50 protein-coding genes, 1 tRNA gene and 1 rRNA gene are annotated in these 57671 nt (G+C 37.2%); 25 read left to right on the forward strand and 27 right to left on the reverse strand.

The features are described 5' to 3' along the window. The first annotated feature begins 6 nt into the window (after positions 1-6). The 3 genes from rrf to adk all read left to right on the forward strand — a co-directional run bounded on the left by rrf (position 7) and on the right by adk (position 3854). Positions 7-121, forward strand: a 5S ribosomal RNA gene (rrf, locus tag CWS31_RS14650). 747 nt (positions 122-868) lie between these two features. Further along, on the forward strand, positions 869-2830 hold the full coding sequence (gene htpG / locus CWS31_RS14655; protein ID WP_101344253.1) for a molecular chaperone HtpG: 1962 nt from the start codon (positions 869-871) through the stop codon (positions 2828-2830). 379 nt (positions 2831-3209) lie between these two features. Further along, positions 3210-3854, forward strand: coding sequence for an adenylate kinase (adk, locus tag CWS31_RS14660; protein WP_101344252.1), 645 nt, complete (start codon positions 3210-3212; stop codon positions 3852-3854). 110 nt (positions 3855-3964) lie between these two features. Here the strand turns inward: adk and CWS31_RS14665 are convergent, their stop codons facing one another. The 14 genes from CWS31_RS14665 to CWS31_RS14730 all read right to left on the reverse strand — a co-directional run bounded on the left by CWS31_RS14665 (position 3965) and on the right by CWS31_RS14730 (position 17000). Further along, positions 3965-4483, reverse strand: coding sequence for a GNAT family N-acetyltransferase (locus CWS31_RS14665; RefSeq protein ID WP_101344251.1), 519 nt, complete (start codon positions 4481-4483; stop codon positions 3965-3967). A 41-nt stretch (positions 4484-4524) separates the two neighbouring features. Then, the gene (locus tag CWS31_RS14670) at positions 4525-5427 is read right to left on the reverse strand and encodes a hypothetical protein (protein WP_246143548.1); all 903 of its coding nucleotides are present in this window, start codon (positions 5425-5427) and stop codon (positions 4525-4527) included. 128 nt (positions 5428-5555) lie between these two features. Beyond that, complete coding sequence (gene hisIE / locus CWS31_RS14675; RefSeq protein WP_101344250.1) at positions 5556-6176, reverse strand: bifunctional phosphoribosyl-AMP cyclohydrolase/phosphoribosyl-ATP diphosphatase HisIE; 621 nt, start codon at positions 6174-6176, stop codon at positions 5556-5558. Positions 6177-6245: 69 nt separating this feature from the next. Beyond that, positions 6246-7019, reverse strand: a complete 774-nt coding sequence (hisF, locus tag CWS31_RS14680) for an imidazole glycerol phosphate synthase subunit HisF (RefSeq protein WP_101344249.1) — start codon at positions 7017-7019, stop codon at positions 6246-6248. Beyond that, positions 7019-7786: a 1-(5-phosphoribosyl)-5-[(5-phosphoribosylamino)methylideneamino]imidazole-4-carboxamide isomerase gene (hisA, locus tag CWS31_RS14685; protein WP_101344248.1), complete on the reverse strand. Its 768-nt coding sequence runs from the start codon at positions 7784-7786 to the stop codon at positions 7019-7021. The genes hisF and hisA overlap by 1 nt, the downstream gene beginning before the upstream one ends. A 2-nt stretch (positions 7787-7788) precedes the next feature. After that, complete coding sequence (hisH, locus tag CWS31_RS14690; protein ID WP_101344247.1) at positions 7789-8454, reverse strand: imidazole glycerol phosphate synthase subunit HisH; 666 nt, start codon at positions 8452-8454, stop codon at positions 7789-7791. Continuing rightward, positions 8454-9539 carry a bifunctional histidinol-phosphatase/imidazoleglycerol-phosphate dehydratase HisB gene (hisB, locus tag CWS31_RS14695; RefSeq protein ID WP_101344246.1) on the reverse strand — a complete coding sequence of 362 codons (1086 nt, stop codon included), beginning with the start codon at positions 9537-9539 and terminating at the stop codon, positions 8454-8456. Before hisB ends, hisH begins: the two co-directional genes overlap by 1 nt. A gap of 62 nt (positions 9540-9601) precedes the next feature. After that, entirely contained in the window at positions 9602-10750 is a 1149-nt protein-coding gene (gene hisC, locus CWS31_RS14700; protein WP_101344245.1) for a histidinol-phosphate transaminase, read from the reverse strand. A 2-nt stretch (positions 10751-10752) separates the two neighbouring features. Then, a complete protein-coding gene (gene hisD / locus CWS31_RS14705; RefSeq protein ID WP_101344244.1) occupies positions 10753-12057 on the reverse strand; it encodes a histidinol dehydrogenase in 1305 nt (434 codons plus the stop codon). 179 nt (positions 12058-12236) lie between these two features. Beyond that, the gene (gene hisG / locus CWS31_RS14710) at positions 12237-13139 is read right to left on the reverse strand and encodes an ATP phosphoribosyltransferase (protein ID WP_101344243.1); all 903 of its coding nucleotides are present in this window, start codon (positions 13137-13139) and stop codon (positions 12237-12239) included. Between the two features lie 653 nt (positions 13140-13792). Beyond that, positions 13793-14647 (reverse strand): DUF6999 family protein, encoded by an 855-nt coding sequence (locus CWS31_RS14715; RefSeq protein WP_101344242.1) that lies wholly within the window; start codon positions 14645-14647, stop codon positions 13793-13795. Beyond that, positions 14637-15323, reverse strand: coding sequence for an iron-containing redox enzyme family protein (locus CWS31_RS14720; RefSeq protein ID WP_101344241.1), 687 nt, complete (start codon positions 15321-15323; stop codon positions 14637-14639). Before CWS31_RS14720 ends, CWS31_RS14715 begins: the two co-directional genes overlap by 11 nt. 6 nt (positions 15324-15329) lie before the next feature. Then, positions 15330-16439 (reverse strand): beta-ketoacyl-ACP synthase III, encoded by a 1110-nt coding sequence (locus tag CWS31_RS14725; RefSeq protein ID WP_101344240.1) that lies wholly within the window; start codon positions 16437-16439, stop codon positions 15330-15332. After that, the gene (locus CWS31_RS14730) at positions 16440-17000 is read right to left on the reverse strand and encodes a diguanylate cyclase (RefSeq protein WP_101344239.1); all 561 of its coding nucleotides are present in this window, start codon (positions 16998-17000) and stop codon (positions 16440-16442) included. It abuts the gene before it with no gap. 227 nt (positions 17001-17227) lie between these two features. On the opposite strand from CWS31_RS14730, the gene CWS31_RS14735 reads away from it, so the two are divergent. Together CWS31_RS14735 and yoaA are read left to right on the forward strand one after the other, a co-directional pair. Continuing rightward, a complete protein-coding gene (locus CWS31_RS14735) occupies positions 17228-17632 on the forward strand; it encodes a hypothetical protein (RefSeq protein ID WP_101344238.1) in 405 nt (134 codons plus the stop codon). A gap of 50 nt (positions 17633-17682) precedes the next feature. Further along, positions 17683-19740, forward strand: a complete 2058-nt coding sequence (gene yoaA, locus CWS31_RS14740) for a DNA repair helicase YoaA (protein WP_246143549.1) — start codon at positions 17683-17685, stop codon at positions 19738-19740. A 68-nt stretch (positions 19741-19808) separates the two neighbouring features. Here the strand turns inward: yoaA and CWS31_RS14745 are convergent, their stop codons facing one another. The 7 genes from CWS31_RS14745 to tkt all read right to left on the reverse strand — a co-directional run bounded on the left by CWS31_RS14745 (position 19809) and on the right by tkt (position 28368). Next, a complete protein-coding gene (locus CWS31_RS14745) occupies positions 19809-20306 on the reverse strand; it encodes a glycine cleavage system transcriptional repressor (RefSeq protein ID WP_101344237.1) in 498 nt (165 codons plus the stop codon). A gap of 43 nt (positions 20307-20349) precedes the next feature. Further along, positions 20350-20712: a PilZ domain-containing protein gene (locus CWS31_RS14750; protein WP_101344236.1), complete on the reverse strand. Its 363-nt coding sequence runs from the start codon at positions 20710-20712 to the stop codon at positions 20350-20352. Positions 20713-20949: 237 nt separating this feature from the next. Then, positions 20950-22629 carry an energy-dependent translational throttle protein EttA gene (ettA, locus tag CWS31_RS14755; protein WP_101344235.1) on the reverse strand — a complete coding sequence of 560 codons (1680 nt, stop codon included), beginning with the start codon at positions 22627-22629 and terminating at the stop codon, positions 20950-20952. Positions 22630-22801: 172 nt separating this feature from the next. Beyond that, a complete protein-coding gene (locus tag CWS31_RS14760; RefSeq protein WP_101344234.1) occupies positions 22802-23689 on the reverse strand; it encodes a DUF481 domain-containing protein in 888 nt (295 codons plus the stop codon). 156 nt (positions 23690-23845) lie between these two features. Beyond that, positions 23846-25021, reverse strand: a complete 1176-nt coding sequence (locus tag CWS31_RS14765) for a phosphoglycerate kinase (protein ID WP_101344233.1) — start codon at positions 25019-25021, stop codon at positions 23846-23848. 216 nt (positions 25022-25237) lie between these two features. Beyond that, on the reverse strand, positions 25238-26254 hold the full coding sequence (gene epd, locus CWS31_RS14770; protein WP_101344232.1) for an erythrose-4-phosphate dehydrogenase: 1017 nt from the start codon (positions 26252-26254) through the stop codon (positions 25238-25240). A gap of 125 nt (positions 26255-26379) precedes the next feature. Beyond that, on the reverse strand, positions 26380-28368 hold the full coding sequence (gene tkt / locus CWS31_RS14775; protein WP_101344231.1) for a transketolase: 1989 nt from the start codon (positions 28366-28368) through the stop codon (positions 26380-26382). Between the two features lie 282 nt (positions 28369-28650). On the opposite strand from tkt, the gene CWS31_RS14780 reads away from it, so the two are divergent. Together CWS31_RS14780 and CWS31_RS17595 are read left to right on the forward strand one after the other, a co-directional pair. After that, a complete protein-coding gene (locus tag CWS31_RS14780) occupies positions 28651-31038 on the forward strand; it encodes a CHASE domain-containing protein (protein WP_101344230.1) in 2388 nt (795 codons plus the stop codon). A gap of 473 nt (positions 31039-31511) precedes the next feature. Next, on the forward strand, positions 31512-31649 hold the full coding sequence (locus CWS31_RS17595; RefSeq protein WP_170252895.1) for a hypothetical protein: 138 nt from the start codon (positions 31512-31514) through the stop codon (positions 31647-31649). A gap of 134 nt (positions 31650-31783) precedes the next feature. Here CWS31_RS17595 and CWS31_RS14785 read toward each other — a convergent pair whose 3' ends face one another. Both CWS31_RS14785 and CWS31_RS14790 read right to left on the reverse strand, forming a co-directional pair. Then, positions 31784-32674 (reverse strand): response regulator transcription factor, encoded by an 891-nt coding sequence (locus tag CWS31_RS14785; RefSeq protein WP_101344229.1) that lies wholly within the window; start codon positions 32672-32674, stop codon positions 31784-31786. Continuing rightward, the gene (locus tag CWS31_RS14790; protein ID WP_101344228.1) at positions 32664-36032 is read right to left on the reverse strand and encodes an ATP-binding protein; all 3369 of its coding nucleotides are present in this window, start codon (positions 36030-36032) and stop codon (positions 32664-32666) included. Before CWS31_RS14790 ends, CWS31_RS14785 begins: the two co-directional genes overlap by 11 nt. Positions 36033-36464: 432 nt before the next feature. On the opposite strand from CWS31_RS14790, the gene CWS31_RS14795 reads away from it, so the two are divergent. From CWS31_RS14795 to CWS31_RS14860, 14 genes are all read left to right on the forward strand, one after another. Further along, positions 36465-37586, forward strand: coding sequence for a porin family protein (locus tag CWS31_RS14795; RefSeq protein ID WP_101344227.1), 1122 nt, complete (start codon positions 36465-36467; stop codon positions 37584-37586). 135 nt (positions 37587-37721) lie between these two features. Next, a complete protein-coding gene (urtA, locus tag CWS31_RS14800; protein WP_101344226.1) occupies positions 37722-39005 on the forward strand; it encodes an urea ABC transporter substrate-binding protein in 1284 nt (427 codons plus the stop codon). Between the two features lie 266 nt (positions 39006-39271). Next, positions 39272-40972, forward strand: a complete 1701-nt coding sequence (gene urtB / locus CWS31_RS14805) for an urea ABC transporter permease subunit UrtB (protein ID WP_101344225.1) — start codon at positions 39272-39274, stop codon at positions 40970-40972. Positions 40973-41010: 38 nt separating this feature from the next. Further along, positions 41011-42168: an urea ABC transporter permease subunit UrtC gene (urtC, locus tag CWS31_RS14810; protein WP_101344254.1), complete on the forward strand. Its 1158-nt coding sequence runs from the start codon at positions 41011-41013 to the stop codon at positions 42166-42168. Beyond that, positions 42168-43007, forward strand: a complete 840-nt coding sequence (gene urtD, locus CWS31_RS14815; protein WP_101344224.1) for an urea ABC transporter ATP-binding protein UrtD — start codon at positions 42168-42170, stop codon at positions 43005-43007. Before urtC ends, urtD begins: the two co-directional genes overlap by 1 nt. After that, a complete protein-coding gene (urtE, locus tag CWS31_RS14820) occupies positions 43007-43702 on the forward strand; it encodes an urea ABC transporter ATP-binding subunit UrtE (protein WP_101344223.1) in 696 nt (231 codons plus the stop codon). The genes urtD and urtE overlap by 1 nt, the downstream gene beginning before the upstream one ends. 178 nt (positions 43703-43880) lie before the next feature. Continuing rightward, positions 43881-44828 (forward strand): urease accessory protein UreD, encoded by a 948-nt coding sequence (locus tag CWS31_RS14825; RefSeq protein WP_101344222.1) that lies wholly within the window; start codon positions 43881-43883, stop codon positions 44826-44828. Positions 44829-44860: 32 nt separating this feature from the next. Beyond that, complete coding sequence (locus CWS31_RS14830) at positions 44861-45163, forward strand: urease subunit gamma (RefSeq protein WP_101344221.1); 303 nt, start codon at positions 44861-44863, stop codon at positions 45161-45163. A gap of 130 nt (positions 45164-45293) precedes the next feature. Beyond that, on the forward strand, positions 45294-45632 hold the full coding sequence (locus CWS31_RS14835) for an urease subunit beta (RefSeq protein ID WP_101344220.1): 339 nt from the start codon (positions 45294-45296) through the stop codon (positions 45630-45632). 1 nt (position 45633) lies between these two features. Then, complete coding sequence (gene ureC / locus CWS31_RS14840; protein WP_101344219.1) at positions 45634-47337, forward strand: urease subunit alpha; 1704 nt, start codon at positions 45634-45636, stop codon at positions 47335-47337. A gap of 169 nt (positions 47338-47506) precedes the next feature. Beyond that, positions 47507-47989 (forward strand): urease accessory protein UreE, encoded by a 483-nt coding sequence (locus tag CWS31_RS14845; RefSeq protein WP_101344218.1) that lies wholly within the window; start codon positions 47507-47509, stop codon positions 47987-47989. Then, positions 47979-48701 carry an urease accessory protein UreF gene (locus CWS31_RS14850; RefSeq protein ID WP_246143550.1) on the forward strand — a complete coding sequence of 241 codons (723 nt, stop codon included), beginning with the start codon at positions 47979-47981 and terminating at the stop codon, positions 48699-48701. The genes CWS31_RS14845 and CWS31_RS14850 overlap by 11 nt, the downstream gene beginning before the upstream one ends. Before the next feature lie 50 nt (positions 48702-48751). Next, positions 48752-49363 carry an urease accessory protein UreG gene (ureG, locus tag CWS31_RS14855; RefSeq protein ID WP_101344216.1) on the forward strand — a complete coding sequence of 204 codons (612 nt, stop codon included), beginning with the start codon at positions 48752-48754 and terminating at the stop codon, positions 49361-49363. Positions 49364-49450: 87 nt separating this feature from the next. Then, complete coding sequence (locus CWS31_RS14860; RefSeq protein WP_101344215.1) at positions 49451-49639, forward strand: hypothetical protein; 189 nt, start codon at positions 49451-49453, stop codon at positions 49637-49639. A 79-nt stretch (positions 49640-49718) separates the two neighbouring features. Here the strand turns inward: CWS31_RS14860 and CWS31_RS14865 are convergent. Beyond that, a tRNA-Arg gene (locus CWS31_RS14865) sits at positions 49719-49795 on the reverse strand. Positions 49796-50067: 272 nt separating this feature from the next. Here CWS31_RS14865 and bamJ point away from each other — a divergent pair. Continuing rightward, a complete protein-coding gene (gene bamJ / locus CWS31_RS14870; protein ID WP_101344214.1) occupies positions 50068-50541 on the forward strand; it encodes a BamJ family beta-barrel-assembly machinery protein in 474 nt (157 codons plus the stop codon). Between the two features lie 140 nt (positions 50542-50681). On the opposite strand, the gene cydB is transcribed toward bamJ, so the two are convergent. The 3 genes from cydB to CWS31_RS14885 all read right to left on the reverse strand — a co-directional run bounded on the left by cydB (position 50682) and on the right by CWS31_RS14885 (position 53664). Next, positions 50682-51680: a cytochrome d ubiquinol oxidase subunit II gene (gene cydB / locus CWS31_RS14875; RefSeq protein ID WP_211355843.1), complete on the reverse strand. Its 999-nt coding sequence runs from the start codon at positions 51678-51680 to the stop codon at positions 50682-50684. Continuing rightward, complete coding sequence (locus CWS31_RS14880) at positions 51673-53043, reverse strand: cytochrome ubiquinol oxidase subunit I (protein ID WP_101344212.1); 1371 nt, start codon at positions 53041-53043, stop codon at positions 51673-51675. The genes cydB and CWS31_RS14880 overlap by 8 nt, the downstream gene beginning before the upstream one ends. 75 nt (positions 53044-53118) lie before the next feature. Further along, on the reverse strand, positions 53119-53664 hold the full coding sequence (locus tag CWS31_RS14885; RefSeq protein ID WP_101344211.1) for a GbsR/MarR family transcriptional regulator: 546 nt from the start codon (positions 53662-53664) through the stop codon (positions 53119-53121). A gap of 717 nt (positions 53665-54381) precedes the next feature. Here CWS31_RS14885 and CWS31_RS14890 point away from each other — a divergent pair. From CWS31_RS14890 to CWS31_RS14900, 3 genes are read left to right on the forward strand one after another with little or no spacing between them, the layout of a single operon-like run. Next, positions 54382-56001: a methyl-accepting chemotaxis protein gene (locus CWS31_RS14890; RefSeq protein WP_101344210.1), complete on the forward strand. Its 1620-nt coding sequence runs from the start codon at positions 54382-54384 to the stop codon at positions 55999-56001. 38 nt (positions 56002-56039) lie between these two features. Next, positions 56040-57191 (forward strand): porin, encoded by a 1152-nt coding sequence (locus tag CWS31_RS14895; RefSeq protein ID WP_101344209.1) that lies wholly within the window; start codon positions 56040-56042, stop codon positions 57189-57191. 10 nt (positions 57192-57201) lie between these two features. Further along, on the forward strand, positions 57202-57618 hold the full coding sequence (locus CWS31_RS14900) for a type 2 periplasmic-binding domain-containing protein (protein ID WP_101344208.1): 417 nt from the start codon (positions 57202-57204) through the stop codon (positions 57616-57618). The last annotated feature ends 53 nt before the right edge of the window (positions 57619-57671 follow it).

A 57671-nucleotide genomic window follows, 5' to 3' on the forward strand; every position in this document is an offset into this window, starting at 1 on the left:
TTTTTGTTTAGCGACAATAGCGCTGTGGTCCCACCTGAATCCATTCCGAACTCAGAAGTGAAACGCAGTTGCGCCGATGGTAGTGTGGGAGTTCCCATGTGAGAGTAGGACATTGCTAGACTTCTAATTTGAGCGAAAGCTCTGAAAAGCCCGCAACATTGTTGCGGGCTTTTTGCTTTTTAGCATTTAAAGAATACCGCGTAGGAAGCTGCCCTGCAGGTGACCTAAAACGTATTTTTTTCTGTTATTTACCTCCATATATTGATGAATATATGAGACATAAACATTCAGGTGCACTAATCTTTTCGCCTGCAGGGCAGCCTCCTACGTCGTGCTGTAGGACATTCTCCACTTCAAATTTGAGCGTAAGCTCTGAAAAGCCAGTAACAATGTTACGGGCTTTTTGGTTTTTAGCATTTGAAAAATCTATATTTACTTTCGTATTAGAAAAACTTTGTAGGAAGCTGCCCTGCAGGTGAGCCAAAACATAGTTTTGGTTGTTATCTACCTCAATTTATTGATGAATAACCAACACATAAAGTATTTAGGTGCTCTAATCTTTCGCCTGCAGGGCAGCCTCCTACAGTCGTGCATAGATTTTAAGTATTCTGACTATTGAATTTGTAGGCGAGATTTTTAATCGAGCAGTAGGTATCGAATGGTAGATAAGTGTTATCAAATTCCCGTCTACAAGTAATGAAATATCTTTTTATGTGTTTTAATATTTACGATCTGATCATAATTTAAAACATTTTTAGATCGATTTAATACTAAGTTATTTGCTAAGTATCCTTGAATTATTTTCAACTTGCCCCACATCTTTCTTATCGAATATTTAACTCTTATTTAATGACAGGAGATGTTTCAGATGTCTGAAGCCAATCAAGTAGAAAACCATCAGTTTGCATCCGATAATGCAAAAATTCTTCAATTAATGATCCATTCACTTTATTCAAATAAAGAAATATTTTTACGTGAATTAGTATCAAACGCTGCAGATGCTGCAGATAAGTTGCGCTTTAAAGCATTATCTGATGATAGCTTATATGAAAACGACGGTGATCTACGTGTTCGCGTAAGCTGCGATAAAGAAAACAAAACTGTTACTATTTCTGATAACGGTATTGGAATGACTCAAGAAGAAGTTATTGAGCACTTAGGTACTATTGCTAAATCAGGTACTGCTGATTTCTTCTCACAATTATCAGGTGACCAAGCATCAGACTCACAACTAATTGGTCAATTTGGTGTTGGTTTCTACTCAGCATTTATTGTTGCTGATAAAGTTACTGTACGTACACGTAAAGCTGGTGATGATGCCGCTAATGGTGTCGAATGGGTGAGTACAGGTGAAGGTTCATTCACTACGGCTAAAATTAACAAAGCCAATCGTGGTACTGATATTATTCTTCATTTAAAAGATGATGAAGTAGAATATGCAGATGACTGGCGTTTAAAGTCAATCGTGACTAAATACTCTGATCATATTTCAGTGTCTGTGCAAATGCTAACTCCTGAAGTTCCTGCTGTTGAAGCGAAAGAAGAAGTTAAAGATGATGAAGGTAATGTAACGGTTCCTGCTATTGAAGCAAAACCTGCGGTTCCTGCTCTATGGGAGCCAGTAAATAAAGCAACGGCTTTATGGACTCGTGAAAAAGCTGATGTAACCGACGAAGAATACAAAGAATTCTATAAGCATGTGTCACATGACTTTGGTGATCCTCTACTATGGGAGCACAACAGAGTAGAAGGTAAAACTGAATACACGTCTCTATTATACGTTCCTGCTAAAGCACCATTTGATATGTACAACCGTGAAAAACAACATGGTTTGAAGTTGTTTGTACAACGTGTATTTATTATGGATGATGCTGAACAGTTTATGCCAACCTACTTACGTTTTGTAAAAGGTTTATTAGACTCTAACGATTTACCATTAAATGTTTCTCGTGAGATTTTACAAGATAATAAAATCACTCAAGCAATTCGTAAAGGTTGTACTAAACGTGTATTGAAAATGCTTGAGAAATTAGGCAAAAACGATACAGAGAAGTACCAAGGTTTTTGGGATGAGTTTGGTCAAGTATTAAAAGAAGGCCCTGCTGAAGATCACGCGAATAAAGAGCAAGTTGCAGGTTTATTACGTTTTGCATCAACTAATGAAGATACTTCGGTACAAAACGTTTCTTTAGCGTCATACATTGAGCGAATGAAAGAAGGTCAGGATAAGATTTACTTTGTTGTTGCAGATAGTTTTGAAGCGGCTAAAAATAGCCCGCATTTAGAAGTTTTCCGTAAGAAAGGTATCGAAGTTTTATTGATGTCTGATCGCATTGATGAATGGTTAGTTAGTCACTTAAATGAGTTTGATGGTAAGCAATTACAATCAGTAACTCGTGGCGGTCTTGATCTTGGCGATATGGACGATGCTGAAACTAAAGAAGCGCAAGAGAAGCTTGAAAAAGAATTTGATTCAGTTGTTAAGCGTATTAAAACAAGTTTAGCGGGCAAAGTGAAAGAAGTTAAATTGTCACAACGTTTAACTGACTCTCCTGCGTGTATTGTTGCAGATGAAGATGATATGAGTAGTCAAATGGCTAAGTTAATGGCATCGGTAGGCCAAGAGGTTCCTGAAACTTTACCTATCTTTGAAATTAACGGCGAGCACGCTTTAGTTAAACACGTGGCAGATGAACAAGATGATGATAAATTTAACCAGTGGGTTGAAGTATTATTTGAACAAGCTATGTTAGCTGAGCGTGGTAGCTTAAAAGATCCAGCAAGCTTTGTAGGTCGTTTAAATAAATTAATGTTATCACTTACTAAATAATATTTAGTTATTTGCTAAGCTGACACACTTGTATAAAAGGGATATTCTATAATAAAGAGTGTCCCTTTTTTTATCATAAGCTTGTTTGAATTAGAGCTAACTTGTATAGTGTTGCAGCTATAAGTAATACCAATCCCAATGAATATGTGATCATTAATACTTGTTAAAATACCCAATTACGTCGTTATTTATTTGGTGATTATTCCTAGGTATAAAATAGACCACCTAATTAATGGAACTGGTATAATAGCCAAAAGAATTGTTACATTAAGATGATTAAACGCTATCGGCGCTGTGTTTCTTGCTATAATAAAATCATTTTAACGTAAAAGTTATTTATATTTACCCCTCTATATTAAGATTAAGGTTACATAATATTATGCGTATAGTTTTATTAGGTGCTCCTGGTGCAGGTAAAGGCACCCAAGCACAATTTTTAATGGAAAAATTTGGTATTCCACAGATTTCTACTGGTGACATGCTTCGTGCTGCTATTAAAGCGGGAACTGAGCTTGGCAAACAAGCTAAAGCGGTTATGGATGCAGGTCAATTAGTTTCTGATGAGTTGATCATCGGTTTAGTAAAAGAGCGTGTAGCAGAAGATGATTGTAAGCCTGGTTTCTTACTAGATGGTTTCCCACGTACTATTCCACAAGCAGATGCAATGAAAGAGCATGGTATAGTTGTTGATCACGTATTAGAGTTTGATGTACCTGATGAAGTGATTGTTGAACGTATGGCTGGCCGTCGTGTACATTCTGGCTCAGGTCGTACTTACCATTTAGTTTACAACCCACCAAAGGTTGAAGGTAAAGATGATGTAACGGGTGATGACTTATCTATCCGTCCTGATGATGAAGAATCAACAGTGAAAAAACGTTTAGCTATTTACCATGAGCAAACTAAACCATTAGTAGACTTTTACCAAGCTGAGGCTAAATCTGGCAACTGTAGTTACTTAACAGTAGATGGTACTCAAGCTGTTGAAGCGGTAAATGCATTACTTTCTGAAAAACTAGCTTAATAGCTTTTTACTAGTTAAGTAAAGATGTAAGTAAGCTTACTGACTAAAAACTCGCTCCGGCGAGTTTTTTGTTTCTTGGGAATAAATTTGGTGTTGTAAAGGTACAACTTTTACTGGTGTTCTTTGTTAATCACCATTGCTATATGAGGAATACCGTCTTCTAAATACATAGGTGAAACTTGTTCAAAACCGTGTTTGGCGTAATAGGTTTTTAAATGTTGCTGGGCTGAAATTTTAATTCCTTCGTTGGGAAAGTATTGCTGACAAAGTGCTAAGCCTTGCGTTAGCAGATCATGACCTAAACCATTACCTCTTGCATTTTTGACCGTTACTACTCGACCAATACTAATATAGTCATCATAGCTTTGCCCTTTCGCTAAAATACGTAGGTGAGCGACGAGCTGTTGATCTTTTTGACCGACTTTAGTCTGTTCATTAACATCTTGATATCCAAGCAAGTGAATTGTTTCTGAGTGTCTATCTAGATTGTCTTTATCACCATCCAAGTCAGGATAAATACAGTTTTGTTCAACTACAAATACATCGGCACGGAGTTTTAACATGTCATAGAGTTGTTCAAGTGATAATTGTGAAAAGTACCGTGCTTGCCAAGTTGTTTTTGTCTGCATAAGTTCAATTGATGGTTAAGGAAGCTAAATGAGTAGCTAAGTTAAGGGTTAATGATACGAACTTTATGTGGGTCTACAAAAAATCCCGCTTGTTGATAAGCTCTTTCAATGTCCCCATTTTCACGTAACATTTTCAAGCCTTTATTAATTGCTATAAAAGCGGCCTCCCCTTTAGGATGTGCTTTACTAATGATGAAATGGCGGGAGTCTTTAAGTAATATTCCTATATTCGGTACCGGAACTAAATGTATAACTCCCATTGTGAAACTTAAATCGGGAGTTGAATTAAAGGGCATTAAGATAAAATCAATCCATAATAAATTAACCATACGCACCATAGACAGCCAAGAGTCGTCTCTTATAAGCTCTTTAAGTGGTAATTCTTCAAGGGTACTCCAATCTGTCCGCCAAAGAGGTGTTGACACCGCAGTTAACTGAGTAAGATCAGAGAGGCTGTTTAATGCTAAAGTCTTCGAGTTTTCAGGACTCGTATAGATGCCAGCCACGTATTCACCATTTCTTATCACTTCATCAGAAATATATACATATTTAGCAATAGGTTGTGAGTCTTTTAACCAATAAGAATCAAAGCTAATAAGTGACTTACCATTTTGCAGCATTTTAGTATTACGAAAATTTACTTTACCCGCGGCATAGTTGAAAGAGTCGTTAAAACCGCCAAGTCTAAGTGCTTTTTGAGCTATGATCATATCAACTACATCACGACGGATACTCTTGCCGGAAAAGTTATCTATAGTGGCTATATCTCTGCCTGAGACAAATTCTTGATAATCAATGTAAACATCATCGCGAATATAGATGAGTACGCTATTGGGGTTTGCAAAAGAAGATTGGCAAAAAACAATGAAATAAAGTATGAATAACTTTATTTGAATAGAAGAACTGTTAGTCTTATAAAAATAGCCCCTATTAAACTTTACCATAAAAGCACACCATCATTAATTCTTCTAGAAGAAAGGGGATAGCATCCTTGTTATCTCTATATTTATATAAACAATAACAAGGATGTAGGCATTTAGCAAAAGTCTTTAAAGCTATAGGGTCTTAGTTATTATTTATTGTGACGTTTTTGTAAAACTTCCATCACTTCTGCAAGTTCTATTTTTTGATCTTTCAGTAATACTAAGGTGTGGTAAAACAAATCAGCACATTCACCTAAAAAGTCATCTTTAGTTTCAGCTAATGCTGCAATAACAACTTCAACACCTTCTTCACCAACTTTTTGAGCAACCTTGTTAGTTCCACGAGAAAGTAAACGGGCTGTGTAACTTTCTTCAATAGGATCATTAGCACGCTTATTTACAAAACGTTCTAAGTGGCTTAAAAAGTTTTGTTGGCTAATTTGCTCTTCGGGAAAACAAGACGTGGTATTTAAATGACAGGTTGGCCCATTAGGATTAGCTGCAATTAATAAACAATCTTGGTCACAATCAGCTAATACTTGAGTCACGTCTAAGGTATTACCAGAGCTTTCGCCTTTCATCCATAAGCGTTGTTTTGAACGGCTAAAGAAAGTAGCTTTGCTTGTGTTTAGTGTTGCAGTTAATGCTTCAATATCCATAAAACCTTGCATTAGTACAGCACCAGTTGCCGCATCTTGAATGATGGCTGGTAACAAGTTATCCATTTTTTCCCAAGCCAGATCTTGTACATTATCTAAAGTTACAATCATGTTGTTCTTTCTAATCCTATTCTTAGTGCTTTAATCGGTAGATGTGGTAGTTAACAGTTTTGTTAACTTTTACGGTCTAATAGCGATATTGTTATCAATTAAGTACTGCTTTAGTTCATCCATAGGAATAATTCCTTTATGGAAAACACTAGCCGCTAAGCCACCGTCAACATCGGCTTGTTGATAAACATCTTTAAAATGTTCCATAGTACCTGCGCCGCCTGAAGCAATTAAAGGCACGTTACACACTGCGCGCGCTTGCTTTAGTTGTTCAATGTCGTAACCGTTACGCACACCGTCTTGATTCATGCAGTTTAATACAATTTCACCCGCACCACGTTTTTGTACTTCTTGGATCCAATCGAACGTTGTCCAACTAGTTTGTTGAGTACGCGTTTCATCACCAGTAAATTGGTAAACTTCGTATTTGCCTGTATCTTTGTTATAAAAACTATCGATGCCAACAACAATACATTGCTGACCAAAAACATCGGCTAAGCGGCTAATTAAACTTGGATCAGCAAGGGCAGGTGAGTTAATACTGATTTTATCTGCGCCCATCATTAAAATTTCTTTTGCATCAGCTTCGCTTTTAATGCCACCAGCAACACAAAATGGAATATCAATTACTTCGGCAATACGACTGACCCAGCTTTTATCTACAACACGCCCATCTGAACTTGCAGTAATATCGTAAAAGACTAATTCATCAGCACCTGCTTGTGCGTATTTTTGCGCAAGCGGTACAATGTCACCAATAATTTCATGGTTACGAAACTGTACGCCTTTAACTACTTTACCGTCTCGAACATCAAGGCAAGGGATAATTCTTTTAGCTAGCATTACTTATCACCTTTAGTACTTGATTTTGTGTTTGATTGAGGCCAACAAGCAATTGCTTCTTCGAGAGTGAATTTACCTTCAAGTAAAGAACGACCTAAGATCACGCCGCTAACACCGGTATGAATTAATGCTTTAATGTCATCAAGGCTGCCAATGCCACCTGATGCTTGCCAATCAATGTCAGGGTACTTCGCACAAACTTCTGTATATAAATCAACATTAGTACCAGCTAACGTACCGTCTTTACTGATGTCAGTACATAATACGTGTTTAATACCTGCATCTTGATATTGAGCCAGTAAGTCTTCTAGGTTTACACCGCTGTCTTCAATCCAACCATGAGTTGGTAGTGTTTTATTGCCTTGAGCATCAATTTTAATATCTAACGCTAAAACAATTTTTTCACTGCCGTATTTTTTTACCCACTCGGTAACAAGTTCAGGTTGTTTGATAGCTAAGCTACCGATAACTACACGATTTGCGCCAAGGTCTAATAACTGTTTTACGTCATCTTCACAACGTACGCCACCACCTACTTGAATGATCATTGATGGGTGATTAACTACGGTTTTTAATGTTTCTAATTGACGTTTAGTACTGTCTTTTGCGCCATCTAAATCAACAAAGTGCATAACTGTTGCACCTGCGTCAGCGTAAGCTTGTTGACGGTTTTGCACCGTATATTCATAATTTGTTTTTTGAGCGTAATCGCCTTGATATAAGCGAACAACTTCACCACTGATTAAGTCAATTGCTGGGATCATCATAGCTAAATTTGCTCCTGATTTTTATTTGAAAAGGTAAGTTCTGTTGCGTCTAGCTCAAGAAAATTTTGAATTATTTTGCTACCTAGCGCACTTGAACGCTCAGGGTGAAATTGACAACCAATAAAGTTGTCTTTAGCTATAGCTGCTGAAAATGCGCTGCCGTATTCACAGCTAGCAATCGTGTATTCACTAATTGGTGCGGCAAAGCTATGTACAAAATAAAAGTAGTCACCAACTGAAATACCGTTAAAAATTGGGTGGTCACTTACATGTGTTAGCGTGTTCCACCCCATGTGTGGTAAACGGTTACCTATTGCTTTTAAAGGCTCAACTTTAGTAGGGATAAGATTCAAACAAGGCACTACTTTTTCACTGTCGCCTTCGGTTGATGACTCAGTCATTAATTGCATACCTAAACAAAAACCTAGCACGGGTTGTTTTAGACCTTGAAGTACGTCAATTAAGTTTTTAGCTTTAATATTTTCCATTGCGTGTTTCGCGCTGCCAACACCAGGAAAAATCACTTTTTTCGCTTGTTTAATTAACTCAACGTCATCAGTAATAGTCACGTCAAAACCTAAACGCTCTACGGCAAATTTAACCGATGATAAATTAGCACAACCGGTATCAACAATAACGTTTGTTGGTAAAGAGCTCGCTGTTGTCATTACAAAGTACCTTTTGAACTTGGCATTGCATCGCCTTCAACTTTAATGGCTTGACCTAATGCGCGACCAAATACTTTAAATAAACTTTCAACTTGGTGGTGACAGTTACCTTTACTGGTTGATAAATGTAGAGAAATTAACATTGAGTCAGCAAGTGAACGGAAGAAGTGCGGCACCATTTGTGTCGACATAGTACCAACTTTATCGCTAGTAAAATCGGCATCAAATTCTAACCACGGACGACCAGAAAGATCAATTGCACATTCCGCTCTACATTCATCCATAGGAATAACAAAACCGAAACGGTTGATACCACGTTTGTTACCTAAGGCTTCACGTAATGCTTGTCCTAGAGCCAATGCGGTATCTTCAACACTGTGGTGATCATCAATGTGGTAATCACCACTTACTTTACAATCTAATTGAAAGCCTCCGTGTGTCGCGATTTGATCTAACATGTGATCAAAAAAACCTAAACCTGTATCGATTTGGCTACCACCTGCTTTGTCTAAATTAACCGTTACCGTAATATCGGTTTCTTTAGTTGTACGGGTAACTGTCGCTATACGAGGTTGTTCTAACTGGTTAATGATTTGTTCGCTAACTTGTGCCCAATTTAACATTTCGCGATCGTATTTAATACCAACAATACCCATATTTGCGGCAAGACCCATATCGGTTTCTCTGTCGCCAATAACGTAAGAATTAGTAAAGTCGACACGGCCTTGTTGTAAGTATTCACTTACTAAACCAAGCTTGGGTTTACGACAGTTGCAGTTGTCTTCTTCAAAATGAGGGCAAAGTAATACGTCTTGAAAATGAATACCTTGAGAAGTAAATATATTCATCATTTTGTCATGTGGTAAATCGAAGTCTGCTTGTGGAAAGCTATCCGTACCTAAACCGTCTTGATTGGACACCATCACTAACTTAAAACCTTTTGCTTGTAGCTTTAATAATTCAGCTATAACGTTTGGTTCAAATACAAGTTTCTCTAAGGTATCAAGTTGCTTGTCAATAAGTGGCTCTTCAACAAGTGTTCCGTCACGATCGATAAATAATATTTTCTCTTGGGGCTTACTCATAAAATAAAATGCTCTTCATTATTTTTGTTATGCTAGCGGTACATTGAAAGCTAGCATTAACGTTACTTAAGTGTTTCTAGTAGCTGTTTTAACTGTGATATTTCGGCTTCACTGCCAAGACTAATTCGAAGACAATTTTCAAGCTGTAATTGCTTAGATTGGTCACGAATTAAAATGTTATTCTCTACTAATAAATTAAATACGGTGTCTTTCTCGCTCAAGTTATTACAGCGAAATAATACAAAGTTCGCGTCGCTTGGGAAAACTTCACAGCACCAATTTTGCTGCTCAAGCCATGTTATTAACTCAGTACGTAACGCATTAGCGTTTATTACACGTGTTTGCATTAGCGCTAAATCATTGGTTAATGCTTGGCTGGCAATTTCAGCGATAGGCGCTGGAACTGGGTAAGGCGCAATAACTTTACTCAATAAGGTAATAACTTCTTCGCTTGCTAAAGTAAAGCCGCAACGTAAACCCGCTAAAGCAAAAGCTTTTGATAAGGTTCTTAAAACAATAACGTTGTCATATGTACTAATTAACTTGGTATTGATTTGATCAGCTGAGAAGTCTTCTGAGGTATATTCATAATATGCTTCGTCAACGACTACCATGGCACTATCTTTAAACATTTCAATAACGGCTTTAATTTCTGCTTGCGGTAATGTATTGCCCGTTGGGTTACCTGGTGAGCATAAAAATACTACTTTAACTTTACCTACTTGTGCTTTTAAACCTTCAAGATCTAATTGACACTTTGCTTCTGTGGTATTAATTAAAGGTACTTTAATAACATCGGCGCCGTGATTCTCAGCGCTGATTGCATACATGCCATAAGTTGGCGGACAAATAAGAATACTGTCTTGGTAAGCTTTACAAAAGCTGCGAATAATTAATTCAATGCCTTCATCTGCACCGCGGGTTGCTAAAATACTTTTAACCGATAATTTACAATAATTGCTGTAAGCATTTAATAACGCTTGCGGTTGAAAGTCAGGGTAGCGATTAATGTTTTCGCTGTTTAATTGATACTTACCTTGACCTGGCGCTTCGTTAGCATTCAACCAAGTTTTACTGTTAGCTTGTTCATTATCGCCACTAGCAAAAAGACGACGAGCAGATTGGTATGGCACCATGTCTACTAATTCTTCTCTTGCTAATTTTCTGATCAAAGCATCAATGCTTGAAGCATTGTTAGCTGAAGCGCTCATGCTTAATTACCTTCTTCTAAGCGAATAGTTACCGCGCGTTGGTGCGCGTCTAACCCTTCTGCGTTAGTTAATTCAATAATACATTCAGACAAGCTAGTTAAGCCGGACTTAGTAATTTCTTGTATAGTATAACGACGAGAGAAATCAGCAAGTGACAAGCTTGAAACCACTTTTGAATAACCATAAGTAGGTAATACGTGGTTAGTACCACTAGCGTAATCACCAGCAGATTCTGGTGTATAAGCACCAACAAATATTGAACCGGCATTACGTAACTTACGTAATAATGTTTGCGCATCTTCAGTTTGAATAATTAAATGTTCAGGACCATACAGGTTTGATACTTCAACTGCTTGTGCTAAGTCTTTAGTCAAAATCAAACGTGATTGTGTTAACGCTTTTTCAGCAATTTCACGGCGAGATAATAACGCCACCTGTTTGATAATTTCGCTTTCAACTTTTTTGATTAATGACTCAGAGTCGCTCAGTAAGATTACTTGGCTGTCTACACCGTGCTCAGCTTGTGATAATAAATCCGCAGCAATAAAAGCAGCGTTTGCTTGCTCATCGGCAATAACTAATACTTCTGACGGGCCTGCTGGCATGTCGATAGCAAATCCTGGTACTTTTTGAGAAAGTTGAGTTTTTGCTTCGGTAACATAGCGGTTACCTGGACCAAATACTTTATTTACTGCGGGTATTGTTTTTGTGCCGTAAGCTAAAGCTGCAATCGCTTGTGCGCCGCCTACTGTGTAAATTTCAGTAATACCACATAAATCAGCAGCTACTAAAACCTCATCGGCTAGTTGACCTTTCTTATCTGGAGGACAAACTAAAACAACACGATCACAACCGGTAATTTGTGATGGTACACCTAGCATTAATACTGTTGATGGTAATGGTGCAGAGCCTGCAGGAATATATAAACCAACGCTTTCAATTGCTTCAGTTTTTAATGTACATTTTACGCCTGGCGTTGTTTCAACCGTAATATCTTCTGCTTTTTGAGCTAGATGAAATGATCTAATTTGCGTGTAAGCGGTGTTGATTGCTTTTAAGCGTTTCTCGCTTAACGCAGATTTTGCTTGAGCTACTTGCTCAGCGCTAACCGATAAGGTTTTAAGCGCTATACCATCAAATTGTTCGGTTAATTCGAGTAGAGCTTGATCACCTTGATTTCTTACGCGCGAAATAATATTAGCAACTTGTGTTGATAACAATGCACTGTCAGCAATTGCTGGACGTGCAAGTGCTGTTATTTTCTGTTGCGCTGAAAGCTCTTGCCAATTGATAAGTTGATTTATCATAATATTCTCAGTTTGGTCTCGGTATTAATTTGTCTGTGCTTTAGTATTATCTGCTTGTGAGTAATTTACTTTCTTCGAAGCTTGTTGATGTAATTGCAAAGAGGTTGCACGGAGCTGACGTTAGTCAGTGAGTACAACCGATGCCGAAATTACTTCAACAGGCAATGAAGTCAGTTAATTTAGCCCATCATTTTCTCAATCGGCATAACTAGAATGGAGTTACAACCTAGCTCTTTTAATTTCTCCATGGTTTCCCAGAAGAAGGTTTCGGTAGCAACAACGTGTACAGCTACCATGTCATCACGACCTGCTAATGGTAAAATCGTTGGTGTTTCAGTGCCAGGCATTAATTGACAAACTTCAGTAACTTTGCCTTTTGGTGCGTGTAACATGATGTACTTACTTTCTTTCGCTTTCATCACGCCGTAAATACGCGGTAACAAAGTATCTAAAATTGCTTGTTTGCCTGTACATAACGCATCTGAACGCTGAATTAATGATGCTTTTGAGCGAAATACTTCTGCTACTTCTTTCAAGCCATTTGCTTCAAGTGTTGCGCCGGTTGATACTAAATCACAAATACCATCAGCTAAGCCAACACGAGGCGCAACTTCAACCGAGCCCTTTAATAAACAAAATTCAACGTTAATGCCATTTTCTTTAGCAAAACGCGTTAATAATTGTGGGTAGGTTGTTGCAAAACGTAAGCCGTCTAAACATTTTAAACCTGTGTATTCAAACTCTTCAGGCATGGCGATAGAAAAACGACAGCCACCAAAGTCTAATGCAGTAGTGCGAATATATTCAGACTTGCTACCAATTAATTGACGTTCTAATTCTTCTTCTTCTAATGTGTTATCGCCAACAATACCTAAATCACAAACGCCGTCCATGATTAAACCAGGAATATCGCTTGAACGAACACGCATAATATCAATAGGCATATTGCTAACATGAGCCAATAATCTTCTGTCGCTCAAATTGATTTTTAATCCACAGCGTTTTAGTAATTCTTGGGTATCATCACTAAGACGACCTGACTTTTGCATTGCAATGCGTAAACGTGGCTCTGATGTACTCATAATCTTAATTCCTATCGTTTTAATCTTTAAATTTTATGGATATACCATTTACAATTCTCATTTCGCTAAAATGCGAAAAACCCCCGAGAGAGTCGTGACTCTTTCGGGGGTTTAGCAATTACGGTTACTTATATTAAGAGATTGTATTATGCTATTTAAAACCACTGAAAGGCCACTTGCCCTTCGGTAGTTTACTTATTAAGTAAACCTGAATGGGCTAGTTGCGATGATGGTGGTGATGATGTCGATTCAGGTTAATGTTCATTTTTAAAAAGTCTCATTAGTGAGTCATTCAATTACTGATATTTTATACTATTTAGTTTTAAATTATCAGTGCTAAAAGTAATTTGTTTTAATAACTAAGTGATTTGTTTATTTAAAGGTAATAATTTTAAGTCATAACCTAAATGTGCAACCTGAATGCGTAAGCAAAAAGGTAATACGAAAACTAATAATTACCATGGCAAAATCGCTTGTTTTAATGACAAATACACTACTGGTTAATTTACCTTGCTGCAAGTGATAAATAAAGATTCCTTATTGCTATTTGTTATATGTAAAGCACTTAAAGTTATTACTCTAATGATAAACAAATAAAATTCAAAATAAGTCATCAAAATAAGTCATCAAAATAAGTTGTGTTAATAATTTAACTACTTGTTTTGCTGCTCATTATACCTTAACTCATTAAGTCTCAACTCATTAAGTTTTGCATATAAGTGTTCAGTGAAAAAGCCATGCATTAAAAAGCGTTGCCCCAAATTCCATGGACCCAATAAATACTGTGGATATTTATTATAGGCATATTCCGTTAAACTGGAGTCGTCTATGATCCGGCCGATTCTTATAGCAATTGATTGGTCTAAATTAAAACCGTTGATTGCATCACGGTATTCATCTTTTTTAAGTAAAAAGCAAAATAAACACATAAACAACGCGTGTGATGTTTCAAAGTCTAATATCTGTGTTTTTTTTCTTGTTATGGAAAACTCATCCATATTAATTGCTTGCCAACTTGACCATTGATTTTCTTGCGGTATTTTTGAAAGGTTACTTGTATTGCTTTTACCTAATTTTATAAAGCATTCAAATAACTCTTCATCATGATTAACAAAAGTGTTGTGCAACATATCGTTAATCGTTTTAGGATACAGGTCAACTCGATGCTCATGGTTTGTGTTTTCAGCTAAAAAATTAAGAATATTCGATTCAGTGGCAAAATGTCTTAATATCAATAAGTTCGCTTCTGGTGAAACAAAGTGGGTACAAAACCAGCAAATAGTTTTTTGCAAAAATTGGTGTGCACTAAATTGCGGAAGTGGTAAACGTTTTATAAACCAGACAATATGAAGCAGCACGGCAAATACTAATTGTAATATAGGCCTTAATACCCAACGAAAGTTATTATCAAGATCTTTCATCCATAAATTAACGGCTTCTTCTTCTATTGGGAGTGAGTCATCATGACGGATAGCTTGTAAATATTTACTCGAAAGCTTACTCGGCATTATCAACCTCTTCTAATTGTAATTTATACAGTTTTGCCACCACTTTTGCGGTTCGAATTATGGCATCAATATTTTTTTCACAGCTGGCAACTCTATCTATTAATTTGTACAGTTCATCTAAGTGATGCTCATCATTTTCACCATGATAATCCATAAATGAAGTTGCACAAGTTGCAAACTTAAGTTGTTCATTAATGCACTTAGACCATTTTAAGGCCATCTTGTTGCCTAAACCTTCAATAATCCACATAGCACCAATTAAATCAATTGGGTTTGGCTGACTCGCGCGATACATAAGAAAGCCATGTAACGCTTCTGAGCCGACATTTTTACTTGAAGATTGTATGGTGTTTATATTCCCTCCTGCGGCCACATAATCTTGCTCTAGTAATTGGTAATCTCTATGTTCTTCATTTGCATGGCCAATAACTATGGATCTTATATCACTGTAATCTCTATCAAAACTTGAGGCACTTCGGCTTATCCATCGTGATCCTTCAATAACTTGTTGACGTAAATTAAGTAATAAAGTTTGATAATCTTCAATACTTAATCTGCCTTGCTCTAAGCGTTTGACGATCGGAACATTATTTAGTGAGAAGTCAAAGTCAAACCATATTTTTAATAATGACTGTAAGCATTTTTGCCCTAAAGGCGTGAGTACTTTATTTTCCATGTTAAATTATTCCGCAACAGTAAGATGCATATAAGCACAATTAAATCGGCCGCTTTCTGGCACCATACAAAAAATAGTCTCGCCGACTTTTAGATCATGGGTTTTAATAAATTCATCCAACATAATAAAAATTGCAGCACAACCCGTATTACCACGTTGATATAAGTTGGTGTACCACTTTTCTTCGGGAATACTTGCCCCGGCAATTTCCAGCATGTCGAATATTTTACTTTTAAAATATTTAGATGAAAAATGACAAAGCACGTGATCTATTTTATTAATATCAACGTGTTTTTGAGCTATTAACTTTAAAAAGCCTTGTACACCCACAGCAACGATATTATCTAGTAATCTGACATCTTGTCGTAACAATAAAGCACCCGCTTTTTCGGCTTCAGCATAAGTTGCATAGTCTTGCCATGTTTTGTGATTTTCATCCTTTGCTTGGCCAACAGACATACACACAGGAAAAGCGTTAGCGTGCGAAAAGCTTTTTATCCAATCAATTTTAAGGCTTTTACCTGTTGGTCTTGGTTTATTTTCTAATAGTAAAGCGCCTGCGCCATCAGATAACATCCAACGTAAAAATTCCGCATTAAAATCAACTTCGTTATTTTCAACTTGTTCATAGCGGGTGTGTTTAAATAACCGTGATGTTAGCTCGCTGGCAATAACTAGCGCATTATCATGATCAGCACATTTTATAGCATTAAAAGCAGCTTTAAGCGCCATGATACTGCTTGAACAAATACCGTGACTGGTATTTAATTCTACTTCAGATAAGTTTAAAGCAGCTTGTACCATGCTACCAAAGCCTGGCAAAACGTTATCGCCTTGGCTAGTTGCACAGCTAAGCATTTTTATTTTATTACTAGAAAGGTAGCTATTATTAATACAAGCGTTACCTGCATTGGCGGCCATATCACTATTCGATATTTGAGTTTGTTGTTGCTCATTTATTGCGTAATGACGCTGTAAAATACCATTTGACTGTAATATTTTATTTTTTAAGCGACTTTTTTTACCATCAATTAAACCTAAAATCTCTTCAATTTCATCGTTGTTTATGGCCTTACCTGGTAAAAAGTGACCAGTACTATTGATATAAACGTCCACTTATTGTCCTTTTTTTAAATAAGCTTTTAGACAACGGATATTTTCTTCCGTATACGGAAATACGCACAATACCGCCATAAATATTAAATAGCTTGTTAGGTATTTTGGTGTGGCATGAGGCGTGTCAATTAAGGTAAGTGACATGTTACCAGCCCAATGAAAGGTAATGAGTTGTAGAAAATGATCCCAATTAACAATAATAATAGAAGTGAGCATATACAAAGGTAATGAGCCAAGGTAAGTGTGGGCGTGCATTTCCCAAATAGATATTTTACGAAGCGGTGTGGCGTATCTGACATCACAATGCGCAACTATTTCGTGTGAAATCCAAGTAATAATGCAAATCAGAAGAATTAAAACATTAACATTAAATAATAAACACAAGACAATAGGAACACCCATTTGTATGCCCATTACTGAATGCATTAATGATTCTTTAATACCTGTGTTATCTTCTATTTTTGTTACACGATGACAACACCAATCAACAAAACCGGCAATTCCCCATAATGGCAAAAATATATATAGCATGACATTTATGAGTAATGTTGAAGTATCCATTTCCAAATAATCCTTTAGTTTTTAAGCGGATAACTATACTAAAAGATTCAATTAACATAAAGAGTTATCTATTTTAGTGCAGATAAAGGGAATGAACCCTTGAAGCAAGGTTATTTCAAGTTTATAACTATTTTGCCGATAATAGGTTAATCAATTATTTTTCTCGTTACTAATAATAAAAAACAACCCCTCAAAAAACCGTAAATTACGAAGTATAGGAGGCAGTAATGGATATTTTTACCACGCAATTGGCTCAGGTAGTTCAACGACCTATCAAGCCAGAAGACTTTAAAGTAAAAGCCTTGCTTAAAGAATCGGCAAGCAGCAAGTTGAGTCAAGATCCCGAACATCTCGAAAATCATAAATATTATTTAAAGAATGAGGATAAAAAACATAATAATAATACGCAAAAAAATGCCAAGGGATTACAAGATAGTAGTAAAAAAAATAAAAAAGAAAATAGTAAAGAAAACGCTAATGAGAGTGAAGGGCAAGAAAGTGCTAAATTCATCGATGATAACCACTTAGTTAGCCCAGATGAAATTACCTATGAAAAACACGGTAGCGAAGTGAGTATTGAAAAAAAACATGACGATGACGACGACACTAAGCACTTAGATCTTTATGCTTAAGCTGTAGTTAAGTATACTTATTGTCATAATCTCTTTGCCTCCTGTCTCACATGACTGAAACAACATCCGACATTTTAGCCGGCGCTTTACTTGGCACATTAGCCGAGACAGCAACTGCAGCAATACCAGGTAATACTAAAACAGTAAATAGCGAGATTAATAAGGGAGCTAGCCAAGTCAGTCATGCCTTTTCTGAAACTGGTGCGTTAGCAAAAGCTATTCAAGGTTTCTCTCCTCGCCAAGCGCAGACCGATATGGCACTTGATGTTGCAGAGGCTATTGATAATCAGTCGTCACTTATTGTTGAAGCGGGTACAGGTACAGGTAAAACATTTGCTTATTTAATCCCTGCATTTTTATCACTCAATCCCAAAAAACCTAAAAAAATAGTTGTTTCAACGGGAACTAAAAACCTACAAGAGCAGCTCTTTCATAAAGATATTCCGTTAATTAAAAAAGCTTTAGCTAGTAATGCTCAAGTAGCTTTATTAAAAGGACGCTCAAATTACTTATGTAATTACCGTTTAGCTCAATATCAAGATAGTCGCGGTCAACTTGATGCGCAAATGTTGCAAGATTTAGTCAAAGTAAAAACTTGGGCAAATGGTACGCAAAGTGGTGATATTGGCGAGCTTGTGAATGTAAGTGAAGACTCAAGTATTTTCCCCTTTGTAACCAGTACTTTAGATAACTGCTTAGCAAGAGACTGCCCAGATTATGAAGCATGTCACTTAGTTAGAGCTCGTCAAAAAGCAAGTGATGCCGATATTATTGTCGTGAATCATCATTTGTTTTTTGCTGATATGGCGTTAAAAGATACCGGTTTTGGCGAGTTAATTCCTAAAGCACAAGTAATGATTTTTGATGAAGCCCATCAAATTGGTGATATTGCCAGTGAATATTTTGGTGAAGCATTCTCAAGTAAGCAGTTAGTTGATTTATGTACCGATGTTTTACAAGTACACCGAAGCAGTTTAACCGACGTAAAACAATTGGGTCGTGCGGCCGAAAAATTGCAGAAAACTTGTCAAGAGTTTCGTTTATTATTCAATTACGATCCTGAGCGTGGTAACTGGCGAGAAAAATATAAACTGCCGCAATTTCAACAAAAGTTTGCCAATTTAAAAATCGATTTAGATTTCCTCTATCAAGTGATCAAGCTTTGTGTCTCAAGAAATGAAGCTATTGATAACTGTTTTGACCGAGCGGTAAACTTGCTAGCGCAGTATGAAGTGATGGCTAATGTTGAGGCTTTTGGCATGAGTTTTTGGTATGAAACCACACCGCGCAGTGTCACTTTACATCAAACCCCTCTAACGGTTAGTGATAAGTTTAACACGGTAGTGAAAGAGTCCGGAGCCGGTTGGATTTTTACCTCAGCAACGCTGGCGGTAGATAATAGTTTTGATCATTTTTCTCAGCATTTAGGGTTACAAGGGGCTAAGCAACTTATGCTTGATAGCCCGTTTGATTATCAAGCGCAATCTCGCTTGGTTGTACCACGATACTTGCCACAAGCAAACGATAAAAATAGGGCATTAAAATTAGCTGAGCTGGCAGAGCCATTAATCAAAGCCAGTAAAGGCGCCTGTTTTATGCTATTTACTAGTTATCGAGTAATGAACCAAGTGGCTGAAATATTAGCAACAAGCATTGATAACCCATTATTAGTACAAGGGCAAATGGCTAAGCGTAAATTACTTGAACAATTTATTGAAGAAGATAGCGCGGTACTATTAGCTACAGCGAGCTTTTGGGAAGGTATAGATGTACGTGGTGACAAACTGACTTGCGTGATTATTGATAAACTACCGTTTGCTTCTCCTGACGATCCATTACTGCAAGCACGTTGTGAAGATGCCAGGCGACAAGGTGGCGAGCCCTTTACTCAAATACAATTACCGCAAGCTGTTATTGCTTTAAAACAAGGAGTAGGACGATTGATCCGTGATGTGAGTGATCGCGGTGTCATGGTGATTTGTGATGATAGATTAGTAAATAAGCCTTACGGTGAAACTTTTCTGAAAAGCTTACCTGATATGAAACGTAGTCGAGATATTAGTAAAGCGGCGAATTTTTTAGAAAGCTTGGAGAGTTTAAAAGAGTAGTTCCCACGCAGAGCATAGGAACTAGTTGGGTGTTGTCTTCTTGTTCCCACGCATAATACATACGATGTTTATCTAGAAATATCAACCATCAAGTCATCAGCAATATTTTCTAATGCGTCAATTAAATCATCTATAGAGTTTTCATCAATTGAAATTTTAACTTTAGCTTTGAATATATCTTGTCCGCTATGGGCAGCACTTTCTTGTGCGCAAACTAACTTAATCAAATTGCCATTTTGATGATGAATAACAGACGATACTTCTTGCACAATGCCGGCTCTGTCATTGGCGGTAATATCTAAAACTAGATTACAATTAACTTTAATTAAATTAGGCTGCGCTACTTCAATCTGACAACTTAAACCGTTAATGGTTTTTAGTTCACTGACCAAGGCATCACAAAACTCTTCTGCTACCGCAACTTCAATAACACCAGCGAAAAAGCCTGATAAATGATGCAAGCTACTGACTTGCCAGTTGCCATTATGCTTGGCGATAATTTTAGATAATGTATCTACTAAACCCGATTTGTCGGGACCAATACAAGAGATAACTATATGATTCATTAAAGCTCCTAAATATAAGCTAAGGGTAGGGGGGAGAGTTAGATTAATGTAAGTGCGATAATTGGCTTAATTCTTTATTAAGTTGTTCACTATCACCTAAGTTAAGTTCAATTAATCGACGTAAATGAGTAACGCTGTCAATATCAATAGCATTACATTGTAAACCTGTTTCATTTTCTTTTTCATGAACAACTGCGATATTCATAATCACTTCAGATTCTTGATCTGATAATAAAAATTGTAGTGTACCTAATTTACCTAGCAAAGATTGTTTACTGTTTATTGCCGTTACTAACGCGCCATTAAGTGAAATATCGTGAATAGAAACTGGGTAGGTTTTCTCATCAATGCTTACTATCGCGTTTATTGAAAATAAAACACGAGTAAATTGTCGTCTATCTTCCATGTAATTAATACCTTAACTAAGTTATTACTAGGTTTGAACTATATTTGAATTAACATTAGCATAGCCATATTTATCGCAAAAGTAAAAAAGTTGCTGATGTAAAAAAGCCAGTTAACATTAATAGGTTAACTGGCTTTGAATTATTCAATTATAAAAGCATTAAAATAAATTAACCGCTTACCTGTTATTTACTTAATCTAATTTAGGTCAGCTAATATCAGGTTTGGTTTCGGTTATTTAACCAATCTTTTTATATTTGATTCTGTGTGGCTCTGTTGCTGCAGGACCTAATGTTTTCTTCAACCATGCTTCGTAATCAGTAAAGTTACCTTCGTAGAAATTAATTTTACCTTCATCACGGTAATCTAAAATGTGCGTTGCGATGCGATCTAGGAACCAACGGTCATGGGAAATTACCATGGCACAGCCAGGGAACTCTAATAAAGCTTCTTCAAGTGCACGTAAGGTTTCAACATCTAAATCGTTGGTCGGCTCATCGAGTAATAATACGTTACCACCGGTTTGTACCAGCTTAGCTAAATGTACACGATTACGTTCACCACCGGATAAGTCGCCAATGATCTTTTGTTGATCGTTACCTTTAAAGTTAAAACGACTTACATAAGCGCGACTTGGAATTTCAAAGTTACCAATTTGCAAAATGTCATGGCCTTGAGATATTTCTTGATAAACTGTTTTACTGTTGTCCATGTCATCACGGAACTGATCAACACTGGCAAGTTTAACCGTATCACCAATAATTACTTCACCAGAGTCAGGGGTTTCAGCGCCCGACATCATTTTAAATAAAGTTGATTTACCCGCGCCGTTAGCACCAATAATACCAACAATTGCACCTTTAGGAACACTAAAGCTTAAATCATCAATTAACACTCTATCGCCAAATGATTTGGTTAAGTTTTTAACATCAAGTACTTTATCACCTAAACGTGGTCCAGGTGGAATGTAAAGCTCGTTGGTTTCGTTACGTTTTTGATGATCTTGGCTGTTAAGTTCTTCAAAACGTGCCATACGGGCTTTACTTTTTGATTGACGTGCTTTCGGGTTTGAACGTACCCATTCAAGTTCTTGCTTGATGGTTTTTTGTAAAGCGTTTTCAGTTTTACCTTCTTGTGCTAAACGCGCATCTTTTTGCTCTAACCAATTAGTGTAGTTACCTTCATAAGGAATACCATGTCCTCTATCAAGCTCTAAAATCCAACCTGCAACGTTATCAAGGAAGTATCTATCATGGGTGATTGCCACAACAGTGCCAGAGTAGTCATGTAAGAAGCGCTCTAACCAGGCAACTGATTCAGCATCTAAATGGTTAGTTGGCTCATCGAGTAACAACATATCTGGTTTTTGCAATAATAAACGACATAATGCAACACGGCGACGTTCACCACCACTTAATACTTTAACAACTTGATCCCAAGCAGGTAAACGCAGAGCATCAGCGGCGCGTTCAAGTACGTTATCAATATTATGGCCATCATTGGCATTGATGATATCTTCTAATTGACCTTGCTCTTTAGCTAGGGCGTCAAAGTCAGCATCTTCAGCTGCATATTCGTTATACACTTCATCAAGACGAGCTAATGCATTTTTAACGGTTGATACCGCTTCTTCAACAATTTCACGAACTGTTTTTGTTTCGTCTAATTCAGGCTCTTGCGGTAAGTAACCAATGTTAGTGCCTGCTAAGGCTTTGGCTTCACCTTCAAAATCGGTATCAACACCAGCCATAATACGTAGTAAGCTTGATTTACCCGAGCCATTTAAACCTAAAACACCAATTTTAGCGCCAGGGAAAAATGATAACGAAATATCTTTTAGAATCGTACGTTTCGGTGGAACAATTTTTGAAACGCGGTTCATCGACATGATGAATTTATCTGGAAGTGGCTGAGCCATACAAAAACCTTTTGTTAATAGATATGAATAATTTAAGGAAAACTTAATTACCAATATTCTAGGTTAAAGGCGCTAGGCAAGCAATGTGATTAAGTGAATTTTACTAAGTACTTTTAATTAGGGTTTTAAATGTCTATATCCGTTTTATTATAGGTGAAATATCTTTGAAAAATTAAAAACTATAAACAAGTACTACTGATGTTTCGGTATTTAAATTTTCTTTATCGTCATCAACTTGAGTGTTGTAGTTAGCAACAAAATTAAGTTTTAGTTGTAATGAGTCAATCAAACGACTAGTGATAGAACTGCCCGATTTATAAATACTGTTTTCGCCATTTTCTATTGCGTGTTTAATAACGAATAATTGTTTAAATTCGATATGTTCATTTAGTTCAGCTCTATATAGTGCTTGAATCTGTAATATTAGGGAGTCTTTAGCGTCACTCGTTACCCCTGCGGCTATTTCTTCAGGAGTTAAGTAGGGTACATCACGCTTATAACCTGGACCAATGTCAGCGTCAAAACTAGACTGTTTATCTTCATGCCAACGACGACCCCAACCGATAGATATTGATGATTGTGATTTAAAACTAGAGAAACGATCTTGATCGTAAAATACACTGCCATATACATAGTTTTTATTTAATGGGTTAACCGTGTAATTGGTTTGTGAAGCTAGGCTCCACCTATGATCAGAGGTACCAAAATTAGTGATAACAACGCCATCACTATTTGTCGTTTGGGTTTCTGTTTTTTTGACTAATATATTGCCGACTAAAAAACTACGCCAAAGTCCTCGCTCAAAACGAATATCAAAGCCAGCCTTTATATCGGCACTGCGAGTATCACCCGTTAAAGATAAAAATCCTAATTGGGCTGAAGCGGTAAAAATAGTACCTGTGGAAGGTTGATCTGAGTCGTCAGCTTTTTCAATACTGAACAAAATGTCGGATGGATCTGCTGCGTTATTTGGTTGTGCTTGAGCATACGAAATCTTAGGTAAGAAACAGTAGCTAAACAATAGGATAAATAAAAGATAACGAGAAAAAAATGCAGTCAAGGTGATCTAGGTAACGTTGAAAGTAACAATATTGGAATTATACCTAAATTGCAGTTTATTTCGAGCATAAAAAAAGGGCCTAAGCCCTTTAATGAATAATAATATTACTTGTAACTTAATGCTAACTAGCAGTTAACGTTCAAGTATAGCCATATATTATGACTTAGCGCGCTGCTCTAAAATTTCTACAGCAGGTAATACTTTACCTTCTAAAAATTCTAAGAATGCACCACCACCTGTTGAGATATAAGAAACTTGATCAGCAATATCGTATTTATCAACAGCGGCTAATGTATCACCACCACCAGCAATTGAGAACGCTTCACTTGCAGCAATTGCACGTGAAATAGTTTCAGTACCTTTTGAGAAAGCATCAATTTCAAAAACGCCTACAGGACCATTCCATAAAATAGTACCTGCAGTTCTGATTATTTCAGCAACTTTAGCTGCAGTTTCTGTACCGTAATCGATGATTTCTTCATCGGCGGCAACAGCGTTAGCAGGTTTTACAGTTGTTGTTGAGTCGTGTTTCCAATCACTAAAGCCATCTTTAGTTGTGGTAACATCTTGTGCAAAAATAACTTCAGTTTGAGCACATAAACGTTGTGCTTCTGGAATTAAATCTTCTTCATATAATGAGTGACCAACTTCGTTACCCGCTGCCGCAACAAACGTATTTGAAATACCACCGCCAACAACTAAAGTGTCTGCAATTTTAGATAGTGAATCAAGTACAGTTAGTTTAGTTGATACTTTAGAACCACCAACAATAGCAACTAATGGACGCGCTGGGTTTTTAAGTGCTTTAGCTAACGCATCAAGTTCGCCAGTTAATAATGGACCCGCACAAGCGATTGGAGCAAATTTAGCTACGCCATGTGTACTTGCTTGAGCTCTGTGAGCTGTACCAAAAGCATCCATCACAAAGATGTCACAAAGAGCAGCTAACTTTTTAGATAACACTTCATCATCTGCGCTTTCGCCAAGATTAAAACGAATATTTTCAAAAATTACTAATTCACCTGAAGCAACTTCAACACCGTTTAAGTAATCTTTTTCTAAACGAACTGGGAAATCTAATGCTTCACCAAGGTAGTCAGCAACAGGTTGTAATGAAAACTCTTCTTCAGGCTTGCCTTCAGTTGGACGACCTAAGTGAGACATTACCATTACTTTTGCGCCAGCTTCTAGGGCAATTTTTAATGTTGGTAATGCGGCGCGTAAACGTGCATCTGAGGTGATTTTACCTTCTTCTAAAGGCACATTTAAATCTTCACGGATTAATACGCGTTGGTTAGCTAAAGTTAGATCAGCCATTTTGATAATAGACATGTTGTCTCCTATTTTTACTGTTTGTAAATAATGTGTTCGTTATGATTTTTTATAACGTGTTAAGTTCTTGATCTTTCTTCTCTAAATCTATACTTCTACGGGTATTTAATATATTTCTATTTAATAATGAATATACGCTAATTAATATTACTTAATACATTTTATTTATTATATTACTAAACAAATGATGCTTAAAATATTAACTAAGCTTTAAAGTTAGTTGGCTTTATACATCGCCATTGCCGTATCTAACATTCGGTTAGCAAAACCCCATTCATTATCACACCATATAAGCATTTTAATTAATCGTTTATGACTAACTCTTGTTTGACTACCATCAACGATACATGAATGAGGATCGTGATTGAAATCAACTGAAACTAATGGTTCTTCGGTATAATCGAGTATACCCAATAAATTATGCTCTTTAGTCGCAGCTTGTATCGCTTGATTTATAGCGTTGATACTTGCATCACTATTAACTGTTAGGCTTAAGTCCATTGCGGTAACATTCAGTGTTGGCACACGTACTGCTATGGCTTCAAATCGACCTTTAAATTTTGGTAATATGCGTTCAATACCAGCAGCCAATTTGGTGTTTACTGGAATGATTGATTGGCTTGCTGCTCGTGAACGACGTAAATCATCATGATATGCATCAATAACTTGTTGATCATGCATGGAAGAATGAATTGTTGTGATAGTACCACTTTCTACACCAAATGCCTCATCAATCACCTTTATGACGGGTATCACGCAATTAGTAGTACAGGAACCATTGGAAACTATACGGTCATTAGCATTTAGAATGTGATGATTAACGCCATAAATAATTGTGGCATCAACATCTTGATTGCCTGGATGAGAAAATAAAACTTTACCCGCACCTTGCTTGATATGCTCAAGACCATCTTCTTGGCTACCGTATATACCTGTACAATCTAGTACTATGTCAATATCTTGCTGTTGCCAAGGAAGTGCGTTTAATGAGTTGATATGAGTTAAGGCAATTTTATCGCCATTGATGATTAATTGGTGGTCAAACTGACTGACATCAAATGGAAACCGTCCGTGGGTACTGTCGTATTTTAATAAATGTGCGATGCCAGACGGATCTGCTAATTCATTAATGGAGACTAGGGTAAATAAATCTGTTTTATTATTTTCATATAGCGCTCTTACTACGCTGCGGCCAATGCGGCCAAAACCATTGATAGCAATTCTAATTGTCATAATCCCTACAGTTAATTGATTATTTTAAGCGACAATTTAACCGCTGTTAATTTGGGTGTTAATTTTGGCAAGTTGAAGTTCGTCGCAAGTCCAATATAGAACTTGCGACAAATTTTTACTGAGCGCTATAGGGCATTAACCGTTTTAACAACATTATCTACGGTAAAACCAAAATGCTCTAATAATACATTGCCAGGTGCAGACTCTCCAAACGTAGTCATACCAACAACAGCGCCACTAAAGCCTACGTATTTAGCCCAGAAATCAACATGCGCAGCTTCAATTGCAACACGTTTAATTACGGCTGCTGGTAATACAGACTCTTTGTACTCACTGCTTTGTTTATCAAAAACATTTGTTGATGGCATTGAAACAACACGTACTTTTTGACCTTGCTCAGTTAATGTTTTAGCTGAATCTACCGCTAAACCTACTTCAGAGCCAGTTGCCATTAAAATAACGTCAGGCGTACCAGTACAATCCACTAAAATGTAAGCGCCTTTTTCAATGTCAGTAACTTGCGCTTGGGTACGAGTCATAGCTGGTAAACCTTGGCGAGAGAATATCAATGCCGTTGGCGCTTTTTGATTTTGTACAGCTGCTTTCCAAGAAACCGCAGTTTCAGTTGCATCACAAGGACGCCACGTTGTTAAGTTAGGTGTTGTTCTTAAATTAGTTAATTGCTCAACAGGTTGATGTGTTGGACCATCTTCACCTTGACCAATCGAGTCATGGGTATAAACAAAAATGTTTTGAATCCCCATTAATGCTGACATACGTACTGCATTACGTGCGTACTCCATAAACATCATGAAGGTAGCGCCGTAATTTACAAAGCCGCCGTGTAATGAAATACCATTCATAATGCTGCTCATACCAAATTCGCGTACACCATAAAAAATATAGTTACCCGCAGCGTCTTCTTGAATACCTTTTGAACCAGACCATAATGTTAAGTTAGAGCCTGCTAAATCGGCAGAGCCACCCAACATTTCTGGTAAAATACTACCAAAGGCTTCAATGGCGTTTTGAGATGCTTTACGTGAAGCTATGTTTTCACTGCTTTCATGACATTGTTGAATAAATGCATTGGCTTTTTCTTCAAACTCAGCCGGCAATTCACCGTTAATAACGCGACGTTCATATTCTTTTGCTAATACTGGGTATGCAGCTTTATACGCCGCAAATTTATCATTCCAGTTAGTTTGGCTTTGTTGACCTTTTTCTTTTCTGTCCCATTGTGCATAAATGTCTGCTGGAATTTCAAAGGCAGGATGTTCCCAATTTAAAAACTCGCGTGTTGCGGCAATTTCGTCATCACCTAGTGGAGCACCGTGACAATCATGGCTCCCTGATTTATTTGGTGAGCCAAAACCAATAATTGTTTTACAACAAATGATACTTGGTTTGTCAGTAACAGATTTTGCTTCTTCAATTGCATGAGTAATAGCTTGTGCGTCATGACCGTCAACTGAAATTACATGCCAACCGTAAGATTCAAAACGAGCAGGGGTGTTATCAGTGAACCAACCTTCAACTTCGCCATCAATTGAAATACCGTTGTCATCCCAAAAAGCAATTAGTTTACCTAAGCCTAAAGTACCGGCAAGTGAACAAGATTCATGAGAAACACCTTCCATTAAACAGCCGTCACCTAGGAAACAGTATGTAAAATGGTCAACAATAGCATGATCTTCACGGTTAAATTGTGCCGCAAGTGTTTTTTCAGCAATAGCCATACCTACAGCATTAGCTATACCAGCACCTAATGGGCCTGTTGTTGTTTCAACACCTGGGGTATAACCGTATTCTGGGTGGCCTGGAGTTTTAGAGTGTAATTGACGGAAGTTTTTTAAATCATCAATCGCTAAATCGTAACCTGATAGATGCAATAATGAGTAAATAAGCATTGAACCATGACCGTTTGACAAGATAAAGCGATCGCGATCAGCCCAGTTAGGATCCGTAGGGTTATGTTTTAAAAAGTCACGCCATAATACTTCGGCAATATCTGCCATCCCCATTGGCGCTCCAGGGTGTCCTGATTTTGCTTTTTGTACAGCATCCATACTTAATACACGGATTGCATTTGCTAGCTCTTGACGCGATGACATATCGACTCCAGATTTAATAGGCTTAAAAATAAAAAATTGCCAGTATTTTCGCTTACCAACGGAGGCAGCGCAATTGATATTATGTAATTTTCTCGATTATTTTACGATTATTTTATCTGTAGCGTAATTATTCAGATATTATAGTGGTAATATTTTGTTAACAAACTCTCGCATGTTACCAGTTCCATTAATTTGATGGTTTATTTTAACAACAGAAATGATCGCATCTTTAATTGGATTGGTATTAATTAGCGAACCTTACCGACTCTTGAATAATTACCTATGATACAACGCCATTTAATACAGACTATTATTGCCGTCATTTTATATCTTGTTACGGCTTTGGCCGCTATTTATCTAATTAACCCGCAATCTATTGTTAATTTTGTTGGCCCGTCAGCAGCCTTGATGAGTGGTTTGTTACTGCTTTGGGGAGTTACGCCTTTTATTGCAGTTGTAGTGGCAAGCCCATTATTGGCTATTAGTATTCGTTATTATTTTAACTTAGACGCTAATGTCGCGGTAATGACTATTGCTGTACTAGCCATAACACTGCAAGGGGTTTGGGTTAGACATCTCGCATATCGCTTTATTCATTATAAAAAGTGGATAACATCAAGAAAACATTTGTTTTTCTTTTTATTGCGTATTGGCCCAATTGGTAGCTTAGTTTCTGCTAGTGCGGTTTTAGTGATTGCTATGCTCGATAATCAAGTGATGCAAGGTAGCTTTTTTTATACTTTTATTAACACCTGGTCTGCGAGTATGTTAATTGCGGTATTTTTTATTCCGTTATTATTAATGGTAAAAAATACGGAAGAATTTACTTTTACTAAACGTTTATTTGTTGGGGTTACCTCTATTTTTGGTGGCGTAATTATTTTTGTTTTGCTGAAAACATCGCAATTTGAGCAACAATACTTCAGACAAACGCTATTTCAACAGTCTTCAGCTGAAGTTAAACGCTTGATACTTGCTGAAATCGAAACGGTTGAAAACAAAATTAATAGTACAGGCGCATTTTTTAAAGCCAGCGAACATGTCAAATTAGATGAATTTATTCTATTTAGTGACAGTATTTTTAAACAAAACTCATCTGTAAGAGCTTTAGAGTGGGCGCCTATTGTTACCTTTACCCAAAGAGCTGCGTTTGAACAAAAAAACACTGACTTGTTTGGAGCTGATTTTAAAATTACAGAGCGCTTAGCTAATGGGCAAATAGGGATAGCAGAGCCGCGTAACCAATATGCGCCACTGCATTATATATACCCTGAAAAGGGTAACCAGGTGGTGTTAGGTTTGGATGTATTTAGTAATCCTCAGCATATACTAAATATGCAAAATGTTATAGATAGCGGTGAGCTTGTTGCGAGTGCACCAATAACCCTAGTACAAGATAAATTAGCTAGTCCAGGTATGCTCTTTAGCAAAGCAATATTTTTACCGTCAAGTCATGGTAAATCAAGTTATGCAAAACAGAATGAAGGAAGGGCCAGTAAAAGCACAGCCCAGAAAAATTTATCTCTATTAAGCGATAATACTTTATTGGGCTTTGTAGTTGCTGTAGTTCAATTTGATGCATTTTTTGAACGTTTAACGAAAGATAAGTCACTCGACGTTAACTTGTTGATTCAAGACGTTTCTAATAGCGCAAAACCTATTACTTTATTCGGCCACACTTTTCCTACCACCAATAGAAATGTAGACACTAAAACCATTTCATTCTTTTCTCGGCATTGGCAAATTAATATCGGCGAAAAGCAGCCTTGGTTTAGTCAAAGTCAAAGTTGGCAAGCATGGGCTGTACTTGTTGGCGGAACTATAGGCGCGGTATTATTTCAGATGTTAGTGTTAATGATGGCTGCCTACTCACGTGAATTGGGACTACAAGTTGACATTAAAACCAGAGCGCTTATTTTAGCAAGAGAAAGATCGGAACAAAAAAGCTCTGCTAAAACACACTTCTTGCAAACATTAAATACTGAATTTAGGGTGCCTTTGTTAGCCTTAAAGTCCTCAGTTGAGCAGTTAAAGAAAAAAGGTATTAATAACAAAGATGTTAACGGCATAAGTCATGCGGGCAGTAATATAGCAATGTTACTCGACACCATGATGGATTTATCTAATATTGAATCTGGAAAAATAACACCAAAATCAGACTGTTTTGACTTTTATGGTTTTTTACAACGTATTGAATCGGTGATTAAAGCCAGTAACCATTATGAGAATAAGTCTACTTATTTCCTCATTGATGAAAGCGTACCTCATTATATAAATAGTGATGAATTATATATTCAAAAATTACTCCATGCTTTAATTGAAAGTGCACATCATGTACTTGCAACCGATATGTTACGGTTATCAATTAAACTACATAAACAGAAAAACCAAGAAAGATCGGCCAGTTTGTTTTTTACTGTCTCTTCATTGCACCCTGCAACGGATGGTTTAAACAAAGAACTCTTTAATAAAGAAAAGAATAAACAACTGACTACAGATAGTACATCGTTAGCCATGGCTATTAAATACAGCCAATTATTACGTGGAGATACTAATTTAGGAGTATTAAGCTCGGGCGCAGGAGTGCTAAACAGCTCAATTCAAATCACAATATCTTCTAACGAAGAGCAGGAAATACAACAAAGCTTGACCTTTGATTTATTGAAATAATAACTTTATTTAGTCAATAGCAGTATTTTTATATTAAATAACCTGAGTTCGGGATAAGCAAAATGCTACAACAGCCTTAATTACCCGTATTACTTCGTTATGAAAGCTCCCAATAACCCGTTATTGGCTTCGCTTTCCTGCCTTGTACTACGAATAATTAAAACTATTGTAGAGGTAAACTTCTAAGTGATTGATATTATTATTCTACTCACTTTCATTATCCCGAACTCAGGTTAAATAACAAAGTCTTTTGAAATAACTTGTAAACAAAAGCAGAATGGTTTAACGTCCCAATGCCTGTTCATAAATAGTACAAACTAATAATAAAAAACAGGTTATGTTTTAATTAAGTTTTTCATACCAAATGATTTAATATTTCAATTGGTATAACTATTTTATTAAGTTAATGAGATAGTTAAATTAAAACTGAAGTGAAAACATATGTGTAGGCGTCATTAGGTATTAGATAAAATATGAAAAATTCATCCTCGCAAGGACTTAAATTAACTACCGTGATATTTGCAGTAATTATTATGGCAGTGAGCGCAATGTTGAGTGGTAACTCAGTTGCGGAAAACATGGATGTAGAAATTACGCAATCGGAAGAATAGCGAATAATAAAAAGAGTTAAACTGCTGTTTATTTTATTGCGAAGAAAAGTAAAGCCCTTGTTCTGAACTTATGGTTAATTTATTAACTTAGCTCAGTACTAGGGCTTTTTTATTCGAATCGTGTTCAGAGTATTTTATTCTGTTTCTAAAATTCTAATTGAAATAGCCGCTGCAGAAGTACGGTTTTCAACGCCAAGTTTTTTATAAATTTGTTCAAGGTGTTTATTTACTGTTCTTGGGCTCATGGTTAATATTTGTGATATTTCCCAACTTGTTTTACCGTAAGACACCCAGTAAAGCACTTCTGATTCGCGTTTTGTTACGGGTAAAGCTTGCTGTAAATCACTAGGCGATTTATCTTGCTTAGTTTTTACTATACTTAATAAATGCATATCTTCTTGTTGGCGCTCGTAGTAAATAGTAACGGTTTCACTAAACAATTTTATTACTAAGTTTTGTTGGTGCTCATTAGATAACCATTGTTCAATTACTTCTGCAAGTGTTGCCCAAGGACTCGTATCCTTGGTTGATATTTGATCTATAAATTCATGAACATAAGGGGTGGCCCAAGATAACCGACCTTGCTTATTCACACAAAAAACATTTTTACCTGCATGATCCAAGGCATTTTGTGCGCTTAATGCTTGCTTTGCTGTTTGCACATGTCTTTTAATTCGAGCGATAACTTCATCTGGCGATATCGGTTTAGTCACGTAATCAACGCCGCCAGCTTCAAAGCCTTTTACTACATCTTCAATATCAGTTAGCCCAGTCATAAAAATAATAGGTGTATTAGGCAATAATACTTTCAGTCGCTTACAGGTTTCAAAACCATCCATTTCAGGCATTACCGCATCTAATAAAATTACATCCGGTTCAACTTTGTCAATAATAGCTAAAGCCTGCAGCCCGTTTAAGGCTACTAAAGCAGTAAAACCCTGGGTATTTAAAGCGACATTCAACATACCTAATGATTCTGGTGAGTCATCAACTACCAATACAACATCGCTAATTTTATTCTTCATGGTTTAACTCATTTAAATACTGAATAATGGCAGGGAAATTACACAACTCAAGGTACTCAGTTAATTGAGAATCTATTTCGGCAGGTAAATAATAGTGTTCTTTTAGCTCACAAAACTTATCTTTAAAACCAGATAAATAACCAATTTCAGCCAAGGCCATTAAGGCTTCGAATTCGCCAGCTTTTGCTAACGGCTTACTCGCATTGTTTAATTGTTTTAATTTACTATTTCGTTGAATATTTTGATATTGCCAGTTTAATTCAAGCAAACCACCAATTTTCCCTAATAAGGTATCAAAGTTTAACGGTTTAGCAATGTAATCGTTATGATAACCTTCAGCTTGCAGATTAAATTCGGCATCACGAGCATTAGCTGAAACCATAATAACCGGCATTAAATATAACTTTTCTCGTAATAATTGTACCATTTGCCAACCATCCATTTTTGGCATACGCACATCAAGCAAAATAAGATCTATATCGTTATCTTCAAGTATTACAAATCCTTGCTCAGCATCCGCGGCACTAAATAGGGTGAAACCAAGTGGAGATAATAAATCGTGCATCAAGTGGCGTTGATTTTCGTCATCATCTATTATTAATATATTTTGCTTATTACCATCATAACCAATAGCTTTAGTTTTGGCGTATTCTGGTTGGCTTTGCTCACGATGAACAGACAGTAACATTAAGCGAAATTTAAATATAGAGCCTTGACCTAAGGTACTTGATAGAGTTATTTCTCCGCCCATTAATTCAGCTAAAGAGCGTGAAATAGTGAGCCCTAAACCAGTACCGCCAATTGCTTGGGTATGAGTATTTCTTATTTGCTCGAATGGTTTGAAAATAAGCTCTTGGTTTTCTAACGAAATACCTGTACCTGTATCGCTAATGCTAAAATGGGCGACTTGACTGCGGTAATTCATCTCAAAGGTAATAGAGCCTTTTTCAGTATATTTAATGGCGTTAGAAATTAAGTTAATTAATATTTGTCGTAAACGCTGTTTATCGCAGGCAACGTATTCGGGCACCGAGCCCTTGGCTACATAGTGAAATTTAAGGCCTTTCTGGTTAGCTTGCATTTGAAACATATCAACGAGTTGCTGTAATACTGCTTTGAAATTAAATTCATCGCGTTGTAAAGTGACTCGACCAGCTTCAATTTTAGATATTTCCAACAAACCTTCAATTAAATCGGCTAAATGTTCACCATTTCGTTTTACTATACCTAATCGCTCTCGTTGTTGTGTTGGCAACTCTTGATCTTGACTTAGTAATTGTGCATAACCTAATAACACGTTTAGTGGGGTTCGCAGTTCGTGACTTAAGCCAGCAAGATAACGACTTTTGGCGTTATTGGCAGCTTCGGCAATTTCTTTGGCTTCTTTTAACGCCAGAGCTGTTTTTTCATGAGCCGTAAATTCATCTTCAAGAGCTCTCGTTTGCGAACGTAACTCACGCATTGCCAGCACATTACTACTTCGGGCTAGGGTAAATAGCCAACTGACTACACCAATAATAATGACCAATACAAAAAATATTTTAATTAAGGTATTTGCAAAAACCGCTCGGATCACATGGTTCTCCATGGGTAATTGAATATAGATAAGAAAAATTATACTGGCACCAATTAAGCTAAGGCCAAGGGTTAATGCGATAAAGTGCATTAAGGGTGTGGAGAATTTTCGTAAAGTCGTTTCACTAAAAAAGGTTTTGAAAAAGTCATATGACTGTTTTGATAAAGTGGCTTTAGTTCGACATTGATCGCCACAGCGTACATCTAAACTACAACATAAAGAGCAAATAGCTTTGCCATAAGCAGGGCAGAAGGTCATATCTTCTTTATCGAAACTATTCTCACAAATATGACATTGCGTTATTTTAGTTATTTCAGCTCTGTTCTCATCGATTAAGTAATATTTTCCTTTTGTTAACCAACCTATTAATGGCACGGTAATAAAAGGTAAACCGCAAGCAATAAAGGATGCTAGGGCTTTAACGGTTTCACCATACCAACCAAAATGAGCCGTAAAACCGACAACTGAAGCAATAAACATTGAGCCGACACCAACGGGGTTAATATCGTATAAATGCGAACGTTTAAACTCAATATGTTTAGGGCTAATACCTAAAGGTTTATTAATGATTAAATCAGCGACAACTGAGCTGAGCCAAGCTAAAACCAGCACTGAATAAACCGACAACATACTTTCAATGGTTTGATAAATGCCTAATTCCATCAATAGTAAGGCGATGGCAACATTAAACACCATCCATACCACACGACCAGGATGATTATGTGTTACTCGAGAGAAAAAATTAGACCAAGCTAATGAGCCAGCATAAGCGTTGGCAACATTAATTTTTAGTTGCGATACAACTACGAATGTACAAGCAACTATTACGACTATATCTGAGTTCTCAAATACGTAACTAAAGGCCATTTGGTACATATGCGCGGGATCATCAGCTAAGTCAGCGGAAATCCCTTGTTGTAAAGCAAGATAAGCTAAAAAGGAGCCGAGTAATAATTTTAATGCCCCAAATATTATCCAGCCTGGGCCTGCAGCAATAAGCGCCGCCCACCAACGCCATGCTTTTTTTTGAGGTTTTTCGGGCAGAAAGCGTAAAAAGTCAACTTGCTCGCCAATTTGCGCAACTAAGCAAAGTAATACAGCCGATGCAGCGCCAAACAATAAAATATTAAATGAGCCGCCACTTACTCCGGCATCACCGTTAAAGTCTACCCAACCTTGTAACTGAGTGCTTTCATGAGTAAACACGAAATAAAGCGGTAAGCATTGCAAGAAAATCCATAAGGGCTGGGTCCACACCTGAAAACGACTGATGTAGGCAATACCATGAGTCACTAAAGGAATAACAACAACAGCACTTACGATATAACCAATACTGAGCGGTAAACCGAATAGTATTTTTAAAGCCATCGACATAATGGCCGCTTCGAGTGCAAAAAATATAAAGGTAAAGGAAGCATAAATGAGTGATGCTATGGTTGATCCTATATAGCCAAACCCTGCGCCTCGGCTGAGTAAATCTATATCAACCCCATACTTTGCTGCGTAGTAACTGATAGGTAAGCCGGTAATAAACACAACAACTATTATCGCTAAAATCGCCCATACAGAGTTGGTGAAACCATAGTTAAGCGTTATAGCGCCGCCAATTGCTTCTAATACTAAGAAAGACACAATGCCCAATGCGGTTGCGGCAATTCTGCTCAGTGACCAATGTCTGGCGCGTCTTGCGGTAAAGCGTAGGGCAAAATCTTCCATCATCTCGTTTGCAACAAGCTTATTGTAGATTCTTCTTTTGGGTAATATTTTTTGATTAGCTTGCATAGAAAGTAATTTTACTTCGAAGAAAAGGTAGTTTGGGCTTAGTAACTTGAATTGATTAAAAAATAACTTCGACTCGTTAGCAACTTGATTCGTTAGTAAGTTTATTAGTTGTTTAAATCAATCATAGTCGACTTTCAATCTACAGCAGTAATACGAATATGTACAAGGGCAATTTATATATTAAGGTGAATTGGCTACGCCCCTTAAATTTATAATTTTTACAGCTAATATCACTTCGCGCCGTATTTTACAGGAAAATTGATAAACTTATATGCGTACTTTTACGTAGTCCGTTGCGCGCTTTTGCGAATACCGAACCTTGACAGCAATCGACATAATAGACCCAGTTCTAAATAGTCCCTTGTGTGTCGAGTTATCAATTAAAAAGGTAACCAAGCGCAATTTAAACAACTTAAACAACGGAAGCGCAATATGAAATTATTTACCAAATTAACGCCAATAGCCGCCACCTTACTACTTTCATTTGGCAGTATTTCAACAGCCAATGCTGGTGCAAAGTTAGTCATCAGTGACGATTCATACATTAATGTTGGCGCAGGTATTCGTACCTCGTTTACCGCCCAAGAAGACGCTTCACCAAACGGTGAAAGCTATAGCAGTGACTTTGCTTTAAACAACAGCCGAATTTATATTTCAGGCCAGTTAATGGAAGACTTTAAGTTTACTTTTAACACGGAAGAAATTTGGGGCGAGTACGGTGTTTTAGACGCAGTTATCCAATATGAACCATCAAAAGAGTTTAATGTTTGGGTGGGGCGTATGTTAACTCCTGGCGATCGTATTGAAATGAATGGACCATTCTATTCATTAACATGGAACCAATACACAGTACCTTTATACCCATCAGACGCTGGCGCTAATAACGAAGCGGGTGCTTACGGCCGTGATGAAGGTGTAACGGTTTGGGGTACTTTAGGTAAATTTCAATATGCGGTTGGTGCTTTTGATGGCTATAACGGCGCATCAAATGCAGATGACAGTTTATTATATGCCGGTCGTTTGGCTTACAGCTTTTTAGGTATGGAAAATAACCCTGCTTATTACACTAGCTCAACTTACTACGGCAAAGCCGGCGATATTTTCACTGTTGGCTTATCATTTCAAACCCAAGCTGAAGCTTACGGTACTGTAGGTGATGCTAGTACTTTTACTGGTGTGGCTTTAGATGTTTTATCTGAAACAGTACTTGATGGTGGCAGTGTTATTACCGTTGAAGCTGAATATAAAACCTTTGACTGTGATTGTGCAACCGGTGATTTACCACTATTTGATGGTGATTCTTACTTTATTACTGGCGCTTATATGTTCGCTAACAAAGTAGGCATGGGGCTTGTACAACCTTACTTACGCTTCACTAGTAATGAACCTACTGATGGTGAATCAAGTGACTTATCTGAAATAGGTGTTAACTATGTTATTGACGGTCATAACCTGCTTGTGAACGCCAACATAACTAATGGAGATGCAAACGCTTCAGGACAACAAGGTCCGGATAATACAACCTTTACCCTTGGCTTCCAATTCCAAATTTAACTTAGTTTAACTAATCAATACTCATTTAGTCAGGGCTTACTTAGGGGGCAACTAAATAAGCCCTGACTAAGGGGTAAATTGTTTATCACTTTATATTCAAAATAGATGTTCACCATTAAAAAACAGGATTAACACATGAAATTTAAAAAATTAATAATCGCAAGTTCAATAATCGCCAGTAGCTTAGTTGCTCAAATGGCGGTAGCTGCAGACACTATTAAAGTCGGTGTTTTACATTCATTATCAGGCACTATGGCTATTTCTGAAACCACATTAAAAGATACTGTTTTAATGATGATTGAACAGCAAAATAAAGCTGGTGGGTTGTTAGGTAAAAAATTAGAAGCGGTTGTAGTTGACCCTGCGTCAAACTGGCCATTATTTGCGGAAAAAACACGTGAACTTTTAGCCAAAGAAAAAGTAGATGTTATTTTTGGTTGTTGGACTTCAGTTTCTCGTAAATCTGCATTGCCAGTACTTGAAGAATTGAACGGCTTATTATTCTACCCAGTTCAATATGAAGGTGAAGAATCTTCTAAAAACGTATTCTACACAGGTGCTGCGCCAAACCAACAAGCGATTCCTGCGGTTGATTATTTAATGGATGAAATGGGCGCTACCCGTTGGGTTTTAGCGGGGACTGATTATGTTTACCCACGTACTACCAATAAAATCTTAGAATCGTATTTAAAATCTAAAGGTGTTAAAGACGAAGATATCATGATCAACTATACGCCATTTGGTCATTCTGATTGGCAGGGTATTGTTTCAAGTATTAAAAAGTTTGGCTCAGAAGGTAAGAAAACAGCAGTTGTTTCAACTATCAATGGTGATGCCAATATTCCTTTCTATAAAGAGTTAGGTAACCAAGGTATTTCTGCTGAAGATATTCCTGTAGTTGCTTTCTCAGTTGGTGAAGAAGAGCTTTCTGGTTTTGATGCTAAACCTCTTGTTGGTCACTTAGCGGCTTGGAACTACTTCCAAAGTGTTGAATCTGACGAAAATGAAGCGTTTATTGAAGCGTGGCAGTCATATATTGGTGATGAAAAACGTGTAACCAATGATCCAATGGAAGCGACTTACATTGGCTTTAAAATGTGGGCAAAAGCGGTTGAAAAAGCGGGTACAACTAAAGTTAGTGCAGTTGAACAAGCAATGATTGGTATTGCGGTGCCTAACCTAACTGGTGGTATTGCGGTTATGAACGCTAATCATCATTTATCTAAACCAGTACTTATTGGTGAAATTCAAGATGATGGTCAATTTGAAGTGGTTTCAGAAACTCCAGGTACCGTTATTGGTGATGCATGGTCTGACTACTTACCAAGTTCACAAAACTTAATCTCAGATTGGACAGCGCCAGTTAACTGCGGCAACTTTGACGTGAAAACTGCAAAGTGTTCTGGTCAAAAATTCTAAAATAAAGTAGCTCAGTTAACTCCACTAAATATATTCAATAGAGTCTATTCAACAAAGTTAACTGAGCTTTATTAATAACATCAAACCTAAAACAGCATTTTATTCGCCATATACTCAAAGCACTTTTTAGCCTTACCTAGTAAAACAAAGAGTAAAGAGTGCTTTGAGTATAGGTTTAAGAAACGAAAAAATTGCCAGGTTTAATAGAGTACTGAGTCTTTGATGATAAAGCCTTGTCTGTTTTTTAAATTAAGAAGGAATACGCAATGAAGCGAATATTCTCTGTATTACTTAGTTATATAACGCTGAGTTGTATAATCTCTTTGCAAGCTCTTGCTAGCCCAGAAGATGTTGCTCCAAGTACAACGCCAAGCGCCATTCAAGCTTCCGTTGAGGTTGCTACTACACAAGCCAATTCTGCATTATCAAAATTAGTGCAACAACTGCCTGGCACCAAACTTAAAAAAATGCCACAAATGGTTGAAAAATTAGCTAATACACGTAATAAAAAAACACGTGATATTTTGCAATTCTTGATGGATGGCGATCTTTATTATCTCAAAGCAGAGAAAACCGTTGTTCGTGCTATCAGCATAGAAAATGGCCGTTATGCACTAACCAATGCGTTAAGTGATGAAATATTAGCGCCAGTTAAAAAATCTAAATTAAGAAAAGTTAAAACTAATAACCAATTACGTGGCGATATTCGCAGCTATATTGCCAAAATAGATTTAACCGATGAAGATAAAAATGTACGTATGGATGCGGTTAAGCAATTACTCGATAACCCATCAAAATCAGGCCTTTTAGCGGTACAAGAATTAGTAACGCAAGAGCAAGACAAAGATGTGCGTGAGTTAATGAACACTACATTATTGCTGAATCAATTAAAAACCGGTGATCATGCGCAGAAAATGGCTGCGATAACTCAGCTTCAAGATACCCTTGAACCAGCGGTAAATAATACCATGGTGAAAATGTTAGCTGCATTACCTGAAAAGAATAAAACGCCTGCTCAAAAAGCCTTAGCGAAAAGCTTAACCAAAGTAATTAATGCCATTGACGATAAACGTAACTTTTTCGGCGTTGTTGAAAACATCTTCTTTGGTTTAAGTTTAGGCTCTGTATTACTACTTGCGGCTATTGGCTTAGCTATTACCTTTGGTGTTATGGGCGTAATCAATATGGCTCATGGTGAAATGATGATGTTAGGTGCTTATACCACTTACGTTATTCAATTAGCTTTCCCACACTTAATTGAATATTCATTATTGATGGCCGTTCCTGCTGCCTTTTTAGTGTCAGGTTTCGTTGGTATTATTATCGAACGTGGTGTTATTCGTTATTTAAAAGGTCGCCCATTAGAAACGTTATTAGCAACCTTTGGTATTTCTTTAATTCTTCAACAATTAGTAAGAACCATTTTCTCGCCACTTAACCGTCAAGTACAAGCGCCAGAATGGATGACAGGATCTTGGGTAATAAACCCAGTTTTCTCATTAACTTACAATCGTTTATATATCATTATCTTTTCATTAATGGTGTTCTTTACTTTATTACTTATTTTGAAAAAATCAGCATTAGGCTTACATGTGAGAGCAGTATCGCAAAACCGTGATATGGCACGTGCATTAAGTATTAAAAGTGATTGGGTAGATGCCATTACCTTTGGCCTAGGCTCAGGCATTGCGGGTGTTGCGGGCGTTGTTTTAAGTCAGTTAACCAACGTAGGTCCAAACTTAGGGCAGGCTTATATTATTGACTCGTTCTTAGTTGTTGTATTTGGTGGTGTGGGTAATTTATGGGGAACCTTAGTTGCGGCTATGTCATTAGGTTCAATTAACAAGTTCTTAGAGCCAGCAGTGGGCTCAGTATTAGCCAATATTATTGTGCTAGTTGGTTTAGTGTTGTTTATTCAAAAACGACCTAAAGGATTGTTTCCTCAAAAAGGGAGAGCGGCAGACTAATGACTACTTCAACCACACTTGCTACTGAGAACTTTTCAATGCAAAAAATGTTTAAAACATTAAGCCACTTACATGTCGTTGTAGGTACATTATTCATCGCAACACTTTACGTCACTATCTGTAATTTGTTTTTCGCTGAAGGTTCATTTCTTCACGTAAGTAATTATACCGTAAGCTTATTCGGTAAGTATTTATGTTACGCCTTATTGGCATTAGCGGTTGACCTTGTTTGGGGATATTGCGGCATATTAAGTTTAGGTCATGGCGCATTTTTCACTCTAGGCGGTTATGCCATGGGCATGTATTTGATGCGTCAAATTGGCGACCGAGGAGTATATGGTAACCCAGACTTACCTGATTTTATGGTATTTCTAAGTTGGACCGAACTACCTTGGTTCTGGGCAGGTTCAAGCAGTATTGTTTGGATGATTGCCATGGTGTTTATTGGCCCTGGTTTACTTGCTTATGTATTTGGTTCAATGGCATTTAGATCACGTGTTAGTGGTGTTTACTTGTCAATTATGACCCAAGCAATGACCTACGCACTAATGCTAGCGTTTTTCCGAAACGAAATGGGCTTTGGTGGTAACAACGGTTTAACTGACTTTAAAGAAATTGCTGGTTTTTCATTACAAGAGCCAAGCACCAAGTTGGGCTTATTTATTATTACCGCGGTAGCGTTAGCGATAGGTTACTGGATAAGTAACTACATCGTTAACTCTAAAATGGGTCGTGTGGTTACCGCAACTCGTGATGCTGAAAGCCGTGTACGCTTTGTAGGTTACAAGCCTGAGCATTACAAAGTATGGATATTTGTGGTGTCAGCCATGTTAGCTGGTGTTGCCGGCGCGTTATATGTACCGCAAGTAGGTATTATTAACCCGGGTGAATTCTCGCCGCTAAACTCAATAGAGATGGTTATTTGGGTAGCTATTGGTGGTCGCTGTACCTTATATGGTGCGATTATCGGCGCAATTGTGGTGAGTTATGCAAAAACACGTTTTACCGCGATTATGCCTGAAGCATGGTTATTCGCACTCGGTGGTTTATTCGTACTGGTTACCTTGTTATTACCTAAAGGTATTGCCGGATTTTTACCGAACCTTTTTGATAAAATGTCTATGTTCAAAAGTGACGTGCCAAAAGAATTAGAAGTTAAAGATAAAAAAGAAGCAACAACAGCGGAGGTTAAGTAATGATTGTAGATAAATCAGGTAGTCCACTAACCGCTACAGAAAATATTAAGCCAGACACGCGTCACGGTGTTATTTTATACGTAGAAGATGTCAGCGTAAGCTTTGACGGTTTTAAAGCCTTAAACGATTTAAATTTATATATTAATGACGGTGAATTACGTTGTTTAATTGGCGCAAATGGTGCCGGTAAAACAACCTTAATGGATGTTATTACCGGTAAAACTCGCCCTGACAAAGGTAAAGTAAACTTTGGTCAACAGATTGATTTACTCAAACTTGATGAGTCAGAAATTGCTAAAGCAGGTATCGGTCGTAAATTTCAAAAACCAACGGTATTTGAAGCATTAAGCGTGTTTGAAAATATTGAATTAAGTTTAGCAGGCGATAAAGGAATCTTAACTTCGTTATTTCATAAATTATCAGGGGAACAACGCGATCGTATCGGTGAAATTCTGCAAACCATTGGTTTAATGAAAGAAGCTTATTATCCAGCAGGGCGTTTATCGCATGGTCAAAAACAATGGTTAGAAATTGGTATGTTACTCGCCGCTGAACCACGTGTTTTGTTAGTTGATGAGCCTGTTGCAGGTATGACAGGGCAAGAGACTGAACGAACAGCTGAGCTATTAACCTCACTAGCAGGCAAGCATTCTGTAATAGTGGTTGAGCATGACATGGCATTTGTTCGCTCAATTGCGAGAAAGGTCACGGTATTGCATCAAGGCTCAGTATTAGCCGAAGGCTCTATGTCAGAAATACAAGCAAACCCAGAGGTTATTAAAGTTTACCTCGGAGAAGATGGCGGCTCAGCAGAAAAGACAGTAGGAGCACAAGCATAATGATTGAATTAACCTCAGTAGATCAAAAATACGGTGGCACACAAATTTTATGGGACTTAGATCTTAAAATTAAAAAAGGCTCTCGTACCTGTATTATGGGGCGCAACGGGGTAGGTAAAACTACCTTACTGCAAGTGATTATGGGCATGCTACCTATTAGCGCAGGTAACCTTGTTATTAACGATAAAGATATGGCGAAAGAGTCAGTGGAGTCACGTCCTGTGATTGGTGTAGGTTACGTACCACAAGGTCGTCACATTTTTCCATTGTTAACAGTTGAAGAAAATTTAAAAGTTAGCCTTAACTGTAAGCGTCAAAAAAGCAAAACTATTCCAGAGCATATTTATGAGTTATTTCCTGTACTCAAAGAAATGCTGCATAGACGAGGTGGTGATTTATCGGGCGGACAACAGCAGCAACTAGCTATTGCTCGTGCTTTAGTTTTAAATCCAAATATCTTAATTTTAGATGAGCCCAATGAGGGGATTCAGCCAAATATTGTGCAACTTATTCGTGATGTTTTATTAAAATTAAATAAAGAGCACGGTATGACCATAGTCTTAGTAGAGCAAAAATTACCTTTTGCCCGCGCGGTTGGCGAAGAGTTTGTGTTAATGGAAAAAGGCCACGTTATCGCAACAGGACCTATGCCAGAATTAACTGACGAGTTAGTAGGTAAGTATTTAGCTGTATAACTATTTTATTAACGATTATACACTTAGCTACTTAACAAGTTAGCTAAGTGTATAAGGACTAACCAAGTCGCAGTCTAATGAAGTAATGCTCTATACTTTCAAGAGGTTTTAATCATAAAATAGAAAACGCCTGAAAGTACATTGAATACTTTGCCTAAATTAAGTACCTAAAATAACAATGACAATAGATACAGTAACTGAACATGCAAAGCCTGTAGTAAACGATTTAATTACAACGGCTAGCGCACCGAAAAATGCACCGAGAAATTCATGGCTTGCTAATTTATCACTCGAATTTAGTTTAACGCCAAGTGGTACTCAGCTTACTCGTACCAAGCGTAATGGTCCTTTATCCGTTCAAAAAGCGTTTTATCCCGAAGGGCGAGACTGCGCGCATATCTATTTATTGCATCCGCCTGCGGGCATTGTTTCAGGTGACGAACTTCGACTTAATATTCAAGTGAATGAACAAGCGCATAGTTTAGTTACAACCCCCGGTGCTAATCGCTTTTATCGTGCCCGTGAAGACTTAACTATTGGTGATTCAAAGCAAATTCAACATTGTGAACTACTTCTTGCAAAGCAGGCAAAGTGTGAAAATTTTCCTTTAGAAACCATTGTTTATGAAGGCGCTGATGGTTTTAATACAGTTGATGTGTATTTACAACCTGATAGCGCTTATTTGGGATGGGATATTACTTGTCTAGGTTTACCTAGCTCCGATCAATATTTTAATAAGGGTAGTTACACTCAATTAAATCGTGTTTATTGTGCAGATACGTTAATTTATCACGATAGAATCGCGATTAAACCGGAGAATAATATTCATCAACACATTGCAGGTTTAAACAACCATAGTGTGTTTGCCACCTTTATGGCTTATGCACCTACAGGGCAACCTAGTGAAATTGAACATAAAGCTCTGGTTGAGCAATTACGTGAATGTATGCTTGAGGCTGGCGCAGAACACAAAATTAGCATTAGCCAAATACGTCAGCTATTAGTAATACGATATTTAGGACAACATGCAGAAGAGTGTAAATCGCTCTTTATCCTGTTATGGCAAAAGATAAGACCGTTATACCTCAATAAAGCCGCTAATATTCCGCGTGTTTGGCATACTTAAGTTAACAACAATATAAAACAGCAGAGAAACTTATGGATTTATTACCAAGAGAAAAAGACAAGTTATTGCTCTTCACCGCCGCATTATTAGCTGAAAGACGCTTAAAGCGTGGCGTTAAATTAAATTACCCTGAAGCCATGGCGTATATTTCTATGGAAATTATTGAAGGTGCCCGTGATGGCAAAACCGTTGCCGAAATGATGGACTATGGCCGTACGTTATTAACGCGTGACCAAGTGATGGATGGTGTTGCCGAGCTTATTCATGATGTACAAGTTGAAGCAACATTTCTTGACGGTACTAAGCTTGTGACGGTTCATAACCCGATTATTTAGTGATTCTCGCGTCAAGAAGCGAATATATCGAAAGAATAACCCGGAGCAAGATCAGAGGTATGATCAGAGTTATGCTCCCAATTAAGTTATCAATAAAGTACTTAAATATTTCAACGTAAGAGAAGCCATTATGATCCCAGGTGAAATAAAAACAGACAGTGGTGACCGCGAGTTAAACGCCGGTCGTGAGCAGATAAAAATTACCGTTGCTAATTCAGGCGATCGCCCTATTCAGGTGGGCTCACATTATCATTTTTATGAAGTGAACAGCGCACTTATGTTCGACCGTGAAAAAACTCGTGGTTATCGTTTAGATATCACCTCAAGTACCGCTGTACGATTTGAACCCGGCCAAGAACGCGAAGTGACTTTAATCGCTTATCGCGGCAAGCGTCGTGTATTTGGTTTTAGAGCGGATATTCAAGGAGATCTGGACGCTACAGATTCTGTATCAGAGGGAGAAAAATAACATGGCGACTATTGATAAACATTCCTACGCGCATATGTTCGGGCCTACAACGGGAGACCGTGTTCGCTTGGCCGATACCGATTTATGGATTGAAGTAGAGAAAGACTTTACCGAATACGGAGAGGAGGTGACTTTTGGTGGCGGTAAAGTTATTCGCGATGGCATGGGGCAAAGCCAGGCATCTTGTGCAGACACAGTTGATCTAGTGATAACCAATGCCTTGATCCTTGATCATTGGGGCATAGTCAAAGCTGATGTTGGCGTAAAAGATGGTCGTATTGCCATTATCGGCAAAGCGGGTAATCCAGATATCCAAGACAATATTGATATTGAAATTGGCCCTGGTACAGAAGTAATTGCCGGCGAAGGTCAAATATTAACGGCAGGCGGCATTGATGCGCACATTCATTTTATTTGTCCACAACAGGTTGAAGAAGCCTTAATGTCAGGTGTTACCACCATGATTGGTGGCGGTACAGGCCCTGCAACGGGTACTAAAGCCACCACCTGTACACCGGGCCCTTGGTATATTCATAAAATGTTGCAAGCCACCAACGACTTTCCAATGAACTTTGGCTTTTTAGGTAAAGGTAATGCGAGTTTACCTATTGCCCTTGAAGAGCAAATTGAAGCGGGTGTTTGTGGTTTAAAATTACATGAAGATTGGGGCACAACCCCTGCAGCTATTGATAACTGTTTGTCAGTTGCAGAGCGTTATGATGTGCAAATAGCTATTCATACCGACACGTTAAATGAATCTGGTTTTTTAGAAGATACACTAGGCGCATTTAAAGGTCGCACAATTCATACTTACCATACAGAAGGGGCTGGTGGCGGGCATTCGCCTGATATTATTAAAGCCTGTGGCGAGCCTAATGTACTGCCTTCTTCAACTAACCCAACAAGGCCTTATACTGTAAATACCATAGATGAACATTTAGATATGTTGATGGTTTGTCATCATTTAAATCCGTCTATTCCTGAAGATATTGCTTTTGCAGACTCTCGTATTCGGAAAGAAAGTATTGCTGCAGAAGATATTATGCATGATCTAGGCGCTATCAGTATGATTTCTTCTGACTCACAAGCCATGGGGCGTGTGGGAGAAATGATCACCCGTACTTGGCAAACCGCACATAAAATGAAACAGCAACGAGGGCCTTTAGCGCCAGATACCGAGCGAAATGATAACTTCCGTGCTAAGCGTTATATTGCTAAATACACCATTAATCCAGCAATTAGTCATGGTGTTAGCCATGAAGTTGGCTCTATCGAAATAGGTAAATTAGCTGATTTAGTGTTATGGAAACCGGCATTTTTTGGTATTAAACCGGCGACAATTTTAAAATCAGGTATGATTGCTGCCGCGCCAATGGGCGATGCCAATGCGTCTATTCCAACACCGCAACCGGTATATTTTCGTAAAATGTTTGGTGCTCACGGTAGTGCTGCGGCGCAAACATCAATGACTTTTATGTCTCAAGCTTCAATTGATGCAGGCGTGCCCGAAAAAATAGGCATGACACGTATGGTTGGTGTTTGTAAAAACACGCGAAATATTGGTAAAGACGATATGATTCATAACAATTGGCAGCCTAAAATTGAAGTGGATGCACAAACCTATGAAGTACGTGCAAATGGCGAGTTATTAACGTGTGAGCCAGCAACGTCATTGCCGCTTGCACAATTATACTGTCTGTTTTAATTGTTCTTCATAGAATACTTTTATGCGGCATTGTCTTCGTTTTTTATGTCTGTCACATATAACAATATGCTCCTGATATAAAAAGCTCGACGGCTTTGCCTAAAAGCATTCTATTTTGAACAAAGCGTTAGCATTAATCATTTGATATTAAAGATAATTAGGAAATTACATGTTACAAGCATACGAGCGTTTCGATCATACTCACAGTGAAATAGCTGACTCAATCACCTTAGATCAAGACACCCGAAAAAAAGCGCGTATTAAAGGTATTACTGATGCGGGTTTAGATATCGGTATATTTATGGAACGTGGCCACCCTTTATTAGTCGGTGAAGTGTTAAAAACAGAATGTGGATTGTTTATTGAAATTAAAGGCGCGAATGAGCCAGTCGCTACATGTACAGCAACTGATTGGCTAACCTTTTGTAAAGTGTGTTATCACTTAGGTAATCGTCATACCTCATTACAAATTGGTGAGCTATGGGTACGTTTTAAACCTGATTATGTATTAGAAGAGTTGGCTGAAAAGTACGGCTTAACGGTAGATCATACGCCGACTATTTTTGAACCTGAAAATGGTGCTTATGCAAAAGGTAGTGGCGGTCATGCTCATAGCCACGGTGATGGTCACGGACATTCTCATGATCACTAAAGAGTCTGAAGCTCACTTGTTCAAGCCACAAGCTGATCCTATTCAGTTAAATCGCTTGTTACAACTGTGTAGTGCAAATTTGCCAGTGGGTGGTTTTTCATTTTCTCAAGGGTTAGAGTATGCAGTTGAAATGGGCTGGTTAACCTCAGCTGAAACAACAGCCAGTTGGATTAATATCAACTTAGAAGAGTCCATTGCCCAAACGGATTTAGCGATTTTAAAGCGATTATTTATCGCATTAAACAATAATGATTTAGATGGTTTTAGTTATTGGAATACACATTTAATTGCGTGTCGAGAAAGTCATGAATTATTACTGGCTGATTTAGCCATGGGGAAAGCGCTAATTCGGTTAATTAAACAGCTTGATAGTATTGATATAACACCCTACCAAACAATAATAGATTTAAAAGAAATTAGTTTTGTTAGCGCTTTTGCATTATGTGCTTATGTTTTTAAGCTTGATCTCACTTCAGCACAAAGTGGTTACTGTTGGACATACATAGACAACCAAGTTGCGGCGGCAACAAAACTAGTTCCACTTGGACAAACGCAAGCACAAAATTTATTGTTTGAATTAACAGAAAACATTCAAAAAATTATTGAAAAATCGAACGACATTATTGATGACGATATAGGCACCAGCTTACCGCATTTAGCGATGGCAAGTGCGTGGCATGAAACACAATATTCACGCCTATTTCGTTCGTAATATTTACCTTAAAAACATAACTTATTTAAAAGACATTAAGAGAATATAAAATGAAAAAACAAGTTTTACGCATTGGCGTTGGCGGCCCAGTTGGCTCAGGAAAAACCGCATTATTACGTGAGTTATGTTTAGCGCTGCGTGATAAATATAATATGGCCGTGGTGACTAATGATATTTATACCCGTGAAGATGCTGAATTTTTAACAAAAAATGATGCACTTTCAGCAGACCGAATTATGGGCGTTGAAACTGGCGGTTGTCCGCATACGGCTATTCGTGAAGACGCTTCAATGAACCTAGCGGCTATTGACGAACTACAAGCATTGCACCCTAATTTAGATTTTGTTTTAATTGAAAGTGGCGGTGACAACTTAAGCGCAACGTTCAGCCCTGAGCTATCAGACTTAACCATTTATGTTATTGATGTTTCAGCAGGTGATAAAATTCCACGTAAAGGTGGCCCTGGTATTACCAAGTCAGACTTATTGATTATTAATAAGATAGATGTAGCAGATTTAGTCGGCGCTTCATTAGAAGTAATGGACAGAGACACCAAGAAAATGCGCGGCGATAAAGAATTTATTTTCTCGAATATGAAAACTAAACAAGGTTTAGCCGAGATTATCGAATTTATTGAAAGAGAAGGCATGCTGACAATTTAATGTTAAGCAGATTAATTTTAGCAGATTAAAGAATTAACTTATTTACAGAACACATATTTAAAAATTAGATCAATTTAAGGAATTAACATGAAATTTATAACCATTTTTATTAGCTTTTTAAGCCTATTCACCAGCCAAGCATTTGCCCATACCGATCATGCATTAGGCGAGGGATCTTTACATACTTTTTATCACGTTACTTTTTGGGCTGTTTTTGCGCTTGTGGTATATAAAGCTTATACATACTTTAAAAAGAAGAAATCTGAAAAAAGCTAATATTTTGAAAAATATATAAATCATCAGCACTAAGGGCTTTAAGTCTTTAGTGTTTTTTTATATTTGTTGTGAGGGATAATGGCGTCCTCGGCGGGATTCGAACCCACGACATCACCCTTAGGAGGGGTGCACTCTATCCAGCTGAGTTACGAAGACTTTAGGAATATAATTGCAATGATTATACAAAAAAAAATTAATAAAGTTAAATAAAATAAGTTAGTTATAAATATATTTAAAGTCTTAAGCAATAATGTGCTTTATGAGAATATTTAGATGGCATGTATTGTAAAATTTATGCTGAAAAGATAGCACCAACATTTGAAGTTTAATTTACTCTCCCTGAGGAGATTTATTTTATTGAGCTAGTAAAAAGTTAACTAATTAAGTAGCATGCCCTTTTACCTAAAACACTGAATAAGAGTGATGAAATGAATAAATTTATATTATTAGCGATTGTTATTGGCATTGTTGTTTTTTTTCTTATGCGACAAAGTAGTAATAAAGCTGCGGCAGAAGTTAATGTAAAATTAGGACAGGAATTTTTAGCTAAAAATAAAAGTGAAGAGGGCGTTATTGAAACGGCTTCAGGTTTGCAATACAAAGTATTAACGCAAGGTACCGGTACTGAACATCCGAATGCATTTTCTAAAGTGAAGGTTCATTATCATGGTACTTTACTTGATGGTACTATTTTTGATAGTTCAGTTGATAGAGGTGAGGCAATCAGTTTTGGTTTAAATCAAGTGATCAAAGGCTGGACCGAAGGTGTTCAGTTGATGGTTGTAGGTGAAAAAACACGTTTCTATATTCCGTCAAACTTAGCTTACGGTGACAGGCCGGCAGGAAAAATTGATGCTGGTGCAACGCTTATTTTTGATGTTGAGTTGCTTGAAATAAACTAGCATGTCGCTTTAATTTTCGTTTCGGTAAATATGCGTAATAGTCGTGAATATGAAAAGTAATTAAAAGCCCGTTTTAGGTTAACTAAACGGGCTTTTTTCGTTTATCAGCTTACGATATTGCATTTAATTAATACTACGTGCTAATGATAAGTAAGTTCTCGAACCTTACCCCAAAATACGCGGTAAGAGAATACGGTATAACTAATGATCACAGGCACAACTATAATTGCTCCCCATAAAATAAAACTTAATGATTCAGGGGCAGAGGCTGATTCCCAAATAGTTAATTTTCCTGGCACAATATAAGGGAAAAAGCTAAAGGCAAAGCCAAAGAAACAAAACATAAAAATAACAACGGCATTTACAAAAGGTTGCCAGCAACCTTTATCATTCTTCGCCGGTAATTTTCTCAAATGTATTTGCGTATAGGTAAATAAAGCAAAGCACATAATTGGCAACGGCAATAAGTACAATGTTGTAGGCCAAGCAAACCATTTAGCATAAACATCAGGGTTAATTAATGGGTTAACAGCAGATACCGCAATGACACCGATAAAACAAATAACGCCTGTTTTCTTCGCCCATTGAACGGCTTGAATTTGTAATGAACCTTCAGTTTTCATTATCAGCCAACAAGCGCCAATGTAAGCATACGCCGCAGCAACACCTAAAGCACTAAGAAGGCTAAATCCATAAGCAGCTGGAGTGCTTTCAAAACCCATAACATACATACCTAGCATATAACCTTGACTCATTGCGGCAAGTAATGAACCGCCTTTAAATACTTTATTCCAAGTATCTTTATGAGTAAATGCTGCTTTAGCTCTAAAATCAAAAGCGATACCGCGTAAAATTAAACTAATTAATAAAACTGCGGTGGGTAAATAGAGCTCTTTAAATATATAACTATGAGCAAAAGGAAACGCAATTAATAGTAAACCTACGGCTAAAACTAACCATGTTTCATTGGCATCCCAAAAAGGACCAATTGAAGCTATCATGGTATCACTATCATCTTTTTGTGTTAAAGGAAGTAAAATTCCTACGCCTAAATCATAACCGTCTAAAATGGCATATAACAAAATTGCAAAACCCATTAATGATACAAAAATTACCGCTAAGGTATTAGCTTCAAACATGATCTCTATCCTTTGTTATATTATTAATCACAGCATCTACTTTTCCGTCGTTGGTAATTTCTTCAATTTCAACCGCACGGTTTGCCATGGTATATAAAGTATGTAAATAAGCCGCCATTATTACTACATATAACGTTAGATAAAGGCTAAGTGACAGTGCTACATTACCAGGTGCAATATCGGTTGCGGCATCTTTAACGGTTAAAATACCTGTTACTAACCAAGGCTGTCTTCCTATTTCTGTGACATACCAACCTGCTAATGTAGCTATCCAGCCAGAAAAACTCATCGCGACTAAGCCTTTTAAAAACCAAGTAGGTAGTGGTTTATCTCGCCAAAGATATATTCGTCCTAGCCATGAAAAAAATAGCATTAGCATACCAACGCCAACCATAATTCTAAATGCGAAGAATACGGGTGCTACAGGCGGGTGATTTCCTTCAAACTCATTTAAACCCTTTATTTCTCCATCAAGACTGTGCGTTAAAATTAGGCTTGCCATATTCGGTACTGCAATCTCAAAGTGATTAGTTTTTTCTTTTTCATCAGGAATGGCAAAGAGTAGTAACGGGACGGATTTTTCGGTATGCCAAATACCTTCCATTGCGGCTATTTTTTGTGGTTGATGCTCTAAGGTATTTAAACCATGTTTATCACCAATAAATATTTGTAATGGCGTTAATACCATTGCCACAGTTAGAGCTATTTTTAAGGTTAGTTTTGGGGCACGCTTATCATCACCTTTAAGGAGTCGATAAGCACTCACTCCTGCAATTAAAAATGCAGCAGTTAAACCTGAAGCAACAACCATATGCGATAAACGATAAGGAAATGATGGATTAAATATAATTGCGATCCAATCTACTGGAAAAGCAACTCCATCGCGCATTTCATGTCCTTGCGGGGTTTGCATCCAAGAGTTAAGCGCAAGGATCCAAAAAGCAGATAAGCTGGTTCCTACGGCAACAATTAAGGTAGCAAGTGTATGTACTTTAGCGGAAACCCTTTTCATACCAAACAGCATAATACCGAGAAAACCAGCTTCTAGAAAAAAGGCGGTTAATACTTCATAGCCTAGTAATGGGCCGGCGATATTACCCACAGTTTCCATAAATTTAGGCCAGTTAGTGCCAAACTGAAAAGACATGGTAATGCCGGTAACAACACCAATTGCAAAGGTTATGGCAAATATCTTTACCCAAAACCGATAAGCTCGCATCCAAACTTGCTCACCTGTTTGATCAAACCGTAATTTGAAAAAGAATAAAAACCAACTCAAGGCGATAGTAATGGTTGGAAATAGAATATGAAAACTTATATTGGCGGCAAACTGCATGCGAGATAGCATCAGTGTTTCAAACATAATAGACTCCGTTTATTAACTCCTCAGGTAGCTTCTGAAGGTTAAGCTGTATGTTGTAAATATTTGTTGATCTGATCATTTTTTATTAATCAATTTATCTTTAAAATCTATAACTTTACTTACCCCAACGCCTAATTTCATTAATGAGTTTAGTTTATTCGGGCTCATTGTTTGTAATTCACTGGCCCAGTTTGTTACGGTTTCAAGTAAATCATGAATTTCATGCATTTGGCTTTGGGCATATTCCTCTTGTTGATTGGCGGGCTTATCGAGGAGGTTATCACGTAAAAGTGACAGTGTTGGGTCAACTTCTCGCTTACGTCGCTCTTCAAAAACACGAGTAGCCATTTCCCAAATGGTGCCTGCTGGTGAATAATATTCTTTACGATCTTTAGGTTTATGCTGAACTTTTACCAATCGCCATGATTGCAGTTCTTTAATGCCCATACTGACATTTCCACGAGATATATTAAGCGCTTCTGAAATGTCGATAGCACTTAACGGCTCTTGGTTAATAATTAATAAGCCATACATTTGGCCAACGGTGCGATTAAAGCCCCAACGGCTGCCCATTTCACCACAGTGCATGACAAAGGATTCTATTTTTGAAGTTAACATCATTTTTAATGTTCGAAGTTTCAGTAATTTCTGAAAGTTTAAACTTATATTGATATAGATCAAGATTTAATTGATTTTATTTTAGGCAGCGTTTAAATATATTTAGGAAAATAACATTTAAGATAAGCGTATTTGGGTATTAGTTAGGATGAGGAAGTACATCTTTTTATGTGTTTTAAGTATGTAATAATTAAGCTATTAACGCTAAAACAAGTAAGTGCTAAATATCCACTAAGTCACAATAAACTACGGGTGAAAACCATCGTCAAGTAACTTAGCTGCAACATGAAAAGAGTTCTCTAGTAACTATTGTTCGGTGATAAAACGCTTTTTCCATGTGGATAATTTTATGAAGTTTTATATTAAATAATAGTGGAGTGTGCTGCTTTGAATTCTAGCAAATCAAACTAATTAAACTAATTAAACTATGCGTATCTCGTTAATCAATATAAATAACTTTTTTACTTAAGCTTTATCGTATCTTGCCGATATATATAAAGAAATATATTTTTTAACACTTATCTTTTAGATTTTTGTAATAAACAGCTTTTTATAGTTTATTTTTAGCTTTTATTGAGTCTTAAACCTACACTTGGGAAGTGGTTAAATCAAATTTACAAATAAAGTAACTAAAATGTTAAATTTAAAATAGAGTCTATAATCAATTATATAATGCTCTTTAGTTACAAAAATCTAACTTCATAACGGAAGCTTTTTTATATGTCGTCATTTAATGCGCTATCTATACGATTTAAAATATTACTCATTCCCATCGTAGGCTCTGTCGGATTCGCCATCTATCTGTTTACTAGTTTATTAACTATGTCGCAGATTGTTAAAGATCTCGATCGTGCTTATGCCGTTGAATATCAATATTTACAAACCTCTGCTTTTGGTTTAGTTCAGTTAGATAAAATTAAAGAAACATTAGGTAATGCGGCGACTATGGGGGAAGCCGACTTATTGGTTACTTCCGATGGTTATGCTGAAGCGTTTCGAAATAAGTTAATTGAGTCTTACAATATCGATAAAGAAAATGTGTCATTTTTAAAACAATTATTAAGCGATTTTGATACTTATTATATGCATGCATCTGGCCTGTCGAAAGAGATGGTTGACGGCAGTATTGATTTTGCAACGCTAGGTGCGCGTAGTGAGCAAATGGCAACAGAACTTAATGAAGTGCAGCGTAAATTAAATGACTTTCAGAGTGAAAAAGACAAGGGGTTTAATAATGCATTTGAGTCGGTTAGAGATAAAGTTCAGTCAACTTCAACTGTCGGTATTATTATTGGATTGATAACCATTTTGTTATTGTTCGCTGTTGCTGTACCTATCGCAATTTCAATTTGCAATAGCTTACGAAATGTCATTTCTTCTTTAAAAAATATCGCACAAGATAATGGCGATTTAACTGTTAGATTAACTACTAATTATAAAGATGAGATAGGTGACCTTGTTTTCTGGTTCAATAGTTTTATTGAAAAATTACAAGGTGTAATTAAAGATGTTGTTAACACCGCTATGCCGCTAGCTAAAACAGCCAATAAAATTCAAACTTTATCGGAACACACCATTGATTCATTTAAGCGACAAAGCGACAGTGTGGCTTTGTCGAGAGATTCGGTTGATGAAATGAGTCAACGTGTTGCTGACATTACCAGTAATGCAGCGGATGCGGTTTCTTCGGCGAGAAACGCGAACAACGAAGCGCGCAACGGTAAAGAAGTGGTTGATAAAACGGTTGCTGAAATACGCCAGTTAGCTGATGTAGTTACTGAGTCATCTGAAATAATTAATCAACTACAAGACGATACTAATAAAGTAAACGTAGTATTGGAAGTTATACGTGGTATTGCCGATCAAACTAATTTACTCGCTCTAAACGCTGCTATTGAAGCTGCCCGTGCTGGTGAGCAAGGTCGAGGATTCGCGGTCGTTGCCGACGAGGTAAGAAATCTAGCTTCAAGAACGCAAGAATCTACCCAAGAAATTAATAACATATTAGCACAATTACAGAGCGCTTCGAGTAAGGCTGTTTCAACTATGGAAAGTTCTAAGGCTGGTGTTGAATCAAGTGTTGAGAGTGCTAACCAAGCAGGAGCAAGCCTATTGGAAATAGCTTCTGCTATTGAAGTGATTTCACAAATGAACGACGCCATTGCTACTTCAACCGAGCAGCAAACTGAGGTGTCAGGAATTATGGTTAATCATGTTGAAGATATTCAACGCTGTGCCGATGAAGCATCTAACGCTTCAACTGAAATTGCTGAAACAAGCAATGAGTTAACCGAATTAGCCTCAAAATTAGAAGCAATAGCATTACAGTTCAAAGTATAACTTTATTTTTATAATTTAAAATTAAGCAAGGAAAACATATGAAAAAACATCTCATATCTATAGCGTTAGTAAGTGCATTAACATCAGCTTCCTTACATGCGGAAATTCATTTAAGTGGCTTTGGCTCTGTTGTTGGGGGCATGACAACATCAAGCGATGAAACTTTATCAGGTTATGATGATAATATGGACTTTAAACAAGGATCATTATTTGCGATACAAGCATCAAGTGATTTAGGTGAGGGCTTGGGTGTTACGGTTCAGTTAGAAGCTAAAGGTAAAGATGACTGGGAGCCTGATTTTAAATGGGCTTATGTTAGTTATGATGCTACTGATAGTCTTAGATTACTGGCTGGTAGACAAATTATACCTTTTTATATGTACTCAGATTACCTTGATGTATCGTACGCTTATGCATGGATAGCGCCACCAGAGGGGGTTTATGATGTCCCGTTTGATACATTCGATGGATTAGGTTTAGTATATACCACTAGTTTTGGTAGTGTTGACGCCAGTTTTCATGGGGTTTATGGTCGAAATACTGATGAGTTAGAAATCAATCTTTTAGGGGTTGATTATCAAGTTTCGCCTGAACTTAACGGTGTTATGGGGCTATCAGCATCATTTACTTATGACTGGTTAACGTTGAGAGCTGGTTATTTTACTGCTGATGTAGTGATGCCTATTACCGATCTAGATAATCTTGCAGATGGCTGGGAACAAGCAGGTTTTAATGATATTGCTGCTAATACCAAAATAGATGAAGACAAAGGCACATTCGTTGAGGTCGGATTTCAAATTAATTACGAATCAATTATTGTGGTAGGTGAATATACTCAGCTTGAGGTTGACAATAGTCCTTTAGCAGTAGAAGACTCATATTACATCATGGCAGGTTATCAGTTTGATCAAGTTTTAGTCCACCTTACTTACGGAGCCGACGAAGGTAAAACAGATAATTATACTTCTGACGTACCTTATGGAGTTGATCCAACATTAGATTATTTAAAGCAAGCGACTGAACTAACTCTGGCTAACGATATTCAAGATAATGATTATATTATAGCTGGTGTTCGTTATGACTTTCATGATTCTGCAGCATTAAAATTTGAATATACAGCTTTTACGGATGATCACTATAATAACAGTGATGCCGGTTTGTTTCGTGTCGCTATAGTTACCGTTTTTTAAGGAGTATATTATGAAATTGATACAAAAAAGTTTACTCCTTACATTATGTTTGACGAGTTCTTTAGTTTTTGCAGATGTTGCCGTCATTGTTAATACAGCAAATGATAGTCAAATATCAGATGATGATATTCAACGAATGTTTTTAGGTAAAAACAAGTCCTTTTCTAATGGTGAGTCTGTGGTAGCTATAAATTTAGATTCAGGAAATGAACAACGCGGTGAATTTGAAGAAAAGGTTTTAGGTAAATCGAGTTCTCAAGTAAAAGCGTATTGGTCTAAGTTAATTTTTTCTGGTAAAGCGAAGCCGCTTGAAGAAGTTGCTTCAGATAGCGAAGTAATTAGTTTGATTTCTTCAACGCCAAACGCTATCGGTTATATTGATGCTAGTAAAGTAGATAGCTCAGTAAAAGTAGTAAAAACTTTTTAATTAACTATATTAAATAGAATACACAGTTAAAACCCGCTTTGAACTTTGTTTAA

It is taken from the genome of Colwellia echini, from assembly GCF_002843355.2.
In the GTDB taxonomy this organism is placed as follows: domain Bacteria; phylum Pseudomonadota; class Gammaproteobacteria; order Enterobacterales; family Alteromonadaceae; genus Colwellia; species Colwellia echini.

Coding starts and splice junctions, on each gene's coding strand:
- CWS31_RS14850 (WP_246143550.1), top strand. CDS start 47,979: ATGATCACTAAAGAGTCTGAAGCTCACTTGTTCAAGCCACAAGCTGAT.
- bamJ (WP_101344214.1), top strand. CDS start 50,068: ATGAATAAATTTATATTATTAGCGATTGTTATTGGCATTGTTGTTTTT.
- ureC (WP_101344219.1), top strand. CDS start 45,634: ATGGCGACTATTGATAAACATTCCTACGCGCATATGTTCGGGCCTACA.
- urtC (WP_101344254.1), top strand. CDS start 41,011: ATGCAAAAAATGTTTAAAACATTAAGCCACTTACATGTCGTTGTAGGT.
- CWS31_RS14750 (WP_101344236.1), bottom strand. CDS start 20,712: ATGGAAGATAGACGACAATTTACTCGTGTTTTATTTTCAATAAACGCG.
- urtA (WP_101344226.1), top strand. CDS start 37,722: ATGAAATTTAAAAAATTAATAATCGCAAGTTCAATAATCGCCAGTAGC.
- CWS31_RS14885 (WP_101344211.1), bottom strand. CDS start 53,664: ATGATGTTAACTTCAAAAATAGAATCCTTTGTCATGCACTGTGGTGAA.
- epd (WP_101344232.1), bottom strand. CDS start 26,254: ATGACAATTAGAATTGCTATCAATGGTTTTGGCCGCATTGGCCGCAGC.
- CWS31_RS14715 (WP_101344242.1), bottom strand. CDS start 14,647: ATGCCGAGTAAGCTTTCGAGTAAATATTTACAAGCTATCCGTCATGAT.
- hisD (WP_101344244.1), bottom strand. CDS start 12,057: ATGATAAATCAACTTATCAATTGGCAAGAGCTTTCAGCGCAACAGAAA.
- CWS31_RS14790 (WP_101344228.1), bottom strand. CDS start 36,032: ATGCAAGCTAATCAAAAAATATTACCCAAAAGAAGAATCTACAATAAG.
- hisA (WP_101344248.1), bottom strand. CDS start 7,786: ATGATGATCCCAGCAATTGACTTAATCAGTGGTGAAGTTGTTCGCTTA.
- CWS31_RS14845 (WP_101344218.1), top strand. CDS start 47,507: ATGTTACAAGCATACGAGCGTTTCGATCATACTCACAGTGAAATAGCT.
- CWS31_RS14670 (WP_246143548.1), bottom strand. CDS start 5,427: ATGGTAAAGTTTAATAGGGGCTATTTTTATAAGACTAACAGTTCTTCT.
- CWS31_RS17595 (WP_170252895.1), top strand. CDS start 31,512: ATGAAAAATTCATCCTCGCAAGGACTTAAATTAACTACCGTGATATTT.
- ettA (WP_101344235.1), bottom strand. CDS start 22,629: ATGGCTCAGCCACTTCCAGATAAATTCATCATGTCGATGAACCGCGTT.
- hisF (WP_101344249.1), bottom strand. CDS start 7,019: ATGCTAGCTAAAAGAATTATCCCTTGCCTTGATGTTCGAGACGGTAAA.
- urtE (WP_101344223.1), top strand. CDS start 43,007: ATGATTGAATTAACCTCAGTAGATCAAAAATACGGTGGCACACAAATT.
- hisIE (WP_101344250.1), bottom strand. CDS start 6,176: ATGATTGTAACTTTAGATAATGTACAAGATCTGGCTTGGGAAAAAATG.
- hisB (WP_101344246.1), bottom strand. CDS start 9,539: ATGAGTAAGCCCCAAGAGAAAATATTATTTATCGATCGTGACGGAACA.
- CWS31_RS14785 (WP_101344229.1), bottom strand. CDS start 32,674: ATGAAGAATAAAATTAGCGATGTTGTATTGGTAGTTGATGACTCACCA.
- adk (WP_101344252.1), top strand. CDS start 3,210: ATGCGTATAGTTTTATTAGGTGCTCCTGGTGCAGGTAAAGGCACCCAA.
- hisC (WP_101344245.1), bottom strand. CDS start 10,750: ATGAGCGCTTCAGCTAACAATGCTTCAAGCATTGATGCTTTGATCAGA.
- CWS31_RS14895 (WP_101344209.1), top strand. CDS start 56,040: ATGAAAAAACATCTCATATCTATAGCGTTAGTAAGTGCATTAACATCA.
- tkt (WP_101344231.1), bottom strand. CDS start 28,368: ATGTCATCGCGTCAAGAGCTAGCAAATGCAATCCGTGTATTAAGTATG.
- CWS31_RS14735 (WP_101344238.1), top strand. CDS start 17,228: ATGGATATTTTTACCACGCAATTGGCTCAGGTAGTTCAACGACCTATC.
- CWS31_RS14665 (WP_101344251.1), bottom strand. CDS start 4,483: ATGCAGACAAAAACAACTTGGCAAGCACGGTACTTTTCACAATTATCA.
- CWS31_RS14825 (WP_101344222.1), top strand. CDS start 43,881: ATGACAATAGATACAGTAACTGAACATGCAAAGCCTGTAGTAAACGAT.
- CWS31_RS14720 (WP_101344241.1), bottom strand. CDS start 15,323: ATGGAAAATAAAGTACTCACGCCTTTAGGGCAAAAATGCTTACAGTCA.
- hisG (WP_101344243.1), bottom strand. CDS start 13,139: ATGAGTACATCAGAGCCACGTTTACGCATTGCAATGCAAAAGTCAGGT.
- htpG (WP_101344253.1), top strand. CDS start 869: ATGTCTGAAGCCAATCAAGTAGAAAACCATCAGTTTGCATCCGATAAT.
- CWS31_RS14745 (WP_101344237.1), bottom strand. CDS start 20,306: ATGAATCATATAGTTATCTCTTGTATTGGTCCCGACAAATCGGGTTTA.
- CWS31_RS14830 (WP_101344221.1), top strand. CDS start 44,861: ATGGATTTATTACCAAGAGAAAAAGACAAGTTATTGCTCTTCACCGCC.
- CWS31_RS14890 (WP_101344210.1), top strand. CDS start 54,382: ATGTCGTCATTTAATGCGCTATCTATACGATTTAAAATATTACTCATT.
- CWS31_RS14795 (WP_101344227.1), top strand. CDS start 36,465: ATGAAATTATTTACCAAATTAACGCCAATAGCCGCCACCTTACTACTT.
- CWS31_RS14880 (WP_101344212.1), bottom strand. CDS start 53,043: ATGTTTGAAACACTGATGCTATCTCGCATGCAGTTTGCCGCCAATATA.
- cydB (WP_211355843.1), bottom strand. CDS start 51,680: ATGTTTGAAGCTAATACCTTAGCGGTAATTTTTGTATCATTAATGGGT.
- CWS31_RS14780 (WP_101344230.1), top strand. CDS start 28,651: ATGATACAACGCCATTTAATACAGACTATTATTGCCGTCATTTTATAT.
- CWS31_RS14730 (WP_101344239.1), bottom strand. CDS start 17,000: ATGGATACTTCAACATTACTCATAAATGTCATGCTATATATATTTTTG.
- CWS31_RS14860 (WP_101344215.1), top strand. CDS start 49,451: ATGAAATTTATAACCATTTTTATTAGCTTTTTAAGCCTATTCACCAGC.
- urtD (WP_101344224.1), top strand. CDS start 42,168: ATGATTGTAGATAAATCAGGTAGTCCACTAACCGCTACAGAAAATATT.
- CWS31_RS14900 (WP_101344208.1), top strand. CDS start 57,202: ATGAAATTGATACAAAAAAGTTTACTCCTTACATTATGTTTGACGAGT.
- urtB (WP_101344225.1), top strand. CDS start 39,272: ATGAAGCGAATATTCTCTGTATTACTTAGTTATATAACGCTGAGTTGT.
- ureG (WP_101344216.1), top strand. CDS start 48,752: ATGAAAAAACAAGTTTTACGCATTGGCGTTGGCGGCCCAGTTGGCTCA.
- hisH (WP_101344247.1), bottom strand. CDS start 8,454: ATGACAACAGCGAGCTCTTTACCAACAAACGTTATTGTTGATACCGGT.
- CWS31_RS14765 (WP_101344233.1), bottom strand. CDS start 25,021: ATGTCTATTATCAAAATGGCTGATCTAACTTTAGCTAACCAACGCGTA.
- yoaA (WP_246143549.1), top strand. CDS start 17,683: ATGACTGAAACAACATCCGACATTTTAGCCGGCGCTTTACTTGGCACA.
- CWS31_RS14835 (WP_101344220.1), top strand. CDS start 45,294: ATGATCCCAGGTGAAATAAAAACAGACAGTGGTGACCGCGAGTTAAAC.